This is a genomic window from Pseudomonas sivasensis (assembly GCF_052938085.1).
On sequence record NZ_CP176442.1, the window covers coordinates 1,814,844 to 1,872,514 of the forward strand.

Below are 57,671 nucleotides of genomic sequence, written 5' to 3' on the forward strand. Positions count from 1 at the left end.
ACGTATATGCCGTGCGCTGTGAGAAAAACGACCTGCTGGCGATCCCGGCCGGCATGGCGCACTGGTTTGATATGGGCGAGAACCCCCACTTGGTCACACTGCACTTAGCTAAAACGGTGCAAGGGGCGGTCCCGGCATTCACCGGCGATGATATTGCCAGCCGTTTCCCAGGTTTGGATGATTGAAACCAGGCAGCTGGAATGTTCAACCCCGCCAAGTTGGAAGTTGTTGTGGGAAGAGGCTTAGTTGCTTGTAGGGCTTGGCTGTTTATCGCGGCCAATGCGCACTGAAACCATTCGTTATGTAACTCTTTGCGGCACCAGTTGTATCACCTGTCAATAGGAGGAATCCGAAGGGTGATAGGAGATCAGCCAAAAAGAAGGAGAAATGTAATGAATGGGCCAGAGGAGCCGTGTCCGCCACCGTATTTCGTGCCCAACGCGCTCAGGAGGCGCCTGAGCTTGTCCGGCAAGCCGCTGACCCCAGCGGAATTGGAGATCTTACGCTGGGCTTCCGAGGGCAAGACCGTTTGGGAAATCAGTCAGATCCGTGCGACGTCCGAGGCTACCGTCAAATTTCACCTGCGCAATATCTACGGAAAATTGGAAGTCACCAACCGTGTACAGGCGATGAACGAGGCCGCGCGCCAAGGCCTGTGCTGACCTCAACAAAAAAGGGCCGCGACGCTCAACGGCGTCGCGGCCCTTTTTTATGTGCAGTACTTAAGCCGAATGGTAAGTCGGCAGGGCAAAGCGGTTCTGGCTTTGCAGCATCGAAATTTGCGGCAGGTCACTGGCTTGTTCGGCCAGGTCGCGGCGAATGGCACTGATCACCCAAGTAAGTTGGTCGGCAGTGTGCAACTGCTGGTAGGAGATCGAACGCTTGACCTGTTTGCCCTCACCATTGCGCAGTGTCAGCAGGATGCCGCCGTCTGGACGTGGCTGGGTGGTGACGTCGTAGTTGGAGAATACTGAAGCGAATTTATCTTGGATCAGGCTCATGTCTATCAGCTCCGTTGGCTCAATTTGGCAAGCATGGAGTGATAGGTGCAGTGATTGTGCCAGCTCCTGATTTATTAAAATATCCTTGTAAATCAATGTCTTATAAAAAATTGAGATTTTCAGATTCGTGCAAATTGCATGAAGGGCCATCATGCATCCTGCATTTTGCGTTACTTGGCGCGGCCGGATGGGCGTGCCGCTATCCATAAAGACTCCCTTTGCGGGGCTAAATTCCCTTTTTCAGTCGTCGTCTGTTGGGATACAAAACTTTTCAAATCCCGCGTGTACAGTCGAAGAAGGGCTGACGTATTTTCCTTCAATGCACTCGGCCTCCTTCTTACGGAGATATGGGTGCTTTTGGATCATACGAACAATAAGAAAAAGGATGTTCCACCATGAGCCACCCGCAGAACGACATGATCACCTGGGGCAAGCTGTTGCGTACGGTGCCCTCCATTGTTCGTGCCCTGCCACGCGTCGTGCGTGGCATGCGTGCCGCCAATGTCACCGACCCCGCGCAGCCTTGCGGATTGGGCTGGCACTTTGAGCAAGCCACCCTGCGCAATCCGGATGGCAACGCTTTGTTGTATGGCGATCAGGTGCTCAGCTATACCGAAGCCAACCAGCGTGCCAACCGTATCGCCCATCACCTGCACGCCCAGGGCATCGGCAAGGGTGACGTGGTGGCTCTATTTATTGAAAATCGCCCCGAATTACTTTTGAACGTGCTCGCCGTGGCCAAGCTGGGTGGCATCTGCGCGATGCTCAACACTGCGCAAACCCAGGCGGCGCTGGTGCACAGCCTGAACCTGGTGAGCCCAGTGGCCATTATTGTCGGTGCGGAACTGGTGGCCTCCTATGAAACGGTGCGTGATCAGGTCGCGATCAAGGCTGATCGAACCTGGTTCGTCGCCGATCAGCAATCCACCGAGGTGCCCGACGGTTATATCGACCTGATGGCGGTCAGTGCCGAGTGCCCGCTGGAGAATCCGGCCAGCACCGCGCAGGTCTTCTTCAATGACCCGTGCTTCTATATCTACACCTCCGGCACCACCGGCCTGCCCAAGGCCGGGATCATGAAGCATGGCCGCTGGACCAAGACGGCCGTCAGCTTCGGCAGTATCGCCCTGGACATGGGGCCGGATGACGTCCTCTATTGCACCTTGCCGCTCTACCACGCCACCGGATTGTGCGTGTGCTGGGGCTCTGCAATTGTCGGCGCGTCAGGCTTTGCCATCCGCCGCAAGTTCAGCGCCAGCCAGTTCTGGGACGATGCGCGCAGATTCAAGGCAACCACCCTCGGTTATGTCGGCGAGTTGTGCCGTTACCTGCTCGACCAGCCGCCCAGTGAAAACGACCGTGATAACCGCGTCACCAAGATGGTCGGCAACGGCCTGCGCCCTGGCGTGTGGGCGCAGTTCAAGGCGCGCTACGGCGTTGAGCATATCTGCGAGCTGTACGCGGCCAGCGACGGCAATATCGGCTTTACCAACGTATTGAATTTCGACAACACCATCGGCTTTTGCCTGCAGCATTGGGCTCTGGTGGACTATGACCACGAAGGCGGCGAGCCGCTGCGCGGCAGCGATGGCTTTATGCGTAAGGTGCCCTCGGGCGGGCAGGGGCTGTTGCTGGCGAGGATCGATGAAAAATCGCCCTTCGACGGCTACACCGATCCGGAAAAAAATCGCCGGGTGGTGCTCACTGACGTGTTTGAAAAGGGCGATCGCTACTTCAATACCGGCGATTTGTTGCGCAGCATCGGCTTCGGCCATGCGCAATTTGTCGATCGCCTGGGGGACACTTACCGCTGGAAGGGTGAAAACGTCTCCACCACCGAGGTCGAGAATGTCCTGCTGCAACACCCTCAGATCGCCGAAGTGGTGGCGTATGGCGTTGAGATCGAGAACACCAACGGGCGCGCGGGCATGGTCGCCATCACCCCCAGCGAGTCCCTGGCCGCGCTGGACATGCGCGAGCTGCTGCAATTCGCCCACGGCCAGTTGCCAGCCTATGCGGTGCCATTGTTCCTGCGGATCAAGGTCAAGATGGAAACCACCGGTACCTTCAAGTACCAGAAGGTCAAGCTCAAGGAGGAGGCTTTCGATCCGGACAAGGCCGGCAATGACCCGGTGTATGCCTGGCTACCGGGTTCGGACTGCTACGTGCCGGTCACCGGGCAATTGCTCGCGCAGATCCAGGGCGGTCAGTTCCGCTATTGATTGTGGCTATGGGGGCTTTTGACAAAAAAGCCATGACAGGTGGGAACTCCCTCGCGACACTGGCGCCTATTCAGTACCAGATAAGGAGCCCCACATGTCCGACCAGCCTAAACAAATGACCGAAGACGAAGCCGCCGAATTTGCCGAGCAAGTCTTCGACGTGGCCCGCCGCGGCGACGCGGCCATGCTTGCCGCGCTGTTGGCCAAAGGCTTGCCGGCCAATTTCCGCAACCACAATGGCGACACCCTGCTGATGCTCTCGGCCTACCACGGCCACGCCGAGGCGGTGAAAGTGCTCCTGGAGTTCAAGGCCGATCCACTGATCGCGAACGACAAGAACCAACTGCCGATTGCCGGTGCAGCCTTCAAGGGCAACCTGCCGGTGGTCAAGGCGCTGATCGAGGGTGGGACGCCGGTAGAAGCCGCGTCCTCAGACGGTCGCACCGCGCTGATGATGGCGGCGATGTTCAACCGCGTTGACATGGTCGATTACCTGCTTGGTCAGGGCGCCAACCCCAAGGCCACAGATGCCCAGGGCGCGACGGCGCTGGCAGCGGCCCAGACCATGGGCGCGGTGGATACGGCGGCGCAGTTGCAGAAACTGGTGTAGGCTTTGCGCCCTCAAAAACCAGCCCGTTACAGGATCGCCCCATGAAAACCGCCCTCGTCGAACTTATCAGCAAAATCAGCGCCGGGGTCATGGGCGAGGACGAGGTCGCGCGCATCGCTGATGAGGCTGCCCAGGCCTACGCCGATCCTGCTGCATTTCTGGCAGCCAACCCAGACATCAACTACGACGACACCTTCCCGATTCCTTTGGGGGAGTGGGTGGTGGTCGGCAGCCTGCCAGAGACCGTGCTGTTCCAGGCCGACACCTATGGCGATCTGTTTGCGCAGATCGTCGCCTCGTTCGGTCCGGGTGTCGCGTTCAACCTCAAGCCCAAGCAACTGGCCAAGGCTGACGGCCTCACCGCGCTGAACCGCATTCAGATCCAGATGAGCGCCCTGAGCCCGGAGGATGGCGGCTATGTGCTGCTTGATTTCAGCCTGCCCTTGGATGACGAAATCCAGACCGTATTGGTGTTTGGCAACGACCTGCCTCGGGTGCTGGAGCTGTGCGCCGAAGTCGGTATCAAGGCGGAGCCGTCCCTGGAAGCGCTGAAGGTGGCGGTCCACGTCTGAAATAAAACGGAACCCCTGCCAGGGCTGACTATCCTACAAGTGCATGCCCTCACTTAGGAGCGACACCATGGGTTCCACATTTAATGGCTTGATTGGGCTGATCATCCTCGCGCTGGATATCTGGGCGATCATCAATGTGTTTAAAAGCGGCGCGAGCACTGGCGCCAAGGTGTTGTGGATCCTGTTGATCCTGCTGCTGCCGGTCCTGGGCCTGATCATCTGGGCGATTGCCGGGCCACGGGGTAACGTGCGGATTTGATCGCTTCACTCCGTCTGGAGTGGGCACAGTAAATGTGGGAGGGAGCTTCTCCCGATAGCGGTGTATCGCCATTCATCTGGCATTGACACATCGCGATCGGGAGTCAGTCCCCTCCCACATTTCGTTTCAGGATGCCTGTGTGATTTTTGTATCGAAATATTCGCTGTACAGAATTTTCACAACCCATCCAAGACAATTCTCCGGCTTTTTCTGCCTGCTATTAAAGGCGGTGCAGCGGTGCACGTTCAGTAATTAATAGCCTTGCTGTGATTGATCGGGCACCATTCGCGCCACCGCGATATTTCGTCACTTAAACTTCCAATGGGTCCTGAAACGACATGGCAAACCCGGACGCCCTGAGTCAGCAGCGAGCTTCTAATCGCCTGCTGCAACCGACCGTCAAATCCCATCTGGCATACACGCTGCTCTGCGCACTGGTCATGATGGTGATGTTCTCCCTGCTGCGCCTGGCGCTGCTGGTGTACAACCGCGAGATGATCCTCGACACCCCGGCCTCGACCTTCCTGGAAGCGTTCGCCAACGGCCTGCGTTTTGACATACGCCTGGTGGTGTATCTGCTGATCCCGCTGCTGCTGGCACTGTTCAGCGTACGGGCCATGGCCGCGCGTGGGTTCTTCCGTTTCTGGCTGACCATTGCGTCCAGCATCGCCCTGTTCCTGGGCTTGATGGAGATGGACTTCTACCGCGAGTTCCACCAGCGCCTCAACGGCCTGGTTTTCCAGTACGTGAAGGAAGACCCGAAAACCGTGATGAGCATGCTCTGGTACGGTTTTCCGGTGGTGCGCTACCTGCTGGCCTGGGCCGTAGGCACGCTGATCCTGAGCATCGCCTTCAAAGGCGCTGATCGCGCGACGCGCCCACGCGGCCCATTCAGCGGTGGCAGTATCGGCACCCGCCAGGTCGCGCCGTGGTACAGCCGCATCGCGGTGTTCGTGGTCTGCCTGCTGATCGCTGTGGTTGCCGCCCGTGGCACTCTGCGTCAGGGCCCGCCGCTGCGCTGGGGCGACGTGTACACCACCGATTCCAACTTCGCCAACCAGTTGGGCCTCAATGGCACCTTGTCGCTGATCGCGGCGGCCAAGGCTCGGTTCGGTGAAGACCGCGCCAATATCTGGAAGGCCACTCTGGATCAGCCGTTGGCGACCCAGACCGTGCGCGACATGCTGGTATTGCCCCAAGAGAAACTGGTCGATACCGACACCGCCGCCGTGCGCCGTGACTACATGCCGCCGGCCGAGAAGACTCTGCCGATCAAGAACGTCGTGGTCATCCTGATGGAAAGCTTCGCCGGTCACTCGGTAGGCGCATTGGGTCGTCCGGGCAACATCACGCCATCCTTCGACAAACTGTCCAAGGAAGGCCTGCTATTCGACCGCTTCTTCTCCAACGGCACTCACACCCACCAGGGTATGTTCGCCACCATGGCCTGCTTCCCGAACCTGCCAGGCTTTGAATACCTGATGCAGACACCGGAAGGCAGCCACAAGCTGTCGGGCCTGCCGCAGTTGCTCAGCGCGCGTCAGTTTGACGACGTGTATGTCTACAACGGCGACTTCGCCTGGGACAACCAGTCGGGCTTCTTCAGCAACCAGGGCATGACCAACTTCATTGGCCGCAACGACTTCGTCGACCCTGTGTTCTCTGATCCGACGTGGGGCGTGTCCGACCAGGACATGTTCAACCGTGGCCTGCAAGAGTTGAAAGCCCGCGAAGGCGGCAAGCCGTTCTACGCACTGCTGCAAACCCTGTCCAACCACACGCCGTACGCGTTGCCGACGCCATTGCCGGTCGAGAAAGTCACTGACCGTGGCAGCCTCAACGAGCATTTGACGGCCATGCGTTACTCCGACTGGGCCCTGGGCCAGTTCTTTGAAAAGGCCCGCAAGGAGCCGTACTTCAAGGAAACCCTGTTTGTAATCGTGGGCGACCACGGCTTCGGCAACGAACAGCAGATCACCGAGATGGACTTGGGCCGCTTCAACGTGCCAATGCTGATGATTGCACCGGGCATGCAGGAGAAGTTCGGCGAGCGTGACCACACCGTGGGCACCCAGATCGACATCGTGCCGACCATTATGGGCCGCCTCGGTGGCGACACCCTGCACCAATGCTGGGGTCGTGATCTGCTGAACCTGCCGGAAGGCGACAAAGGCTTTGGCGTGATCAAGCCTTCGGGCAGCGACCAGACTGTGGCCTTGGTCACCGCAGACCGCATCCTTGTTCTGCCCAAGGAGATGCCACCGAAGTTGTGGGAATACGAACTGGGCGCTAACCCGACCGGTAAGGTGATTCCTGAATCGCCGGACGAGGCTGCGTTGAAGCAGAAACTTGAGTCCTTCCTGCAGACGGCCACCAAGAGCCTGTTGGATAACACCGCCGGCGTAGTTGACGGCAAGCCGGACTAATTAACCGGCAATAAAAAAGAGGCCTTTTCAGGCCTCTTTTTTTATGCGGTTTTTATATCCGGCCGAGCAACAACAACACCAGCAGGACAACCAGAACAACACCCAGGATACCCGACGGGCCATAGCCCCAGTTGCGGGAGTGCGGGAAGACTGGCAGACCACCGACCAGCAGCAGAATCAGGATGATGATTAGAATGAGGCTCATGGTTTTATTTCCTTATAGGCCTTGTGCAAGGACTGATGATTTAACGTTACGACCGCAGGTTTAATTACGAACGCCTTAACAACTCCGACTCCTGCGCTTCGCATAAAATTCCGTGTTTTTTTAAAGCATTTTGCAAACACGCTTATTTCTTTTAATGCGCTCTCAGCTGCGTCGTACTAGTTGAAAAAGATTGAACTTAGGCGGTGCGCAGGCATCCGACCCGGCCCACGGTTTGCCTGGGGCATTCATCAATCTGATGGTGCGTGGGTGCAGGAAAAACCTTCGCTACACTGCCGATCACTTCTTCTGTGAACCACAAGGCAGCTTCCTATGCAAAATCGCATGATGATCACTGGCGCCGGGTCCGGCCTGGGTCGTGAAATCGCTCTGCGCTGGGCCCGCGAGGGTTGGCAATTGGCCTTGTCGGATGTCAGCGAGCCAGGCTTGCAGGAAACCCTCAAGCTCGTGCGCGAGGCCGGGGGCGATGGCTTTACCCAACGTTGCGACGTGCGCGACTACAGCCAGCTCACCGCGTTTGCCCAGGCGTGCGAAGTGAAGCTGGGGGGCATCGATGTGATCGTCAATAACGCTGGCGTCGCCTCGGGTGGTTTCTTTGCCGAACTATCCCTGGAGGATTGGGACTGGCAGATTGCGATCAATCTGATGGGCGTGGTCAAAGGCTGCAAGGCGTTCCTGCCGCTGCTGGAAAAGAGCAAGGGCCGCATCATCAACATCGCCTCTATGGCCGCGCTGATGCAAGGGCCGGCCATGAGCAACTACAACGTAGCCAAGGCCGGTGTGGTGGCGCTGTCGGAAAGCCTGCTGGTGGAGCTCAAGCAGCAGGAAGTCGGCGTGCATGTGGTATGCCCGTCGTTCTTCCAGACCAACCTGCTGGACTCGTTCCGTGGGCCGACGCCGGCGATGAAGGCCCAGGTGGGCAAGTTGTTGGAGAGTTCGCCGATCTCGGCGGCGGATATTGCCGATTACATCTATCAGCGTGTCGCCGAAGGGGAATTCATGATCTTGCCCCACGAGCAGGGCCGGATGGCCTGGGCGTTGAAGCAGAAGAATCCGCAATTGCTCTACGACGAAATGACTACCATGGCCGACAAGATGCGCGCCAAGGCACAGGCTGTTAAAGGCTAATCAGGTGTTGGTCTGTCAGGCAAATTACCTACTGGTGTAGGTGTTGCCTGATTTAGCTGCGCGCCATTGTTGCATCAACCTTCTGCGCGCATGGTCGAGGTCCTGTCACTCCAAAAGGACAAACGCCATGCTGGTCTTAAGCCGCGCTGTAGGCGAAATCATCTCCATCGGTGATGAGATCACCGTGCGCATCCTGGAACTGAACGGCGACCAAGTGAAATTCGGCATTGCCGCACCAGCGGGGATCAATGTGCACCGCGCCGAGGTGCATCAGAAAATGCTCGAACGCCAAGCCACTCAACCCCAACCCGCCACCAACCCCTAGAACACCCTCAGTCGAACAGATGCTTGGGCACATCGTGCTTGAGCATCAACTGGCATTGCTCGCTTTCCGGGTCGAACACGATCAGGGCCTGGCCCTTGGTCAGCGCTTGGCGCACGCGCAGCACGCGGGTTTCCAGGGGCGTGTCGTCGCCATTGTCGGTGCCGTCGCGGGTCACGAAGTCTTCGATCAGGCGGGTCAGGGTGTCGACTTCAAGAGCGTCGTAGGGAATCAGCATACAAGCCTCAGATAGAGAATCCCGGCGATGCTACTGTGCCGGGACCCGGGTTGCCAGCAGTGGCTGTTACTCGCCTGAGGACTTGTTGCCCACCAGACTGTCCACCGACGGCACGCGCGTGTCGCTCTCCATCTGTGTTTCATGCTCGATTTGATGACTGAAGCGGTCCAGTGAACCCTGGGCCGGCTGCGCGTCGCTGGCAAAGACCGGCGGGCTGAGGATGTACGCGCCGAGCAAGCGGCTCAGCGCCGCCAGGCTGTCGATATGGGTGCGCTCGTAGCCGTGGGTCGCGTCGCAACCAAACGCCAGCAGCGCTGTACGGATATCGTGGCCGGCCGTCACCGCCGAGTGTGCATCGCTGAAGTAATAACGGAACAGATCGCGGCGCACTGGCAGGTCGTTTTCCGATGCGAGGCGCAGCAGGTGACGGGACAGGTGATAGTCGTACGGCCCGCCGGAATCCTGCATCGCTACACTCACCGCATGTTCGCTGGAGTGCTGGCCGGGGGCGACCGGGGCGATGTCGATGCCGACAAACTCACTCACATCCCACGGCAGGGCTGCCGCCGCACCGCTGCCGGTTTCTTCGGTGATGGTGAACAGCGGATGGCAGTCGATCAGCAACGGCTCGCCGCTGTCGACGATGGCCTTGAGCGCGGCGAGCAGGGCGGCGACGCCCGCCTTATCGTCCAGGTGGCGTGCGCTGATATGCCCGCTCTCGGTGAACTCGGGCAGCGGGTCAAAGGCGACGTAGTCACCGACGCTGATCCCCAGGGAGTCGCAGTCGGCGCGGGTTGCGCAGTAAGCGTCCAGGCGCAGTTCTACGTGGTCCCAGCTCACCGGCATTTCATCCACGGCGGTGTTGAACGCATGCCCGGAGGCCATCAGCGGCAACACGCTGCCGCGAATCACACCGTTGTCGGTGAACAGGCTGACGCGGCTGCCTTCGGCAAAACGGCTGGACCAGCAGCCTACTGGCGCCAGGGTCAGGCGGCCGTTGTCCTTGATCGCACGCACGGCGGCGCCAATGGTGTCCAAGTGCGCCGACACAGCACGGTCGGGGCTGTTTTTCTGGCCCTTGAGGGTTGCGCGGATGGTGCCGCGGCGGGTCATTTCAAACGGGATACCCAGCTCTTCGAGGCGCTCGGCGACGTAGCGCACGATGGTGTCGGTAAAGCCGGTAGGGCTGGGAATGGCGAGCATTTCCAACAGCACTTTTTGCAGGTAGTTGAGATCCGGTTCGGGGATGGTTCGGCTCATAAAGACTCCTGATGAAATAAGGGCAACCCGTGGGGCTGTAGTGGCGAGCGGGCTTTTTGTGGTGAGCGGGCTTGACCTGCGCTGGGCTGCGAAGCAGCCCCTAGTCCAGGCAACGCGCGCTTCGAGTCAACACTCATTGGCAGGTTTTGGGGCTGGTTCGCAGCCCCGCGCGGAAAGCCCGCTCACCACAGGGTTATTGAGCCGTCGGCTGGCTATGGGGAAATAACAGGTCCACAAACTTCTCTGCCGTTGGTTGCGGTTCATGGTTGGCCAGGCCGGCCCGCTCGTTGGCTTCGATAAACACGTACTCAGGTTGATCGGCAGCGGGGACCATCAGGTCCAGACCGACCATGGGAATGTCGAGGGCACGGGCGGCGCGCACGGCGGCGTCGACCAGGGTCGGGTGCAGGATCGCGGTGACGTCTTCCAGGCAACCGCCGGTGTGCAGGTTGGCGGTGCGACGCACGGCGAGTGTCTGGCCACGGGGCAGGACACTGCTGTAGTCATAACCGGCGGCGTGCAGGGTGCGTTCGGTTTCCGCGTCCAGCGGGATTTTGCTCTCGCCGTCGGTCGCCGCTTGACGTCGTCGGCTCTGCGCTTCAATCAGCGCGCCGATGGAGTGCTGGCCGTCACCGGTGACTTCAGCAGGGCGGCGGATAGCGGCGGCGACCACCTCGAAACCGATCACCAGGATGCGCAAATCCAACCCTTCATGAAAACTTTCCAGCAGCACGCGGCTGTCAAATTGGCGCGCAGCCTCAATGGCCTGCTGCACTTCTTCGATACTGTGCAGATCCACCGCCACGCCCTGGCCTTGCTCGCCATCCAGGGGCTTGACGACGATGCGCTGGTGTTCATCGAGGAATTCCAGATTGTCATCAGCACTGCCCGCTAATTGTTGCGACGGCAGCTTCAAACCGGCGGCTTTAAGCGCCTTGTGGGTCAGGCTCTTGTCCTGGCACAACGTCATGCTGATCGCGCTGGTCAGGTCGCTCAAAGACTCACGACAACGCACGCGCCGCCCGCCGTGGCTGAGGGTGAACAAACCGGCGTCGGCGTCATCCACCTGCACATCAATACCGCGCCGGTGTGCTTCTTCGACAATGATCCGCGCATAGGGATTGAACCCCGCCTGCGGGCCAGGGCCGAGGAACAGCGGCTGGTTGATGCCGTTCTTGCGTTTGATCGCAAAGGTGGTCAGCGCGCGGAACCCGAGCTTGGCATAGAGGCTCTTGGCCTGGCGGTTGTTGTGCAGCACCGACAGGTCGAGGTAGCTCAGGCCCCGGCTCATAAAGTGTTCCACCAAGTGGCGTACCAACACCTCGCCCACACCGGGGCGCGTGCACTGCGGGTCGACCGCCAGGCACCACAGGCTGCAGCCGTTTTCCGGGTCGTGAAAAGCCTTTTGATGGTTGAGGCCCATCACGCTGCCGATCACTGCGCCGCTGTCTTCGTCCTCGGCCAGCCAGTACACCGGGCCGCCTTGATGGCGCGGCGTCAGGCGCTCGGCGTCAACCGGCAACATGCCACGGCACTGGTACAACTGGTTGACCGCCAACCAGTCGGCCTCGGTCTGCACGCGGCGAATACGAAAGCCGCGAAACACCCGGGTGGCGGGGCGGTAGTCAGTGAACCACAGGCGCAAAGTGTCCGAGGGATCGAGGAACAACTGCTGCGGATCAATCCCGAGGATCTGCTGCGGCGCGGCCACATACAGCGCGATGTCGCGTTCGCCGGGTTGTTCGTTGAGCAGTTCCCCCGCCAGGCTCGCCGGGTCCGGAAACGTATGGCCGATCAATAGCCGGCCCCAGCCGCAATGCACGGCAATGGGCTCGGCGGCCAGCGGGCTGCCATCTTCGGCGAGTCGGGCTTGCAGGCGCTCGTAGGTTGGCGCCTGGCCCTTCAGCAAGCGTTGGCTGTAAGCCGCTGCGTGGGGTTTCATCAATCAGATTCCTTGTTCGCTGAGCCACAGGTTCAGCGCTGCCAATTGCCACAGCTTGGAGCCGCGCAACGGGGTCAATTGGCCTTGGGGGTCGGTCAGCAAGCGGTCAAGCATGGCCGGGTTGAACAGTCCGCGATCCTGGCTCGGGTCCAGCAGCAATTCACGCACCCAGTTGAGGGTGTCGCCTTGCAGATGCTTGAGGCCGGGCACCGGGAAGTAACCTTTCTTGCGGTCGATGACTTCGCTCGGAATCACCCGGCGTGCCGCCTCTTTGAGCACTTGCTTGCCGCCGTCGGGCAACTTGAACTTGCCCGGCACGCGTGCCGACAGTTCCACCAGTCGGTAATCCAGGAACGGCGTGCGCGCTTCGAGGCCCCAGGCCATGGTCATGTTGTCGACGCGTTTGACCGGGTCGTCCACCAGCATCACCGTGCTGTCCAGGCGCAAAGCCTTGTCCACCGCTGCATCGGCGCCGGGCATGGCGAAATGTTCGCGTACGAAGTCGCCGGCGGCGTCGTTGGCGGTCAGCCATTTGGGCGCGACGGTGGCGGCATAGTCGTCGTAGCTGCGGTCGAAGAACGCCTCGCGGTAGGCGGCATACGGGTCGCTGGCGCCGTCGACGTGCGGGTACCAGTGGTAACCGGCGAACAGTTCGTCGGCGCCCTGGCCGCTCTGCACCACTTTGCAATGCTTGGCCACTTCCCGCGATAGCAGGTAGAAGGCGATACAGTCGTGGCTGACCATCGGTTCACTCATGGCGCGGAAGGCGGCCGGGAGTTGATCGATGATCTCGCTTTCGGCGATGCGCAATTGGTGATGACGGGTGCCGTAGTGCTTGGCGATCAGGTCGGAGTATTGGAACTCGTTGCCTGCCTCGCCACCGGCGTCTTCAAAACCGATGGAGAAGGTGGACAGATCCTGCACGCCGACTTCGCGCAGCAGGCCAACGAGCATGCTTGAATCCACACCGCCGGAGAGCAATACGCCGACATCCACGGCAGCACGTTGACGGATCGCCACGGCTTCGCGGGTGCTGTCGAGGACGCGGTCGGTCCAGTCTTCCAGCGTGAGGTTTTTCTCGTCCTCATGGGGGCCGTAAGGCAGCGTCCACCAGGTTTTCTGTTCGGTGTTGCCATTGGCGTCGATGCGCATCCAGCTCGCTGGCGGCAGTTTTTCGATGCCTGCCAGCAAGGTGCGCGGCGCAGGCACCACGGCGTGGAAGTTCAGGTAGTGATTGAGCGCTACCGGATCGAGGATCGGGTTGATATCGCCGCCCTTGAGCAGCGCCGGCAATGCTGAGGCAAAGCGCAGGCGCTGACCGGTGCGCGACAGGTACAGGGGTTTTACGCCGAGACGGTCACGGGCGATGAACAGGCGCTGGGCGTCGCGTTCCCAGATGGCGAAGGCGAACATGCCATTGAGCTTGGGCAACAGCGCTTCGCCCCAGGCGTGGTAACCCTTGAGCAGCACTTCGGTGTCACCACCGGAATAGAAGGCGTAGCCAAGGGCTTCCAGCTCTTCACGCAATTCCGGAAAGTTATAAATCGCGCCGTTGAACGCCAGGGACAGGCCCAATTGGGCGTCGACCATCGGTTGGGCGGAGCCGTCCGACAGGTCCATGATTTTCAGGCGTCGATGGCCCAGGGCAATCGGCCCTTGGGCATGGAAGCCCCACGCGTCAGGGCCGCGTGGCGCCAAGTGATGGGTGATTCGCTCCACCGCTGCCAGGTCGGCAGGTTGGTGATCGAAACGTAACTCGCCAGCTAATCCGCACATAAATTCCTTACCGGTTTTTCCGTTGGGGAGAGAAAAGGTCACCGCGCACAAATGGCGGGTACCCAGAAACTGACCGGGGTGCATCGGCGGAGTTTTAGATCAATCTGTTATAAGGCAAAAGGCCGCAGGTCGCGCATCAGCCAGGCGCCTACGCAAAACCGCAGCGCAGCAAGCGGGGTTTTTATACCGCTTTTGTCCGACATCGCCGGTTTAGTGTCGGCAGTCCTCATTCGCTACCTCAAGGACGCTTGCCGATGACACACCCCCAAACCCTGGCTCAAGCCACCGAGCCTTTGACCCAGGATCAATTGCTGGGCGCACTCCTGGATCTGAGCGGCGACCTGGACAAGGCCCAGGTGCTGCACGACACCCTGCCGACCTGGATGCTCAAGACCTCGCCGGAATTGCTCAGCGCCATCGACGAAAGCTACAGCCAAGGCCGCCGTGCCCGTGAACGCGCGGCCCGGCTACTGAAGAAACTGACGCCGCTCGATGCCTTTTGCAGGGAGCGGCTCAAGACCTTTCTGGCCGGCGAGGGCTTCAGCTATCTGGACGTCGAGTACGACCTGCTGGAAATCCCCCGGCGCACGATCAGCGGCGTCAGCCCTGATCTGGGCGGTTTGGTGATCAGCACCGCGCACGTTGAGCAACACAGTCTGTTGCAGGCGGCGATGCAGAATTTCCCGCAGGAACGCGCCGAACCCGATGGGCTGCCACGCACTGCGCAGATTCGGTTCGGGCCCCGGCGCCAGGTGCTGAAGGGCCTCAAGGCCCATGAGTTTGCCGGTTACTGCCGCGAACTCGACCTGGGCGGGGCCTATCAGGCTTACCTGCGCAATGTGTTCAATCTGCCGCAGCCGGATGAGGGCGTGGTGGCGCTTGGACGCGGCTACAACCCGGCGGTCGAGGACATCGGCCAATCCCGTTGCAGTGACATGAACGTCGACCTGCACATCGCCTGTGCCAAAGGTGACATCAGCGAGTCGACCTACCGCCTGCTGTTGCAGGTGATCAGCAGCGCCAGGCCGGCCAGCGAGCTCAGCCATTTATTGTTCAATGGGCGCCCGCTGGTATGGCACGGCCTGAACATTCGCAATGCGTGCATCTGGAACGCGCTGGTGTTTCGCGGCGATTCGCCCGGCAACGCACTCGTGGGTCCGGTGGTGGTGTATATGCCCAACGAACCGGTGCGGCCCGTGTTCGAATACCCGACGTGGCAGGACTTCACCACCTACCTGACCCTGAAACTGCAAGTGACGAGCTATCGCAACAGCTTTACGCGCTACTTGGACGAGTCGGAGCGCTTCAGTTTTTTCGAGCAGTTTGATCGCAATAAATCCCTGGAGCCGATGGCGCTCTTGCCAGCCACCGGCAACCTGACCGAGTTCTTTTTCAACAGCTGCGTCGGCAAGCTGCAACTGGATGCAGTCGTACTGGCGGTGCCGGTCGCGCAGGTCGACGAGGACGCGCGCCAACAGCGTCTACAGAATTATCTGGATGCCGGTTTGACCTTGCTTAACCTCGCCGGGCTGGTGGTGCCGGTGCTGGGGCAACTGATGATGGGGGTGGCGGTGGGGCAGTTGCTGGGCGAGGTGTTCGAGGGCGTCGAGGACTGGTCGCACCATGACAACGCCCAGGCCCTTGAGCACCTGATCAACGTCGCGCAGAACATTGCCTCCATGGCGCTGTTTGCCGCGGGAGCCAAGGTGGTGGGTGCGGCTCGGCGCGCACTGAAAAACTCCCCGGAGTTTTTTGACCAGATGGAAGCCGTCAAGCTCGCGGACGACCGCGTGCGCCTGTGGCGCAACAACAAGACGCCATACCGTCAGTCGCTGGAGCTCAAAGGCGTTCCGGCGAATGCCAAAGGTGTGTATCAGGCCTATGGCCAATCCTTTGTGAAGGTCGACGGCGGGTTCTATTCCGTTGCCTACGATGACCAGTTTGGTGCCTGGCGCGCCCGGCATCCGAAGCGTGCCGATGCCTATCGACCCTTGCTGCGGCATAACCACCAAGGCGGTTGGCAGTTCACGTTTGAGCACGCGCAGCCGTGGGACGATCCCGACTATATTTTGCAGCGCCTCGACCCAAGTCTTGAGGCGCTGCCGACTGGGCACTTGCAAGACATCACGGCCATCACTGACACCCGGCTTGCGCACTTGCAGCAACTGGTCCGGCAAAACCGCACACTGTCGGAGCGTTTTCGTGACTGCGTGGTGCGCTTCCGGCAGAACCAGAAAGTCCGCGATCTGCGCTGGCAGATGGAGCACGATGCGCCGCTCGACCGCGCTACCGCCCAAGCGCAGTTACTGGCTCTATCGCTCATGAAGGGCTGGCCCCAGGGGCGGTTTTTCGAGGTGCTGGACAAGGACGGCAACCTGATCGAGCGCTACCCCGACACGGCGCCGTTCGACTACGAAGACATGAGTATTCACATTACCGAGCAACAGATGAGGGCCGGCGAAATAATGTCGACGGCGCTGGCCGCGTTCGACAAGGACGACAAGGCGTTTCTGTTGGGTGGCGCGGTAGAGGCTGGCGCAGAGCAGGACGTGATGAAGCAGCGCTTGTTGGCGTCCCTCGCTTACAGCCACCGCCACATTTACGAAGCGCTGTACCAGTATGGCGAGGTCATCGATCAGACCGATCATGGTTTGCTCAAGGGCCATTTCCCCCAGCTGCCACGGCGCTTGGCGTGGGAAATCATGGACCAGGCCTCGGCGGCCGATCGCTTGCATCTGCGCCAGACCGGGCGGGTGCCGCTGCGAGTGGCCCAGCAGGCGCGCCAGACACTGGACACGCTGACCGAAGATCTGGCGTTGTTGGGCTTGTATCTGCCCGAGCTCGCCAACGAAGCGACGCTGCGCGTGGTCTTCGGCCTGGTCCCGAGCCTGGAACGCTGGCCGGCGACGCTGCGCATGCAACTGCGCGACGCCAGCCTGGTGGGGCGGCCGCTGGCCGAGGCGGGAAGTGATGCCGCCGAGACTCGGCGCACGCTGGTCAAGGTCGGTGAAAACTACCGCGCATTTGATGCTCAGGGTGCGCCGCTGGGTCCCATGAGTCAGGGCCGCGAAGGTCTTTACCACGCCATTTGCGATGCCGTGCCTGCCCGCGACTTGTTGGATATGGATGTGCAGACCCCCAGCCAGTTGCGTTTTCACGTGATTGCCCAAGCGCAGAAGGCGCGCAAGCCGGTCACGCGGCTTGTCTGGCCCGAGCGGGCAGTGCCCAGCGAGCTGCCGGCGTCCTGCGTCCAGGCCCTAGGGACGGAGCCGCCTGAATTTCCCTCCGCTCTAGTGCGCCGGGTCCGCAGGCTCTACCCGTTGTTCGACGATTCGCGCATCGCGACATTCCTGCAAGGGCTGGGCACTGATCACCTGTCCCGCGCCCAGGCGGTCAAAGCCTTGGAAGTGCAATTTGAACACCTGCATCGCACCTTGAAAGTCTGGGCCAGTGAGCGGGTCGAATCGACTTCGGCGTACACCTCGGCGGACTATCGTCTCAGTCGTCTGCAAGCCTTGCAGGCGATTGAGCGCAGCTGGCAGTACGCTTCAATGTTGCCCGAAGGCGTCATTGGCGTGCGGGTGCCCGGCCTGATGCTCGATGGCATGGCATTGGGCACGTTGCCTACCTTGCCGCCCGGGGCCAACTTTGATCATGTCCAGTGGGTGTCGTTGAACCACATGGAGCTGGGCGACGAGGTGGCGTATTTCCTCAAGCACTTCAAGCAGGCTCGAACTGTGGAACTCACCGGCAACCAAATCACGCGCTTGCCCGAAGTGCTGTCGCACATGCCCCAACTCCAGGTGTTGTACCTGGATAACAACCGCCTGCAATTGACCGAACATACCCACGCCAAACTCGGCAACCTCAAGAACCTCAGGCTGCTCAATCTGAACAACAACCCTCTGGTGGACCCTCCGCTGATTAACCGGATGTTAGAGCTGCGCACCCTCGCGCTGCGCAATTGCCGGTTGAAGGAGATGCCGGGCGGGCTGCTGGGGATTCCCTACCTGGAACATGTCGATCTGCGTGAGAACGATATCGTGGCGTTGCCCGACTGGCTGTTCACTGCCCCTCGGAGGGTGGGCGAAGTCATTAACCTGCGACACAACCCCCTGGGCCAGCGCAGCCGTGAACTGCTGCTCAAGTATCGCAACAGTGTCGGCGTTGGCATGGGCTACCTGGAAGACGACATCACCCGCCTCAACGAGCAGAAAGCCCGCGAATTGTGGCTGAACGAGCGCTTGCCGCGCGATTCGCGCAGCATCTCCACCTGGCAGGGCCTCAGGGATGAACCGCGTTCGGATGGCCTGTTCAAGCTGCTCTCGGAGCTGGGTGGCACGGCGGACTCCATGAATGTGCGTGAAGACATGACGCGCAGGGTCTGGCGCGTGCTGCAGGCCGCCGGTGACGACACGCGCTTGCGCGCGGAGATCTTCGAGCGCGCCGCCACCCCATTGAATTGCGACGACGCCGCCGCGGTGAGTTTCAGCGACCTGGAAGTGATCGTGGAAATCCACGAGGCCTCGCAACAGGTGGAAAACGGCATCCTCGATTCCAAATGGCTGTTGCGCCTGGGCCGTGGCCTGTTTCGGCTGGACCGCCTTGAACGCATGGCCCGCGTGCACAGTGCGCAGCACCCCGGCACGGACCCGCTGGAAGTCAGCCTCGCGTACCGGACCGGGCTGGTTGATCGGTTTTATTTGCCGGGGCAACCGCGCCATATGCGGTTTTCGCGCCTGGCCGGGGTCACGCCACAGGCATTGAACTCGGCGGAGGTGCAGGTCAAGGCCGACGAACTGTCGCCTGAACTGCTGAGCTTTCTGATGGATCTGCCGTTCTGGGTGCGTTACCTCAAACGCTCTTTCGAGCACGCGTTCGAAAGCATGAACGAGCCGTTCGACCAGCGCATGCTCGACGTGTTTGAGCGCAGCACCAGCCTGGCCGACGGCGAGTACCGCGACCGCATGGACGAAATCCTGCGCGAGCAGCAACAAGCCGAAAGGACCGAACTGGAGCGCCTGACCCGCGAGGCGCTGCAATCGGAGGACGCGAGCCCGGTGTGCACGCTGGCGCCGCTGTAGCGGCGGCGATCAGCGCGCGGGCGTGTTCACGTTGCTGCGCACCAGCGCGCGCACCGCGAAGCGATTGGGGTGACACGCCTCGGCCACGCTGCGCGGCAGTGGCAGCGGTTCGTCGTGCAGCCAGGCGGCGAGCAGCTCGCCGCATAGCGGTGCGGTAATCAACCCGCGCGAACCGTGGCCGCTGTTGACGTACAGGCCGTCGAGCCACGGGCACGGCGCCTGCGGCACGTGGCGGGCGTCCTTGCGCAGCGCGGCGTAGGTGTCGGCGAACGGCGCGCTGTCTGCCAGCGGGCCGACAATCGGCAGGTAGTCGGGGCTGGTGCAGCGGAAGGCGGCGCGACCCTCAAGGTCCTCGGCCGGGAGGGCGTCGGCGTGCAGGCGCTGTACCAGGTCTGGGGAGATCTCGTGCAGCAGCGCCAGGTTGCCCGCGTGCTCGGCGGCGGTGGGCGTGAGGTCCAGGCTTTTGAAATCAAAGCTGGCGCCCAGGGTATGTTCGCCCAGGCGAGCCGGTGCCACGTAGCCTTCGGCGCACACCACGCTGCTCAGCGCTGCACTGGCGGCGGTTTGCGGCAGGCGCGTGATCTGCCCGCGGATGCGTTTGAGTGGCAGCTCCGCACAGGCGGCAAACCGCGTGACATCGGCGGCGCCCGCCAGCACCACCACCGGCGCGCTGGCCAGCAGGGTTTCACCGTCCCAGGCCTGCCAGTGGTCGTCGACTTTGCGCAGTTGCAGTACGTCACGATGGGTCAGCAACTCAACACCCGGTTGTGTGGCTTGCCACTGGCACAGTGCGGGCGGATGCACCCAGCCACCTTCAGGGAAAAACAGCCCGCCGGTTTGCAGCGCGATGCCGGCCCGGACCTGGGCCTGATCCTTGTCCAGCAGATGCAGCAGGTCCGGAGCAAACGCCTGCGCCAATTGCGCCTGGCGTTCGGCTTCCTTGGCATTGAAGGCCAGTTGCAGCACGCCGCAGCCGTCCCAATCCACCCCGCGTTGCAGCTGCTCCAACAAGCGCCGGGTGTGGCCGAAGCCACTGACGATCATCTGCGACAACGCTGTGCCGTGGGCCGATAGCTTGAGGTACAGCACGCCTTGCGGGTTGCCCGATGCCTCTTCGGCCAAGCCGGCGTGGCGTTCCAGCAGGCTGACCTGCCAGCCGCGCGCCGCCAGGCTGGCCGCGCTGGCGCAACCGGCGAGGCCGCCGCCGATCACCAGGGCGCGGCGCTCGCCGTTAAATGCAGGTGGTCGCGCGAACCAGGGTTTGATGGCAGCCGGCGCGGGTGTCTCCGCCGGCCAGCCAAGGAACTCGCCGCGCAGGATTTCCCACTTGTGGCCAATCCCCGGCGTGCGCTTCATCTTGAACCCGGCGGCGTTGATCAGGCGCCGCACCCAGCCGGTGCTGGTGAAGGTGCTGATGGTCGAACCCGGCGCGGCCAGGCGTGCCAGCTCGGCAAACAGCTCGGCGGTCCACATGTCGGGGTTTTTCGCCGGGGCGAAACCGTCGAGAAACCACGCGTCGATCTGCGCATCCAGTTGCGGTAGCTGCTCCAGAGCATCACCGATCAACAGGGTCAGGGTGACGCGGCCATTGTCCAGCACCAGACGCTGGAAGCCCTGGTGGATGGCGACATACTGCGCCAGCAACTGCTCGGCCCAGGGCTTGAGTTCTGGCCACAGGGCCAGAGCACGTTGCAGGTCGGCGTGGCTCAGGGGGTACTTCTCCACGCTGACAAAGTGCAGGCGGGCGCCGGACACGGCGTGCTGATCAAACAACTGCCAGGCACACAGGAAATTCAACCCGGTACCAAAGCCGGTCTCGCCAATCACCAATCGTCCGCCCACGGGAAGCGCGGCAAAGCGCTGTTGCAGGTGGTTCTGTTCAAGGAACACATAACGGGTTTCGTCCAGGCCCGACTGATCGGAGAAGTACACGTCGTCGAAGACCCGCGAACGCGGGCGTCCCTGGTCGTCCCAGTCAAGTTGGGCATGTGGCGATACGGGGTTCATGGGCAACTCGGCAAAGGCAAGGCGGCCATTCTAGCCGATCGTGGCGGTGGCGACCGATCCGCGCTGGGCGGGGGTGGTAGCCCGCTGATACTTGCATGCAAAAAATGCCCGAATCGGTCCGGGTAACGATCAACTATCTGCGTAAATTCAAAGGCTTGCGTCGGGGTATGGTGAATGACTGATTAATGGGCAATAAGGGATATTGCAGATGCCGGACCAGGATGATTTGACCAAGACATGCACCCAATTGACGCAGCGCCAGTTGCAAGCCGCGCTGCTGGAAATCACCAGCGACCTGCCCAAGGCCGAGGTCCTGCAAAAGCGCCTGTCGGGCTGGATGATAAACGCGCCCAAAGGTGTACTGGAGGCACTGGAACGGGACGCGGCGCAGATTGATGAGGCCAGGGCCGCAGTCGCCGGACGCTTGCTTCCATTACGCTCCCTGGATGAGTTTTGCAGTGCGCAATTGAAGGCTTACTGCCAGAAGCACTGGCAGGTCACGATTGAACCGCAGAAGGACCTGTTCGTGCGGGCCTTCTATGAATACCAGAAAGAAGTCCTGCCGCTGGATTATGTCAGGACCATCAAGCTGGAACAGCAGACCCTGCTGCACATGGCCCTGCAGAACTTTACCGAGGACGAGACGCAAGAGGCGCATTTTCCACAGCAGTCGCGGCTGCAATTCGGCTCAGCCTCACGTGGGGTGATCCCCGTCTCCGTGCAGGCATTTGCCAAGGGCTGTCGCGACCTTGATGTAGGCGGCTTGTATCAGCAGCACATCAGTGACGTGTTCAACCTTGACGCTGGCGCGCCGGGCGATGACGCCTACCTCAATGGTGTAGCGCTCGACATCGGTTGGATGAAAACCCTGGATGTGAAAATCGACGCGCACATTGCCTGCATGCGTGGCGATATCACCCGCGAGACCTATGACCTGTTATGCGCACTGCTGGATCGGAAGATGGATCCTGAGCAGGCCAGGGGCCTTTTGTTTCAAGGGCGCCAGGTCATCTGGCAGGGCTTGAATGCGCTGGATTGCTGCCTGTGGAGCGTGCTGGTGTTTTCCGGCTGGCCAATTGCCGATTACCCGCAGGAGCCCTGTGTGGTGTACATGCCCAATGAGCCGGGGCGACCGTTTTTTGAGTACCCATCGCTCAACGACTTCAAGGTCTACTTGGACTTGAAGCTGGAAGTCAGCACCTATCGCACGTTCTTCGCGCGTTACCTGGGCGAAATAGACCGAGTCGGTTTTTTCAGCCGTTTTGACCAGCACCGTACCTTGGGCGTGTTGGAGGCCAGGGCCATTACCACTAGCCTGGCGCAGCACTTTTTTGCGACCTATGCGGGCAAACTGCAAATCGACGCCCGCACCCTGGCGGTCCCGGTGGTGGATGTCGACGAGCAGGTGCGCAAACAGCGTCTGCAGGAGTATCTGGACGCCGGGCTGACGTTGCTCAACCTTGCTGGTTTTATAGTCCCGGCGTTGGGCCTGTTGATGACCAGCGTGGCGGTGGGACAGATGCTCGGCGAGGTGTACGACGGTATTGAGGACTGGCGCCGTGGCGACAAGGAGGAGGCGCTCGGACAGTTGGTGGCCGTGGCGCAGGACATCACGTCAATGGTGTTGTTCGCCGCGGGGGCCAAGGTGGTGGGCAAGGTCTTCAAGCGCACCCGACAAAGCTATGCCGGTTACTTTAAAACGTTGGAAGCGGTGCGTTCGAGGGATGGGCAGCCACGGTTGTGGCGGCCTGACATCGGACAGTATTCCCACGATCATCACCTGATCGACGACGTGGCTGCCGACGCGCAAGGCCTCTACCAGGTGGGCGCTCGCTCATACGTCAAAGTCGGCGACAACCTGCATCAGGTGACCTATGAGCCGCAGCAGGGACTGTGGCGAGCCAGCCACCGTACGCGGCAGACGGCCTATCGTCCGGCGATGCTGCACAACGGTGAGGGGGCCTGGCGTTTTTCATTCGAAGATCCCGAGGAGTGGGAAGACCAGGACTATTTGTTTTCCCGCCTGGAGCCGAGCAGTCGTCACCCCGCATTGGACTCGCGCAAGCTGAGGCTGGTTAACGACATCATCGACAAGCCCCACCGCTGGGGGTATCACCTGGCGCAGGAATGCCTGCCCTTTGCGGCGCGTTTTCGTGATCTGTATGAGCGTTTCCGGTTGGAGCAGTCGATTCGCGACCTGGTGTGGCTGTTGGAGCGCGGGGGGTACCGCAATGGGCAAAGTGCGACCGCGCAAATGCACGCGTTGCCGCTGCTGCCGGGTTGGCCCCAAGGTCGTTATTTCGAGGTGCTGGATGCTCAAGGTGGCGTCACGGCGCGTTATCCCGCCGCCGGCCCGTTTGAGGCCGCTCAGGCATTGCGCCTCAGCGAGCAGGCCGTGGGTGAAGGGCGGGTGTTTGACGTGTTGCTGTCAGGCCTGGATACGCAACAAAAGGTCGGACTGTTGGGTGAAGGCGTGTCTGCCAATGAGGAGCACGCAGCGTTGGCGCGTCAATTGCTCGCACAGCTCAAGGCTGATCGAAGACCGTTGTTTGAACAGTTGTATCAGGCCTACGACGGGCCAGTGCCCGAGGAGTGGGTGCCGCTGCGTCAGGCCTGCCCGCAACTGCCCACCCGCGTGATGCGCGAGCTGATGGCCCAGGCATCCTCCGTTGAGCGCCAAGCCCTGCGCGACACTCAGCGGGTGCCAATGGCCCTGGCAGAAGCGGTGCGCTTGAGCGCGGAGACACAGCGCCTGGATCGTGCTTTGGCCGGTTTCGAGCAGCCGGAGTTGGCCGGTCTCGACACCCAGTGTGTGGCGGTGCGCATGCTGCCGCGCGTCGAAGGTTGGGATAGCGCGTTGCAACTGGAATTGCGCCAGGATTCGCCCACCGGGTCACTGTTGGCCCTGGGCGCGAGGGAGGGCGCGAGCGTACGTCGAGTGATGGTCAGTTCGGCGGCGGGCTTTGCGCCGTTCGACGCCAACGGCGTCAGTATGGGGCCGACCCAGGCCGGTTCCGACGGCCTGTTCGAGGCGATTATACAAACGCTCTCGGACACCCAGCGCAGCGCCCTGGAACTCCCGCTGAACCCGAGCGAAGGTGGATGGAGGATGCGCCGCAGGGTGGCGGCCCGCGCGCAGAGCGAGCGTGTGGTGGCGGGCGACGCGTTTTCCGACAAGGCTGGCGAGCCACTGGAACAGGAGGTCTCCTGCCGCATGGCGGACTCTCCGACCAGCCCGCTGCCGCTCGCTTCGCCTCTGGTGCGCAAGGTGCGCAAAATCTATCCGCTGTTCAGTGACGTACAGGCAGCAGAGTTGTTGCGCAGCCTGGGGACCGATGCCCTGGCCCAAGCCAAGGCCGTTGCCCGTCTGCAGGCTGACCTGGAACGCCTGCGCACGGTCCTCAAACACTGGAAGAGCAACGTCGGCGACCTGGCGGCGCAGCCGGGCATGGGGGATGTCCGCGAGAGCCGCCAGCAAGTGGCCGAGCGGATTGAAGCCTGCTGGCGCCGCCAGAGCTTTGTCCTCGACGATCAACAAGTGCCCGTACCGGGGCTGATATTGGATGGCATGCGCGTGGGCGCATTGCCGAACCTGCCCCCCGAAATCCGCTTTGACCATGTTCGGCAACTGTCCCTGAAAAACATGCGTCTGGGCGATGATGTGGCGTATTTCCTCAAGTGCTTCAAGGGGCTGCGGCGCCTTAACCTGGACCGCAACCGCCTGAGCCGGCTCCCGGAATACCTCTCGCGGATGCCCGAACTGAACAGTTTGTCCTTGCCCCACAATCAACTGGCGCTGACGACGTATACCCAGCGAAAACTGGCTGATATGCACACGCTGCGTCTGTTGGACCTGAGCCACAACCCCATCGAGGTGCATCTGGACGTGAGTAACATGCGCGATTTGCAAACCCTGTTACTGCAGGACGCCAGGCTGGTGGACCTGCCCGTCGGGATCGCACGCCTGGCCCATCTGGAACAGGTCGACCTGCGCAGCAACTGGATCACGGTATTGCCCGACTGGTTGTTTGCGTCGACACGCAGGTACAGCCAGGCGATCAATCTGGGTGGCAACCCATTGTCCTCGACGACAATGACGGCGCTGATCCGCTACCGCGATGCAGTGGGCATTGGCATGGGCTATGTGGAGGACGATCAGTCACGTTTCACCGAGTTGAAGGCCAGGCGGACCTGGCTGCCGGACGAGGTAGCGGCCGCCGATGCCGGCAAGCGGGCGATCTGGGCCAACCTGCGCGACGATCCGGAATCGGTGCCGCTGATGACATTGTTGGCGCAACTCTCCGCCGCCGCCGACAGCCGTTACGTGCGTGAGGACATGACCCGGCGTGTCTGGGAGGTCCTGCAGGCGACCCATGACAGCGTCGAGTTGCGCGAGCAGGTGTTTCAACTGGTGGCCCATCCGGCGAACTGTGTCGATGGCGCGACAGAGATTTTCAGCCAGGTCGAAGTGCTCAAGGCCGTGGCGAACGCCACGCGCCAGGCCGGCCGTGGGCAAGGCAACTCCGGGGTGCTGCTGACCCTGGGGCGCGGCTTGTTTCGCCTCAGTGAGCTGGAAAAGATTGCCGCCACTTACGCCGCCGAACATGCCAGCGAAGACCCGCTGGAGGTCAGCCTGGCGTATCGGGTCGGTTTGGCGAAGATCCTGCAGTTGCCGGGGCAACCCAAGCACATGCGCTACGGGTCATTGGCTGACTTGACCAGCGAGAACCTGGAGCGGGCGCATGAGCAAGTCCTCATTGCCGAGCTGTCGCCGGTATTTTTGCGGTTTATTGCCCAGCTCTCGTTCTGGAAGGCCCATCTCAAACAGCAGTTTCCCGAGACGTTCAGGCGCGCTGCCGAGCTGTTTGACAGTCAACAGCAGGCGCTCTTCGAGAACAGTCAGAACCTCACCGATGGCGAATACCTTGCACAAATGGAAGGCCTGCGCGCGCCGCGCAGGCAGGCGATCAACGAGGTGATGGAGCGGCTGACCCAACAGATGATGAAGTATCAGGACCTGGATATCTGCCATCTACCTGAAGACTAGCCGGCAGGGTTGCTGATTGATCCATGGCAAGCGCTATTCAATTGCTTGCCCGTGGTGCAGCCCAATCCGCTAGTCTTGATTGATCTTGGAAGGGAGTTGCCCATGTTCGAATCCGCAGAAATTGGTCACGCCGTCGACAAAGACACCTACGACGCCGAAGTGCCGGCCCTGCGTGAAGCGTTGTTGGAAGTGCAGTACGAGCTGCAACAGCAAAAGCGCTTCCCGGTGATCATCCTGATTAATGGCGTCGAAGGTGCTGGCAAAGGCGAGACCGTCAAGCTGCTCAATGAGTGGATGGATCCGCGCCTGATCGAAGTCCGTACCTTCGATCAGCAAACCGATGAGGAACTGGCCCGCCCGCCGGCCTGGCGGTACTGGCGGCAGTTGCCCGCCAAGGGCCGCATGGGTGTCTTTTTCGGCAACTGGTACAGCCAGATGCTGCAAGGCCGCGTACATGGGCAGATCAAGGACGCGCGTCTCGATCAGGCCATCGCCGGTGCCGAGCGCCTGGAAAAAATGCTCTGTGATGAAGGTGCGCTGATCTTCAAATTCTGGTTTCACCTTTCCAAGAAACAGATGAAGGCGCGGCTAAAGGCCTTGGCCGACGACCCACTGCACAGTTGGCGCATCAGCCCGCTGGACTGGCAGCAATCACAGACCTACGACAAGTTCGTGCACTTTGGCGAGCGGGTGCTGCGTCGCACCAGCCGCGACTACGCGCCGTGGCATGTGATCGAAGGTGTCGACAGCAATTACCGCAGCCTCACCGTGGGCAAGCTACTGCTCGAAGGCATGCAAACCGCGTTGAAACTGCCCAAAGGCAAGGCCAGCGGCATGAACCCCGCGCCGCTGATACCGTCGGTGGACAAGAAGGGGCTGCTCGACAGCCTCGACTTGAGCCAGCATCTGGACAAGGACGATTACGAAGAACAACTGATCACCGAGCAAGCGCGATTCTCTGGCCTGATGCGTGACAAACGCATGCGCAAGCACGCCTTGATCACGGTGTTCGAAGGCAATGATGCGGCGGGCAAGGGCGGCGCGATTCGCCGGGTTGCAGCGGCGCTGGACCCACGCCAATACCATATCGTGCCGATTGCCGCGCCCAGTGAGGATGAACGCGCCCAACCGTACCTATGGCGGTTCTGGCAGAAGATCCCGGCGCGCGGCATGTTCACCGTGTTCGACCGCTCGTGGTACGGCCGCGTGCTGGTGGAGCGAGTCGAAGGTTTCTGCTCTGCGGCGGACTGGATGCGCGCCTATGGCGAGATCAATGATTTTGAAGAACAACTGCGTGATGCGGGCGTGATCGTGGTCAAGTTCTGGCTGGCGATTGACAAGGACACGCAGCTGGAACGCTTTCAGGCCCGTGAGGAAATCCCTTTCAAACGCTTCAAAATCACCGAAGACGACTGGCGCAACCGCGACAAATGGGACGACTACCGCGCGGCGGTGGGCGATATGGTTGACCGTACCAGCACCGAAATCTCGCCCTGGACCCTGGTGGAGGCCAATGACAAGCGCTGGGCGCGGGTCAAGGTGCTGCGCACGATTAACCTCGCTTTAGAAGAAGCGTTCGCCAAGTCCGACAAGCACGATAAAAAGAAGAAGAAATAACTACGCGGTTTGCGCGCCGTGCTGGTTGGGGAGCGCAGACTTTTTTTGGTGAGCTGGCGTTGTGTGGTGCGTTTGCTTTTTGTGGTGAGCAGGCTTTGTATGGTGGATTCGCTTTTTGTAGTGAGCAGGCTTGCCCTGCGCTGGGGCGCGAAGCGGCCCCAATCCAGTCGCCGCGTTTCTCCAGGCAGAACCCAATGGCCGGTTTTAGGGCCGCTTCGCAGCCCAGCGCAGGGCAAGCCTGCTCACCACAAAAAGGTTGTGTTCGCCATCAGGTATAGGCTCACCGCAAAGAGTCTGTTCACCTCAACAAACGACCCCACTCGTGCTGGTTGAGGAGAACAGGCGTGTTTGTGGTGACTGTGCTTTTTGGGGGGAGCCGGCTGTGTGTGGTGTGTGGTGACTTTGCTTTTTGTGGTGCGCCAGCAGTGTGTGGTGAGTTTGCTTTTTGTAGTGAGCAGGCTTGCCCTGCGCTGGGGCGCGAAGCGGCCCCAATCCAGTCGCCGCGTTTCTCCAGGCAGAACCCAATGGCCGGTTTTAGGGCCGCTTCGCAGCCCAGCGCAGGACAAGCCTGCTCACCACAAAAAAGTTGTGTTCGCCATTCAGGTATAGGCTCACCACAAAGGTTGTGTTCGCCATCAGGTATAGGCTCACCGCAAAGAGTCTGTTCACCTCAACAAACGACCCCACTCGTGCGGGTTGAGGAGAGCAGGCGTTTTTGTGGTGACTGTGCTTTTTGGGGGGAGCCGGCTGTGTGTGGTGACTTTGCTTTTTGTGGTGAACCGGCTGTGTGTGGTGAGTTTGCTTTTTGTGGTGAGCAGGCTTGCCCTGCGCTGGGGCGCGAAGCGGCCCCAATCCAGTCGCTGCGTTTTCTCCAGGCAGAACCCAATGGCCGGTTTTAGGGCCGCTTCGCAGCCCAGCGCAGGGCAAGCCTGCTCACCACAAAAAGGTTGTGTTCGCCATCAGGTATAGGCTCACCGCAAAGAGTCTGTTCACCTCAACAAACGACCCCACTCGTGCTGTGTGAGGAGAGCAGGCATGTTTGTGGTGACTGTGCTTTTTGGGGTGAACCGGCTGTGTGTGGTGTGTGGTGACTGTGCTTTTTGTGGTGAACCGGCTGTGTGTGGTGACTTTGCTTTTTGCAATGAGCAGGCCTGCCCCGCGCCGGGGCGCGAAGCGGTCCCACCCCAAAGTCTCACTGCTTCAACCAGCCATGGTTTTGTATATGCCGGGTGAATGATCATCGCGGTTGCCTGGGCCTGGATCTATCCTCGATCCATCGCCCAACAACCACAAGATCGAGGTAGCCCATGCGTGAAGTAGTCATCGTCGACAGCGTACGAACCGGCCTGGCCAAGTCCTTTCGCGGCAAGTTCAACCAGACCCGTCCGGATGACATGGCGGCTCATTGCGTCAACGCGCTGCTCACCCGCAACGGCATCGACCCGGCGACGGTTGAAGATTGCATCGTCGGCGCGGGCTCCAATGAGGGGGCCCAGGGCTACAACATCGGGCGTAACGTGGCGGTGCTGTCGCAACTGGGCACTGGCACGGCGGGCATGACCCTCAACCGTTTCTGCTCATCGGGCTTGCAGGCGATTGCCATCGCTGCCAACCAGATCGCCTCGGGCTGCAGCGACATCATCGTCGCCGGTGGCGTCGAGTCCATCAGCCTGACCATGAAAAGCGTCAACACCGACAACCTGATCAACCCGCTGCTCAAAGAGCAAGTACCGGGCATTTACTTCCCCATGGGCCAGACCGCCGAAATCGTCGCGCGCCGCTACAACGTCAGCCGCGAAGAACAGGATCTCTACGCCCTGCAAAGCCAGCAACGTACCGCCCAAGCCCAGGCCGATGGTTTGTTCAATGACGAAATCGTGCCGATGGCGGTCAAGTACAAGGTCGAGGACAAAAACACCGGCGCGGTGCAGATTCTCGACGGCGTGGTCGATCGCGACGACTGCAACCGCCCCGACACCACCCTGGCGAGCCTGCAAGGCTTGAAACCAGTGTTCGCCGAGGACGGCTCGGTGACAGCGGGTAACTCGTCGCAACTGTCCGACGGCGCCTCGATGACCCTGGTGATGAGCCTGGAAAAAGCCCTGGAACTGGGGCTCAAGCCCAAGGCGTTTTTCCGTGGCTTCGCCGTGGCTGGCTGCGAGCCGGACGAAATGGGCATCGGTCCGGTGTTCTCAGTGCCCAAGCTGCTCAAGGCGCGTGGCTTGCAAGTGGCGGATATCGACCTGTGGGAACTCAACGAAGCGTTTGCCTCGCAGTGCCTGTACGCGCGCAATCGTCTGGAAATCGACAACGCCAAATACAACGTCAACGGCGGATCGATTTCCATCGGCCACCCGTTCGGCATGACCGGTTCGCGGCAAGTGGGGCATCTGGTGCGTGAGTTGCAACGGCGTAACCTGCGTTACGGCGTCGTCACCATGTGCGTGGGTGGGGGCATGGGCGCCACCGGTTTGTTTGAGGTCGCACGCTAGTCACTTGAGTTTCGCGCTTCGGGTTGTTCGTACTCGATCAACGCAGAGGGGGGCTTGTCCTCCCTTTGCGCATCTGCTGTTCAGTTATCTCAAAACCGCACTTTTAGTTGCTTGCTTAGTTGGGGTTTTCCAACGGGGGCGGTGATTTTTTAGTGCCTGTAATCTCATTCTTACAGATATAATCTTGGTTAAAATATTCTCATTAATCTGCGTGTAGTCTAATTCCTTCAGCACTTTTTAAAGTTTTGGCAGATTGCCATGTTTTTCCTGCGAGTGTTAGTGGCTCACGGCTACTTCGTTAAGGGAAATGGACGGCTTACTTGTTTGTGCGTCATGTACAAACTTTCCCTGTGTTGAGCGGTGTCGCGAATTGCAATGCAATAAGTTGGAAAAACAACTTGGCGGTCACCGACTTAATGGCACGGGTCACACCGTTCGTTTAATCAGTCCTGCGCTGACGTGTTGCAGGACGCCTTATGACATTTGATAAGTGGGAAATTGTGAATGAAAACTAAACTGAAAACTGTGCTCTTGGCTGTCGGCGTTTTGGCGGGGACTGCGTCCGTTGCTCAGGCCGCGGATGGAACGGTCACGTTTCTGGGCTCGGTATATTCGGGCGCCTGCTCCATCAAACCTGACTCCGTCGATCAGACCATCCGACTGGGTGCGATCGCCAAACACCAGTTGGAATCAGGCGGCAAGTCCGAGGCCCGTCGTTTGCTGATCGAGCTTGAAGGCTGCGACTTGTCCAACTTCACCGACAATACCGTCACCACGACCTTCACGGGAGCACCTTCCAGCGTTGTTCCAGGGGCGATCGGCACGGTGGGTGGCGCAGGCGGCGTGGGCATCATGATGACCCACGGCGGTGACGTGGTTGAGCTTGGCGTTCCTACAACTCCGCAGATCATTGCTGCCGGCAATAACACGCTGGAGTTCGGGGCTTACGTCCAAGGTGCCGCCACGGGCGCCATCACTCCTGGCGATTTCAGCGCAGTCACCAATTTCACCTTGGCTTATCAGTAAGTGTTTCCCCCGCCACCGCGGGTGGCGGGGGACGCTGTCGGGAGATCCAGGTGAAAACATTCATGCGTTTCGCTATCGCTTCTTCACTAACGACGTTGGTCTGCCCTTACGTTTTTGCGCAAGAGGCCTCGCAGGGCGAGGGCGTTGTCCTGCTTGGGGGACAAGTCGTCGACTCAGCCTGCGGGTTGGAGCTGGCCAGTATCGACCAGACCATCGAGATGCCACCAGAGCCGGTTGGCCGGCTTTTACGTAACACGCGCGGAGAAGACCATCCCTTCCAGTTGCGCCTGATCAATTGCTCGTTGACTCGGCCGGACCCGTTGCGCCCGGGTGTAACTCTGCCTGATTGGGAGCATATGCGAGTGACGTTTGACGGCCCCACCGACAGGCTAGGGCTCTCCTTTGCGGTGTTTGGCGACTCGCAGGGGGTCGCCCTGCACATTGTGGACGCCGCCGGCGAAGAGAGTATTCCGGGTCAGCGGATGGCACCGACACCGTTGGCGGAGGGCGACATGACACTCAACTACAGATTCTATTTGGTCGGCAATGGACTGCCGCTGGTGGCGGGACCCCACAGCGCCGCAGTGCGGTTCAAGTTGGAATATTTTTGAACATTGATGGGCAGGCATGCATGTTGAATACGGCGAAGATCAAAAATACGCTGCGCCCGGGCCTGTTTGGTGGGCTTATATCACTGGCGGGAAGTGCATTGGGCGCCGCAGATATCGAGTTTAATACGGACGTTCTTGACCTGATTGATCGCACTAATATTGACTTGTCTCAGTTTGCGCGCAGCGGGTTTATTTTACCCGGCACTTATTCGATGGTTGTGCAGATAAACGGTCAGCCTATTGCTGAACAACCGGTGGCGTTCTATCCGCCCGATAATGATCCCAAGGGTAGCCAAGCCTGTTTGTCCCACAGTCTTGTGGAACAGTTGGGCCTTAAAGTGTCCGAAGCCGACAAACTGGCATGGTGGAAAGGCGGCGAGTGCCTGGACATTCAAAGTTTGCCTGGCATGGACGTTCAGGGTGATCTGGCCAGCTCCACGCTGAGCATCAACTTGCCCCAGGCATACCTTGAGTACAGCGCCATCAACTGGGATCCGCCTTCACGCTGGGATGAAGGCGTGCCGGGGCTGTTGATCGATTACAGCCTGACGGCGCAGTCCAACTATCAACGAAACGACGGTAACCGCAAAAACCTCAGTGGCAATGGCACCGTGGGGGCTAACGCCGGTGCCTGGCGCCTCAGGGCGGACTGGCAAGGGCGCGTCGAGAGCGGCCGACAAGAAGCCGCAGGGCCTCAAAAGCTGGAGTGGAGCCGCTACTACGCGTATCGCGCTATTCCGGCGTTGAGAGCGCGCCTGTTAGTGGGTGATAACTACCTGTATTCGGACCTGTTTGACAGCTTCCGCTTTACCGGTGCCGCGCTGAACTCTGATGAAAGCCAGTTACCACCCAACCTGCGTGGTTACGCGCCGGAAGTTGTCGGGGTGGCCAAAACCAATGCGAAAGTCATCATCAGCCAGCAGGGGCGCGTGCTCTACGAAACCCTGGTGGCGGCAGGCCCCTTTCGCATTCAGGACTTGCAGGACGCGGTGACGGGCAAGTTGGACGTGCGGATCGAAGAACAGGATGGCGTGGTAAACAGCTTCCAGATCGACACGGCGGGCGTTCCATACCTGACGCGTCCGGGCCAAGTGCGTTACAAGCTGGCCGCGGGTCGACCGTCCAATCTGCAATACGGTGCGGATGGCGACTTTTTCGGTACCGGGGAGTTTTCCTGGGGGATTAGCAATGGCTGGTCGTTGTTCGGCGGCGGCATGACCGACAACAACTACCGAGCCGTGTCCGTGGGCGCAGGGCGCGACTTGCTGGCGTTCGGCGCCGTTTCGCTGGACGTGACGCAGTCGCGCGCCCATGTGTGGAACGAGACGCTCTCGGGTAAATCCTACCGCCTTCAATACTCCAAGAACTTTGAAGAGTATGACAGCCAGGTGACCTTCGCCGGTTACCGGTTTTCCGAGAAGAATTTCTTGAGTATGAGTGAGTACCTGGACGCCCGGCATTACGGGTTGAACGGCGAACTCGGCGGGCGCGGCGATTATCGCGATTCAAGCGAGGGCTGGAAGCCGATTGGCGGCAGCAAGGCGCTTTATACGGTGACGGTCAACAAACAGTTTCGTGACCTGGGCGCTACCGTCTACGCCAGTTACCACAAGCAAACCTATTGGGACCGGCCGGACACTCAGCGTTGGAACCTGTCGTTGTCGCGTTACTTCAATGTGGGCACGGTCAAGAATATGAACCTGTCCCTGAATATGTATCGCACCCAGGAATACAACTACAACGACAACGGCATGGCGCTGACGGTCAGCCTGCCGTTTGGGCGCACCGGCACCCTGTCGGCGGATGCCAACAGGGCCGCCGGCAAGAACACCTTTGCAACCCGCTACAGCGATCGGATCGATGAGCGCAACAGCTACCAGCTCAGTGCCAGCAATGCCTACGGCAGTGGGTATCTGAGTCATATGGGGGATCAGGCCGACATCGATATCAGCGCCAGTACGCAAGAGGGTGGCTACAGCAGCCTGGGTGTGTCTGCCCGTGGTGGTGGCACGCTCACGGCCCACGGTGCGGCTCTGCACCGTACCACCAGCACCGGCGGCACGCGCCTGATGATCGATACCGGTGGGGTGCCCGATGTACCTGTTCGCGGTTACGGCTCACCGACTCGCAGTAACGTCTTTGGCAAGGCTGTCATCTCCGACATCAGCAGCTACCAGCGTACGGTGGCCAGCGTTGATCTGGAGCGCTTGCCGAGCAATGTCGAAGCGACTGAGTCGGTCACGCAGTTAACGCTCACCGAAGGAGCGATTGGTTACCGCGCGCTGGATGTGATTGCCGGCGAAAAAGCCATGGCCATTCTGCGCCTGCCGGATGGCAGTTCACCGCCCTTCGGCGCGACGGTGAAGAACATGAAGCAACAGGACACCGGGATTGTGAATGACAGCGGCAGTGTCTACCTGAGTGGCTTGCGGGCTGGCGAGCAGATGGTCGTCAGTTGGGGCGGCGACGAACAATGCGTCCTTACGCTTCCCGCCATCCTGCCCGTTGATGGTTTGACGGACACCTTGCAACTGGGCTGCCACAGGATCGCCGCAACCCCATCTTTGCCCGGGCCAGCCACGCTGACCGGGGAACTTATTGATACGGAGAACACAGCCTCATGATGCTTGATATGCGCCTCACCCCTCCGGCTTTCGCGCTCCTGGCTCTGGGTTTGAGCCAGAGCGCCGGCGCCGCCGTCGGCCTGGACCGTACCCGCGTGATTTTTGATGGCGGCAAAGATGCCACCAGCGTGAGCATTACCAACAACAATACCCAGCTGCCGTATCTGGCCCAAGGCTGGATTGAGGATGAGGCGGGTAAAAAAATCACCTCGCCCTTGATCGTGCTCCCGCCGGTTCAACGCTTGGAGCCTGGTAAACAAAGCCAGGTGAAAGTTCAGGCTTTACCGGCAGCCAAGTCGTTACCGCAGGATCGGGAGACGGTCTACTACTTCAACTTGAGGGAAATCCCGCCGCGCAGCGATAAATCCAACACCCTGCAAATTGCATTGCAGACCCGCATCAAGTTGTTCTATCGACCACAAGCTATTACGCCAAGCCAGCAAGACCTGTCCAACCCCTGGCAGCAGAAACTGACCCTGACCCGCGAAGGCGATCAATACCGGGTTAACAACCCGACGCCTTATTACGTGACCCTGGTGGATGCGCGCAGCAGCAAGGACGGCAAAACCGCGCCGGGCTTCGCGCCGCTGATGATCCCGCCCAAAGACGCATTGACCTTGGGCCCCACGGCCAGCGCACTGGGTACGGCCCCTTACCTGGCCTATGTGAATGATTACGGCGGCCGTCCGCTTCTGGCCTTCACCTGCAATGGCAACACGTGCCAGGTGAACACGCAGGCCGCATTGCCGAAAGAGTAATGCGGCTGGAGAACGTCATGAAATCGAACAATGTGAAGGTCTTGGGCAGCTTGTTGTGGATCCTGGCGATGGGCGTACACGCCGAGGATGACGAGGATATTGAAGGTATGAGCGGGATGCTGAATGTGCTCGGGTCCATGCATGAATCGCCTTGCAGCCTGGAGATGGCGTCACTGCATCAAACGGTTGATCTGGACGCCGTGTCGAGCAGCCAGCTGCAGCGGCCCGGTGACCAGGCGACTGCTAAGGCTTTTCAACTGCGCTTTACCGATTGCCAGCGCACCGCCGGCCGCGTGCGCAGTGAACGCACCGGCAACCTGGTATGGAGTGCCTACCAACCCGTGCTGTCGGTGGCGTTTTCTGCGCCTGCCGATCCCGATGATCCACGGCTGGTCAAAGTGCAAGGCATCACCGGGATGGGCCTGCAATTGACCGACGCCCTGGGCCGGGACGTCCAGTTGGGTTCAAGGGGCGAAGCTTTGTTTCTGCCCGTGGGACGCAACATTCAGACCTGGCACGTACGGCCCACACGCACCGCTGCGCCACTGACCAGTGGAGCATTCAGGGCCGTGGTGGATTTCAGGCTCAACTATGAGTAAGGGCAGAGCGATGGATAGACCAATCAGCCCACGGGCCATTCTGATCGCTGTTTGCCTGATAGGGGCCGTCAGCCAGAGTGTGCAGGCACAGACCAATTTGACGATTCGCGCGGTCATCATTGCCCCTCCGCCGTGTGTCATTAACAGTGGCAATACGCTGGACGTGCCGTTTGGCAATGACTTGCAGACGTCACGGGTGGACGGGGTGAATTATCGTCGCGATGTGCCGTACACCGTCACCTGCAGCGCTCCCCACAGCAATGCGTTGACCCTGGCGCTCAACGGCACAGGCGCCTCGTTTGACAGCCGCGTGCTCTCTACGCGCAAGGCGGACCTTGGGGTCAAGCTGTTCGTGAACGGCGCTGACTGGCCGCTCAACACCCGGGTGAACTTTACCTATCCCAATTTCCCGATGGTGCAGGCGGTGCCCGTCAAACGCGCGGGCAGCCAACTGAGCGGCGGGGCGTTCGATGCCGCTGCGACCCTTGTGGTCGATTACCAATGACGGCGACCTATATGAGGAACGACCAATGAAGGTTTGGCCACAGCGAGCATTGCTCGCGTTGTGCTCCATCGGCCTGTGCAATGTTGCATCGGCCAACCTGACGTTCAGCGGTACGTTGAACGAGCCGCCACCCTGCACGATTGAAGGTGGCAAGACCATTGAAGTCGACTTTGGCGACGTCGGGGTCAAGCGCATTGATGGTGTGAAATACCGAAAAGGTATCGGTTACGCGATTAATTGCGGCACCGACACGTTGCCGTGGGCGTTGAAGTTGAGTGTCAACGGCACCCCCACCGCGTTTGATGGCTCTGCCGTGCAGACCAGCGTGCCGGCGCTGGGTATTCGGGTTTTTCAGAACAGCCTGCCATTGCCCCTCAATACGCCAATGGACATCACCCTGTCGTCACCGCCGACATTGGAGGTCGTTCCGGTGCAACAGCCCGGGGCAGTCCTGACGCCGGCCCGGTTTACGGCGGTGGCCACGTTGTTGGCCGAATACCAGTAGGAGCTGAGTCGATGCGATATGAAATTGTGCATAAGGGTGCGTTGGCAGTGCTGCTCGTCCTCGGCCTGACCCCCTTGGGGTATGCGGCGGACAACCTGAGCTTCAAGGGCAACCTGGTTGAAGAGGCCTGCACACTGCGCCCCGGTGACGAGGCCGTAACTCTGGAATTGTGGGACCTGACCAGCAAATACCTCTATCTCAACACGCGATCCGTGGGCAAGCGTTTCAGGCTGCACCTGGAGGATTGTGACACCACGATCGGCGACTCGGTGACCATCATGTTCGGCGGCACGGAAAACACCGCGCTGCCTGGTCTGCTCGCGCTCGATGGCGGCAGTGGTGCCTCGGGGATCGGGGTGGGCATGGAAACGCTGAGTGACAAGCCCTTGCCCTTGCCCTTGAATGCCGTCAGCGACAGGCAACTGCTGAGCGATGGCAGCAATGTCATTGAACTCAAGGCCTACGTACAGGGCGAGCCGAATGCGATCAGGGATCAAACCATCGGGCACGGCGCGTACACGGTGACCTCCACTTTTACATTGGACTATCCGTAATCGTTCACAGCTGAAAGTGGCCTTGGCTAACCTCCAGCGCCTCCGGGGGGCTGCAAGGCACGGCGTGACGTGCGATGGGTATTCGGATTTTTCACGACAGCTTGCCAGTGCCCCTCATTACGTCAGTGGACATCACCTTTTCGTCACTGCCGACATTGAAGGTGGTGGCAGTGCACATAAAAAGCCTCAGGCGAACCTCAACGCTCTCTCGGGCGGCTTTGACGCACACGGTGAAAGCGCGTTGGGTCACGCGGGGAGACAGGCAAAGAGAGATTAGAAATGAAACGATTATTTGGAACCACGGTGCTTCTCGTCTTGATTGGCGTGACTACAAACTTGCGCGCTGCTGAGTGCCGGGTAGACGGTGGGGCGTGGATAGGCGGAAACCCTAACCTGCAGGTTCCCGTCAGGGTTCAGGCGGATGCTGATAAGACACGTATCATGCTTGAGGGCGCGAATCTGGAGTGCAGGTTTAAACCCTTCCCGGGCTTTCCTCCCTCGAGAGAGGACTACTGGCGAACCTCGACCAGTGTCGGTTCGGCCTGGACTCCAGGCCCAAAGTTTGCTGCCCAAATCACCGGCCTTCGTATAAATGGAGCGTTTTACAACAATCCCGTTCCCAACGGCATTTATATCGCCACGATGCCCAATAACCTCATCGGTTATCCCATCAATGTGACCCCTTACATCATGCTGCGTAACAATCCCAGCAACCCCATCGACATTCGCGTAGGGGACGCCCTCGGCGTGCTGCGTCTGCAGCAGACAAACAATTACGACACATCCTCGGCGAGTCTGACGGTCACTTATTACGCCGCCAACAATTTCACCATCTCGCCCTCAACCTGCACGATCAACAATAACAACCCGATCGAAATCAACTTCGGCGACGTCCACCAACGGGCAATCGGCACCGATCCGCTGTCAACGTCCGTGGTCAGTAACCGCAGACTCACTTACTCCTGCCCGGACGGCGGAATCAACACACCGATCACCATTACTTATAAAGGCACGCGCTCCTCGTTCGACTCGCGGCTGTTGCTCATGAGCAATGCCGACGTGGGCACGGCGCTCGTGCGCGGCGGGGCTGCGGTAGCTGTTAACGGTTCATTCCTCACCCGAATCACCAACAGTGTGGGCGGAGACGATGTGACGTTTTCGCTGGTGCGGCGAACCGGCTCACTGCCGACTCCGGGGGCTATCAGCGGCAGCGGTGTACTGGTGATGGGGGTGCCATGACTCGGTCTGCGGCAGATGAATGATCGATACCCAAAACACACCGCATCGCCCTAGAATGCCAGCTCCTCCACCTCTGGTTTTTTGGGGCACTCATGCACATCTCTTCCGGCCGCTGGGTCTATGGCTTTGGCTTGACCCTGCTGACCGCGTTCCTCTGGGGCATTCTGCCGATCAAACTCAAGCAAGTGCTGCAGGTGATGGACCCGATCACCGTCACCTGGTTTCGCCTGACCGTGGCCGGCGGTTGTCTGTTCGTCTACCTTGCGGCCACCAAGCGTCTGCCCAGCCGCAAAGTGCTCGGCCCCAAGGGCGGTTGGCTGGTGGCGATGGCGGTATGCGGCCTGGTGGGTAACTACGTGTTGTACCTGGTGGGCCTGAAATCGCTCAGCCCCGGCACCGCACAGTTGGTCGTGCAGATGGGGCCGATCTTTTTGATGATCGCCAGCGTGTTTGTGTTCAAGGAACGTTTCAGCCGCGGGCAAGTGGTGGGACTGGTCGTCTTGATCGCAGGCTTCGGCCTGTTCTTCAACCAGCGCCTGGAGGAATTGCTGACGTCCCTCGGCACTTACACCGCCGGGGTGCTGACGATCCTGCTCGCCACCTCGATCTGGGTGTTCTATGCCCTGGGTCAGAAGCAATTGTTGACCGTGTGGAATTCGCTGCAAGTCATGATGGTGATCTACCTCACCTGCGCTTTGTTGCTCACGCCCTGGGCCCATCCGTTGGAAGCGCTGCAACTGAGCCCGCTGCAAGGCTGGCTGCTGTTGGCGTGCTGCATGAATACGCTGGTGGCCTACGGCGCGTTTGCCGAAGCCCTGGCCCATTGGGAAGCCTCGCGGGTGAGTGCGACCCTGGCGCTCACGCCGCTGGTGACCTTTGTGGCGGTCGCCTTGGCGGCCTGGCTATGGCCGGACTACGTGCAGGCCGAAGAGATCAACGCCCTGGGCTATGCCGGGGCGCTGGTGGTGGTGCTGGGGTCGGCGACTGTCGCGCTGGCGCCATCGTTGCTCGCCGGGCTCAAGGCCCGGCGGCTGCGTTTGGCGTCTTAATGCCCGGCTTCGAGCATATTTTCCGGGCGTACCCACTGGTCGAACTCTTCGTCAGTGAGGTAGCCCAACTCCAGCGCGGCTTCCCGTAGCGTCAGCCCCTCGGCGTAGGCTTTCTTGGCGATCTCTGCTGATTTGTCGTAGCCGATATGCGGGTTGAGCGCCGTCACCAGCATCAGTCCGCGCTCCAGGTGTTCGGCCATTTTCTCAGCGTCGGGCTCCAGGCCGGCAATGCAATGCTCCTGAAAGTTATTGCAGCCATCGGCGAGCAGGCGGATCGACTCCAGCAGGTTGTGGATGATCACCGGCTTGTACACGTTCAACTGCAAGTGTCCCTGGCTCGCGGCGATACCGATGGTCACGTCGTTGCCCAGTACTTGGCAGGCGAGCATCGACAGCGCTTCGCACTGCGTCGGGTTGACCTTGCCCGGCATGATCGAACTGCCCGGCTCGTTGGCCGGCAGCTTCACTTCCGCAAGCCCAGCACGCGGTCCGGAACCGAGCAGGCGCAGGTCGTTGGCGATTTTCATCAGGGCCACGGCCAGGGTTTTCAGGGCGCCGTGCAACGTCACTAGCGGCTCATGGCCGGAGAGGGCGGCGAATTTGTTCGGTGCGGTGACGAATGGCAGCCCCGAGAGCGCTGCCAACTCGGCTGCAATGGCTTCGCCAAAACCATGGGGCGAATTGAGCCCGGTGCCCACGGCCGTACCGCCCTGGGCCAGTTCACACACTTGGGGCAGGGCACTGCGGATTGCGCGTTCGGCGTAGTCGAGTTGGGCGATAAACGCCGAGAGTTCCTGGCCGAACGTGATCGGCGTGGCGTCCATCATGTGCGTGCGGCCGGTCTTGACCAGCTTCATATGCCGCGCGGCTTGCTCGGCCAGACCGCCGGAAAGCGTAGCGATCGCCGGTAACAAACGTTGATGGACGGCCTGCACCGCCGCAATGCTCATGGCCGTCGGGAAGCAATCATTGGAACTCTGGGAACGGTTCACATGGTCGTTTGGGTGTACCGGGCTCTTGCCGCCGCGTTGATTGCCTGCCAGTTCGTTGGCACGGCCGGCGATCACTTCATTGGCGTTCATGTTGCTCTGGGTGCCGCTGCCGGTCTGCCACACCACTAATGGGAATTGGTCGTCATGGTTGCCGGCGAGGACTTCATCGGCGGCCTGTTCGATCAGGCGGGCGATGTCGGCGGGCAGGTCGCCGTTGCGGTCGTTGACCCGGGCGGCTGCCTTTTTGATCAGGGTCAGGGCGTGCAATACCGGCAAGGGCATGCGCTGGTCGCCGATGGCGAAATTCACCAGCGAGCGTTGGGTCTGGGCGCCCCAGTAAGCGTCATCCGGGACATGCACTTCTCCCAGGCTGTCGGTTTCGATACGGCTCATCGGGCACACTCCTTAGGTTCGTTTGCGCAGTTTAGGCCGTGATTGACCTAGTGGGTTCCCTAAAAGACTTTTCATCGGGCAATCCGCGCCCGGCAAGGCCTGGGGTTGAGCCGCGAGGTTTTTTAGGCGCAGAATGGGCGCCCTTGGGGTCTTACCTCGCCAGCTAGAAAGGAAACTCGATGACTCGTCTTCGTGCCATCTGTACCGCGGTTGCTCTGGTTTGCGCCAGCGGCCAGGTTTTTGCCGATACCGCCAGCCACAACGCCAGTGCCGAAGCCTTCCTTACCCTGGCCCATGCCGACAAGCTGGGTACCCCGGTGTACATGCAAGTGCAGCAAATGTTCGCCCAGCGTTTCGAGCAGACTAAGGCGCCTGCCGCCAAGCAGTCCGTACTGGACAGCTACCAGGCCAAGGCCAACGCCGCCCTGGACCAAGCTATCGGCTGGCCGAAGCTGAAGCCGGACATGGTCAAGCTCTACACCACCAATTTCAGCGAATCCGAGCTCAAGGACCTGGTAGCGTTCTACCAGTCGCCACTGGGCAAGAAAGTCCTGGAAAAAATGCCACAACTCACCCAGCAATCGGCCCAGATGACTCAGGCCAAGCTGGAAAGCGCCGTTCCGGTGGTCAACAAGCTGTTGGAAGATATGACCAACGAGCTGACGCCTAAAGCCGCTCCGGCCAAGAAGAAGTAAGCAGGAATGATCATGCAACAGCGTATCGAAACGGCGCTCGCCGCCCTGGACCCGCAACATTTGAGCGTGCTGGATGAAAGCCATATGCACAGCCGTGGGTTGCAGACCCACTTCAAGGCCGTGCTGGTCAGTCAGCAGTTCGAAGGGCTCAATCGCGTCAAGCGCCACCAGAAGGTCTACGCCACCCTGGGTGACCTGATGAGCGAGTTTCATGCGCTGGCGCTGCATACCTACACGCCTGAAGAATGGGCGACAATCGACGCAGCCCCGGCCTCGCCGACCTGCGCCGGCGGACATTGACGGGTTATCCCTGATAGAATCCGCAACGCGCCGCTTAGCCGGCGCGTTTTTTTTGCATCCGGTTCACCCTTTACGAGGGTAGCCACCTGGAGAGAACACCCATGACTCAACCGATTGTCGTGGCGGCACTGTATAAGTTCGTCACCCTCGAAGATTACGTCGCTCTGCGCGAGCCCTTGCTGCAGGCGATGGTCGACAACGGCATCAAAGGCACCTTGCTGATCGCCGAAGAAGGCATCAACGGCACCGTTTCCGGTAGCCGCGAAGGCATTGATGGCCTGATGGCCTGGCTGAAGAACGACCCACGCATGGACGACATCGATCACAAAGAGTCGTACTGCGAGGACCAACCGTTCTACCGCACCAAGGTCAAGCTCAAGAAAGAGATCGTGACCCTGGGCGTAGAAGGCGTCGACCCGAACAAGAAGGTCGGCACCTACGTCGACCCGAAAGATTGGAACGCCCTGATCAGCGACCCGGAAGTGCTGCTGATCGACACCCGTAACGACTACGAAGTGTCCATTGGCACCTTTGAAGGCGCAATCGACCCGAAAACCACCAGCTTTCGCGAATTTCCCGACTATATCAAAGCCAACTTCGACCCGGCCAAGCACAAGAAAGTCGCCATGTTCTGCACCGGCGGCATTCGGTGCGAGAAAGCGTCGAGCTACATGCTCAGCGAAGGTTATGGCGAGGTTTACCACCTTAAGGGCGGCATCCTGAAGTACCTCGAAGAGGTGCCTCAGGCAGAAACCAAGTGGCAGGGCGACTGCTTTGTTTTCGATAATCGCGTGACCGTGCGCCACGACTTGAGCGAAGGCGACTACGATCAATGTCATGCCTGCCGCACACCTGTGAGCGTCGAAGACCGCGCCTCCGAGCACTACGTGGCCGGCATCAGCTGCCCTCATTGCTGGGATAAGCTGCCGGAGAAAACCCGCCGCAGCGCGATCGACCGGCAAAAGCAGATTGAACTGGCCAAGGCCCGCAATATGCCGCACCCGATTGGCTTCAACTACAAGCAAACCCCTTCCGAGGCCTGACCTATGTCCGCGCGCCTGCTCTATGTAATGGATCCGATGTGTTCCTGGTGCTGGGGCTTTGCCCCGGTGGCGCAGGCGCTGGTTGAGCAGGCCCAAGCGGCCGGTGTGGACGTACATCTGGTGGTGGGCGGCTTGCGCACCGGCAGTGGCGCGGCGCTGGAGCCGACGACCCGACGCTACATCCTCGAACACTGGCAGGCCGTCACTGAAGCCACGGGCCAGCCGTTCAAGCGCGAAGGCGCGCTGCCCGACGGCTTTGTGTATGACACCGAGCCGGCCTGCCGCGCCATCGTTACCGCCCGTAGCCTGGCGCCAGACTGTGCCTGGAAACTGCTGGGCCTGATCCAACGTGCGTTTTATGTGGAGGGCCGCGACGTGACCCTCGCCAGCGTGCTGGTGGAACTGGCCGAGCAGTCGGGCATCCCGCGTATCGAGTTTGCCGGTGCGTTTGACCGCGCCGAGCAGCACGCGGCCACGGCGGCGGACTTTACGTGGGTGCAGGACCTGGGTATCGCCGGTTTCCCGACGTTGTTGGCCGAGCGCAATGGTCAACTGGCATTGCTCACCAACGGCTATCAGCCGCTGACGGAACTGTCGCCATTGCTCGCCCGATGGCTGGAGCGAGCAACCTGTGCAGGATGAGCCTAAACGCATTGACCGTCTGACCTGGGCGGAAATTCGCCGCCTGGCCTTGCGTCACAAGAAATCCCTGTGGATCGCCAATGGTGTTGCCGTGCTGGCGACCTTGTGCAGTGTGCCCATCCCCTTGCTGTTGCCGTTGCTGGTGGACGAAGTGCTGCTGGGCCATGGTGATGCCGCGCTCAAGGTGATGAATCACGCATTGCCCCTGGGTTGGCAGAAGGCCGCCGGTTATATCGGCCTGATGCTGGTGGTCACCCTGGCCCTGCGTTGCGGCGCACTGGTGTTCAACGTGGTACAGGCGCGGCTGTTTGCGCGGTTGGCCAAGGACATTGTGTACCGCATTCGCGTGCGTCTGATCGAGCGGCTCAAGCGCATCTCCCTGGGCGAATACGAAAGCCTGGGCAGCGGCACGGTCACCACTCACCTGGTCACCGACCTGGATACCCTGGATAAATTCGTCGGCGAAACCCTCAGCCGCTTTCTGGTGGCGATGCTGACGCTGATCGGCACTTCGGCGATCCTGGTGTGGATGCATTGGCAACTGGCATTGCTGATCCTGCTGTTCAACCCGTTGGTGATCTACGCCACGGTACAGTTGGGCAAGCGCGTCAAACACCTCAAGAAGTTGGAAAACGACAGCACCTCACGCTTCACCCAAGCCCTGACTGAAACCCTCGACGCCATCCAGGAAGTCCGCGCCGGCAACCGCCAGGGCTTTTTCCTCGGGCGCCTGGGCCAGCGCGCCCAGGAAGTGCGTGACTACGCGATCCATTCCCAGTGGAAAACCGACGCGTCCAGCCGCGCCAGCGGGTTGCTGTTCCAGTTCGGCATCGACATCTTCCGCGCAGCGGCAATGCTCACCGTGCTGTTTTCCGACCTGTCCATCGGCCAGATGCTCGCGGTGTTCAGCTACCTGTGGTTCATGATCGGCCCGGTTGAACAATTATTAAATCTGCAATACGCCTACTACGCGGCGGGCGGGGCGCTGACGCGCATCAATGAGCTGCTGGCGCGTGCCGACGAGCCGCAATACGCCGGTGGTGAAGACCCGTTTTCCGGGCGTGAAACCGTCGGCATCGAAGTGCGCGGCCTGGACTTCGGTTATGGCGATGATCTGGTGCTCGATCAACTGAACCTGCAAATTGCTCCCGGCGAAAAAGTCGCGATTGTCGGCGCCAGCGGTGGCGGTAAAAGCACCCTGGTGCAACTGCTGCTCGGCCTGTACACGCCGCAGGCGGGCACTATCCGATTTGGCGGTGCAACCCAGCAGGAGATCGGCCTCGAGACTATCCGCGAGCACGTCGCGGTGGTGCTGCAGCACCCGGCGCTGTTCAACGATACCGTGCGTGCCAACCTGACCATGGGCCGCGAGCGCAGTGACCAGGCCTGCTGGCAGGCCCTTGAAATTGCCCAGTTGGAGGCTACGGTTAAAGCGTTGCCTCAGGGCCTGGACAGCGTAGTGGGGCGTTCCGGGGTGCGTTTTTCCGGTGGTCAGCGTCAGCGCCTGGCGATTGCGCGCATGGTGTTGGCCGAACCCAAAGTGGTGATACTCGACGAAGCGACCTCCGCCCTGGATGCCGCCACTGAATACAACCTGCATCAGGCGCTGGCGCGGTTCCTCAGCGGGCGTACTACACTGATCATCGCGCACCGTCTGTCGGCGGTAAAACAAGCCGATCGAGTCTTAGTGTTTGACGGTGGTCATATCGCTGAGGATGGCGACCATCAGCAGTTGATTGCCGATGGTGGTTTGTACGCAAAACTGTATGGGCATTTGCAACAAGTACGTTGATTTAGCCTAGGCTGTGCTATCCGAATGAGTGTTTTGCGTGCGTATCCAGCAGTGCATATGCAAGGGAATTCATGAAGCAAAAGCGGACTCTAGGAACGCCTAGGCTGTTGGGCATTGTCTGGCCCTTTATCGCCGTCGTGCTGTTCCAGGCATTATTGGGCTGCGTCAGTCTCTACATGCTCTCAGCGGTACGAGGCTATGTGGGCGGCGAGAGCTTATGGTCCAAGGGCCAGAAAGACGCCATCTATTATCTGACGCTCTATGCCGACAACCGCGACCAAGCCACCTACCTCAAATACCAGCAAGCCATCGCCGTGCCTCAGGGCGGGCACGAACTGCGCATTGCCCTGGACCGCCCCACGCCAGACTTGGAGGCCGCACGTCTGGGCATTCTCAAGGGCGGCAACCATCCGGATGACGTCAACAGCCTGATCTGGCTGTACCTCAACTTCCGACATTTCAGCTACCTGGAAAAAGCCATCGAACTGTGGACAGTAGGGGATGGCTACCTGGTTCAACTGGATGAGCTGGCCCGCGAGATGCACAGTGCAATCAGGGCCGATCAAGTCAACCCTAACGATGTGCGGCAGTGGAAGGCCCATATTACGGCCATCAACGAAGGCGTGACGCCGGCTGCCAAGGCCTTCAGCGATGCTCTGGGCGAAGGCTCGCGCATGATTCTGCGGTTGCTGCTGATCACCAACCTGGCAACCGCCCTGGGCCTGATCGTGCTGGCGCTGTTGCGTACCCATAAGCTGCTGACGCAGCGTCATGCCTTCGCCGATGCCTTGCAGGCCGAGAAGGAGCGGGCGCAGATCACCCTGGAGTCAATTGGCGACGGGGTGATTACCACCGATGTAGACGGTGCAATCACCTATATGAACCCCGCCGCCGAGGCCATGACCCACTGGAACTCTGGCCAGGCTCAGGGCCTGCCCCTGGCGGCGCTGTTCAACCTGCTGGATGACGACGCCCAACCCGATGGATTTACCCTGATCGAGCACATCGTCAAGGGGCAGTTTAAGGGGGGCAGCGAGCATTCAAAAACCATCCAGCGCCTGGACGGCAGTACGGTATCCGTCACCCTGGTGGGCGCACCGATCAGAAGCGCCGGCAAAATCAGCGGTGCGGTGCTGGTGCTGCACGATATGACCCAGGAGCGCCAATACATTGCCAACCTGTCGTGGCAGGCCACGCATGACGCCTTGACCGGCCTGGCCAACCGCCGCGAATTTGAATACCGGCTGGAACAGGTCCTGCATATGGCGCAGCAACCTGAGGGCGGGCGGCATGCGTTGATGTTCCTCGACCTCGACCAGTTCAAGCTGGTCAACGACACCTGCGGCCATGCGGCGGGTGATGAGTTGCTGCGGCATATCTGCGCACTGCTGCAATCGGACCTGCGTGAGGGCGACACCCTGGCGCGCCTGGGCGGCGACGAATTCGGCATCCTGCTGGAGAATTGCCCGGCGGCTGCGGCGGAAAAAATCGCCGAGAGCCTGCGCCACACGGTGCAGAGCCTGCATTTTGTGTGGAAGGGCCGGCCGTTCATGACCTCCGTGAGCATCGGTCTGGTGCATATCTCGCAAACCCCGACCACCTTGGAGACTTCGTTGCGCGCCGCCGATATGGCCTGCTACATGGCCAAGGAAAAAGGCCGCAACCGCGTGCAGGTTTACCACGCTGACGACTCGGAGCTGTCCGTGCGTTTTGGCGAGATGGCCTGGGTGCAGCGCCTGCACATGGCACTGGAGGAGAACCGGTTTTGCCTGTACGCCCAGGAAATCTCACCGCTGGGAAATACCGATGCTGGCAACGGGCATATCGAAATCCTGCTTCGCCTGCATGATGAGGCGGGTCGAACCATCCTCCCCGACAGCTTTATCCCTGCCGCCGAGCGTTACGGTTTGATGACGTCCCTCGACCGTTGGGTGGTCGAGAACGTGTTCAAGATCATCGCCCGTTGCATGCACGAGCGTCCGGGCCGGCCTATGGCCATGTGTGCGATAAATCTGTCAGGAATCACCATTGGCGATGATGATTTTCTCGGGTTTTTACATGAAAAATTCGGTACTTACGGCATCCCGCCAGAAATGATTTGTTTTGAAATAACTGAAACCAGCGCAATAGCAAATTTAGGCAGCGCCATTCGCTTTATTAATGAACTCAAGGCCTTAGGTTGCCATTTCTCCCTGGATGATTTTTGCGCCGGGATGTCCTCGTTCGCGTATCTGAAACATTTACCTGTAGACTTCCTGAAGATCGATGGAAGTTTCGTAAAGGATATGCTGGACGACCCGATTAACCGCGCAATGGTCGAAGTGATCAATCACATCGGCCACGTCATGGGTAAGCGCACAATTGCCGAGTTTGTTGAAACACCGCACATCGAACAGGCGTTACTCGATATTGGTGTGGATTACGCTCAGGGCTACCTGATTGAACGACCGCAATTGTTTACCTTTGATAGTTTGCAGTGTCGACCTGTGCGGCCGCAGCCTCTGTTATTGAAGGCGCCCGGCACATTCCGCTGAAACATTTGCTGGTCTGTAAATCACACTTAAAAAGGAGCCTTAACAGTGATCGACACCTTCAACAGAACCGGCCCGCTTATGGAAGCCTCAAGCTACCCCGTCTGGGCTCAGCAATTGATCCAGGACTGTAGCGAGAGCAAGCGCCGAGTTGTCGAGCACGAACTGTACCAACGCATGCGTGACAACACGCTCAGCGCCAAGACCATGCGTCACTACCTCATTGGTGGCTGGCCTGTGGTGGAACAGTTTGCCTTGTACATGGCACAGAACCTCACCAAGACCAAATTTGCGCGCCATCCAGGAGAGGACATGGCGCGACGTTGGCTGATGCGCAATATCCGCGTGGAGCTGAACCACGCCGACTATTGGGTGCATTGGGCCCGCGCCCACGGAGTCAGCCTCGAAGAGCTGCAGGCCCAGAATGTACCGCCGGAGCTGCATGCGCTGAGTCATTGGTGCTGGCACACCAGCTCATCCGATTCGTTGATCGTGGCCGTGGCTGCGACTAACTATGCCATCGAGGGGGCGACTGGGGAGTGGTCGGCCGTGGTCTGTTCCACCGGCGTGTACGCGGCGGCGTTCCCCGAGGAAGATCGCAAGCGTGCGATGAAGTGGCTGAAGATGCACGCCCAGTACGACGACGCTCACCCTTGGGAAGCCCTGGAAATCATCTGCACCCTGGCCGGCATGAACCCGACCAAGGCGTTGCAGGCAGAGCTGCGCCAGGCCGTGTGCAAGAGCTATGACTACATGTACCTGTTCCTGGAAAGCTGCATGCGCTTGGAAAAAGACAAGCCAGCCACCGCCGTGCGTGAACGCCCGCTGCGCGTCGCCAGCGAAGCTTGATGTAACGCGATGGCGGGGTTCTACCCCGCCATTGCCAAGCGGTTACGGCCTTCGCGCTTGGCCACGTACAACGCGTTGTCGGCCCGGCGCAACAGGCTTTCGACCGACTCGGCGGCCAGCAAGGTCGAACAACCGAGGCTTACCGTCAATTCGATCCGCTTTCCATCCGCCCAGTAATCCTGAGCCTGTGCTGCCTGCCGCAGCCGCTCGCCCACCATCGCCGCCGCATCCCGGCCGGTGTTGGAGAGCAGGATCAGAAACTCCTCCCCGCCAAACCGAAACACCATGTCCACGTTACGCAACTGGGCCTTGATGGCCGCTGCGACGGTGCGCAGTACGGTATCGCCGGCCGCGTGACCGTGGGTGTCGTTGATTACCTTGAAGTGGTCGATGTCCAGCATCAGCAAGGACAATGGGTGCAGGTGCCGGCGCGCCATGTCTATTTCCCGTTGCAGAGTCTGGTCCATGGCAATGCGATTGCCCGTCTCGGTCAGGGGGTCACGCAGCGCGCTACGGGTCGCGGCGCGATAGAGCAGGGCATTGCGCATCGGGTAGAGCAGGGTGGCCAGCAGTGACTCAAGCTGACCGAGTTCGTCTTCGGCGAGGCGTTGGTTGCGACGGAAGATCAGCTCACCCAAGTGTTCGCCTTCATGGCTGAGGCTGTAATTCACCGAGTGGTGGCCGCGCTGGCCGAACTCTAGCCGTAGATCACTGGCCTGATGGCGATAGTGCAGGGCATCAAGGGGCACCAAGCGCTGGATCTCACGGAAGAACAACCCGAGGATGCGATCCGGCTCCAGGCTGGTCTGCAATTGCATTCCCAGTTGCTGGCGAAGTTGCGCGACGGTCGTCGGGCGGCGAGGCAGGAGCGATGGCTGGCCAAATCCCAGGCGTTGCAATTTGGCACTGTCGAAGTCAATTGCGTTGGTCTGGGTAGGTGTTTTCATAAGCGATCGGCCTCTAAGCTCTTAGCTGTCTTACAGGCTCGATGAGAGTGGCGAGTGCCAAGCGTCTAACTGTTCCTTCAGTTCCGTAAAACATTGGGAACAGTTTAGACCGCTTTGCAAAGCGTTATAACCCTTGGGTGCCCCCGCACGTCATGTCATCGCTTAGCCTGCTTGAACGTGGTTAGAGCGAGATTCATGCCATTTCGTTTACTTTAAAAATAATCCTTATGAATCAACGGCCTTTTTTCACGCAGCAAAAGGCCATCGGCGCATGACGTCAGTTATTTGGCTGATTGAACCAAAGTGGTGTGGTCAATCTGGTCAATTGATGTGACGCCAGTGAGTGTCATCGCCACGCGCATTTCCTTGGCAAAGATGTCCAGCAGGTTCTCCACGCCATGCTGCCCGTCGGCGGCCAACGCGTAGGCGGTGGCACGCCCCAGCAGACAGGCCTTGGCACCCAGGGCCAGCATGCGCACCACGTCGAGCCCGGAGCGGATGCCGGAGTCCACCAGCACCGTCAGGTCATCGCCCACGGCTTCGGCAATCGGTGGCAACGCTTTGGCAGTGGACAACACGCCGTCCAACTGGCGGCCGCCATGGTTGGAGACCACGATGGCATCGGCGCCAAAACTCACGGCGTCCTTGGCGTCCTGGGGGTCGAGGATGCCCTTGATGATCATCGGTCCTTTCCAGAACTCGCGGATCCACTCCAGGTCTTTCCAACTGATGGACGGATCGAAATTGTTCGCCAGCCAGCCGATGTAGTCTTCCAGGTGGGTAGGCTTGCCGAGGTATTTGGAGATATTGCCCAGGTCGTGTGGACGGCCCATCAAGCCCACGTCGAAGGCCCATTGCGGTTTTGTGACCGCCTGCAGCATGCGCCGTTGCGCCGCAAACGGCCCGGACATGCCCGAGTGGGCATCACGGTAGCGTGCGCCCGGCGTGGGCATGTCGACGGTGAACACCAGCGTGGTGACGCCGGCCGCCTGGGCGCGCTCCAGCGCATTACGCATAAATCCGCGGTCCTTGAGCACGTAGAGCTGGAACCAGATCGACTGCGGGCTCTGGGACGCCACTTCTTCGATCGGGCACACCGACACCGTCGACAAACAGAACGGAATACCCTTGTTGGCCGCCGCCTTCGCCGCCTGCACTTCGCCGCGCCGCGCGTACATGCCGGTCAGGCCCACGGGGCTGAGGATCACCGGCATGTCCAGTTCCTGGCCGAATAGCGTGGTCTTGAGGCTCAGGTTGTCGACATTGCGCAGGATGCGCTGGCGCAGGCTGATCTCGGCCAGGTCCGAACTGTTCGCGCGCATCGTGTGCTCGGCGTAGGCGCCGCCGTCGATGTAGTCGAACAGGAAGCGCGGGAGCTTGCGCTTGGCGGCAGCGCGGTAGTCAGAGGCGGACGAAATGATCATGCACGGAATCTCGGCAAGGCAAGGTGCCTCCAAGATAGGCAAACTTCTGTCATGATAAAAACAACTTTTATCGCTAGTAGTCAGTCGAAAAAGGAATACTGATGAACCTGAGAACACTGCGTGCCTTTGTCGAAGTGGTTCGCCAAGGCGGTTTCTCTCAAGCCGCTGAAGTGGTGTCCCTGACCCAGTCGAGTGTGAGCAAGGCGATCAAAACCCTGGAGGACGAACTGGGCATGCCACTGCTCAACCGCCTTGGCCATCGCAATCAACTCACCGCCGCTGGCGAAATCGCCTACAGCCGCGCCCTGGTTTTGCTGGCCGAACACAACGATCTGGTCGCCGAGATCAATGACTTGCGTGGTCTCAAACGTGGTGTATTGCGCATCGGCCTGCCGCCGGTGGGCTGTGGCGTGTTGTTTGCGACGATGTTTGCCACCTATCGCACACGCTACCCTGATATCGACATCGAACTGACCGAGTACGGCAGTAAACGACTGCGTGAATGCCTGGAAGCAGGTGAGGTCGACCTGGCGGCCCTCTTGCTGCCCATAGACGAAGGTTTCGACTACCAACCCGTGCGTAACGAACCGCTGATGGCCGTCCTGCCGATCAGCCACCCCTTGGCCCAGCGCAAACGAATCGACTTCACCGACCTGGCAGATTCGCCGTTTATCCTGTTCGAAGCCGGCTTCGCCCTCAACGCCAAAATCCTCGCCGCGTGCGAGCGCAAAGGCGTGCAACCGCGTGTGGCAGCGCGCAGCGGCCAGATCGACTTTATCGTCGACTTGGTATCCGCCGGCCTCGGCGCGGCCTTCCTGCCGCGCATGCTCGCGCACAAGCACCAACACCCCGGCATCGCCCTGATCCCCCTGGACGAACCTCATACCGACTGGCACATCGCCCTGGCTTGGCGCGCCAGCGCCCACTTGCCACCCGCCGCTCGGGCCTGGTTGGAATTGGCCAAGGAGTCACAGCTTTCAACCGGCCATCCGGATTAATCGCCCAAAATGTCATGGAAAGCTTGACTTCTCCTTTTCAATCAGTAACATACGGCGCATTCCGCGATAGCTCAGTTGGTAGAGCAAATGACTGTTAATCATTGGGTCCCTGGTTCGAGTCCAGGTCGTGGAGCCAGATAGAGAAAGCCTGCAGAGATGCAGGCTTTTTTTTTGCGTTGAATTTGGTAAGGCCCTGTGTGCCCGCCGACAAAGAAAGGCCCGCTGCGAGCAATCGCGCGGGCCTTCTGTGTTTTTAACTGCCCCGTAAAGCAGGATCTCGTCGATTGTTGCGCCGTTGCACCGTGCAGGTCGCGCAATCTGTGCCTATGCTGGCTTCGTTAGTATCAAAATATTCCAAAGATCTTCTCTGCAGTGTGCGTATGGGGCCCTGAAGGCAGCTACATCGAAAGGCACAACGGAACGTGTGGGCAAAACGGCTGGTGAATAGCGCAGTGATTGAGCTTCCTTCGAATAGGGAAACAGGTCTGTGTCGGCAAAAAAAATCCTTTGTGTTATCGGGACGCGTCCCGAGGCCATCAAAATGGCCCCGGTCATTCTGGCCTTGAAAAAAGAGCGTTGGGCCGATGTGCGGGTCGTTGCCACAGCGCAGCATCGTCATTTGCTCGATCAGCTCCTGCGTTTTTTCGGGATCGAGCCCGATATTGACTTGAACATCATGCGGCCAAGTCAAACCCTCGCCACTCTGACCGCCCAGTTATTGCTCGACATGGATACGGTCCTGCTGGAACAGCAGCCCGATGTCGTGCTGGTGCAAGGCGATACCACGACGGTGATGGCCTGCGCTTTGGCATGCTTTTATCAGCGTATACCGCTGGGCCATGTTGAAGCCGGCCTGCGCACCTGGGACAAGCAATCGCCCTTTCCCGAAGAAGCCAACCGGGTCATTACCGGTGAGTTGGCGCGTTGGCACTTCGCACCGACTCAAGGTGCCCGGCAAAACCTGCTGAAAGAGGGCGTCTGCAGCGCGGACATTTTTGTCACAGGCAATACCGTGATTGACGCGCTGCTCGCGACGGCCACCCTGGCTCCGCAACTGGGCCTTGAGCTTGACCCGAGCAAGCGCCTGGTGCTGGTGACGGCTCACCGTAGAGAGCATTTTGGCGAACCTTTTCGCAGCATCTGCCGAGCGTTGCGAACCCTGGCAGAGAACAACCCGCAGGTTCAGTTTCTGTATCCCGTGCATCCGAATCCGAATATCCAGGAAGTCGCCCAGGCGTCCTTGGCGGGTATTGCGAACTTCAGATTGTGCGCGCCATTGGATTACGCGGCGTTCGTGGCTGCCATGAAAGCGGCGTATTTCATCCTGACCGATTCGGGAGGCGTCCAGGAGGAAGCGCCTGCGTTGGGTAAGCCGGTGCTGGTCATGCGTGATGAAACCGAGCGGCCGGAAGCAGTGGAGCAGGGCGGGGTAAAACTGGTGGGCGCGAACTGTGAGCGCATCGTTGAAGAGGCGCAGCGCCTACTGGACGATGAGTCCGCCTATCGCGCCATGGCACGTGGTTTCTCGCCCTATGGCGATGGGCAGGCGGCCGGGCGCATTGTCAGCGTTCTGCGCGAGCACTTTTCGTGAAGCGTCTGGTCTTCCTCTCGCCGTTACCCTGGGACAGTTTCGCCCAGCGGCCGCACAAGTTTGTCGAATGGGTTCACCGCCGCACGGGCGCGCAGGTACTGTGGGTAGACCCTTATCCCACGCGACTTCCCCGGTGGAGCGATCTCAGGCGCTCATCGGTAGCCCCAACTACGCACCAGCCTGCCGGCATGCCGTCGTGGCTTAGCGTGATCAACCCCGGCGGTTTGCCCATCGAGCCGCTGCCAGGCGTCGGTTGGGTGAATCAGTTTTTGTGGCGAAACACGCTGAAGCAGATCGATGCATTCATCCACGACGTCCCTGCATTGCTTGTCATCGGCAAGCCCTCAGCGCTTGCGCACTTGCTGTTGCGGCGGCTTCCTCATTGCGCGTCTTTGTACGACGCCATGGATGACTTCCCGGCGTTTTATACCGGCCTGTCCCAGTCTGCGTTGGCGCGCTGTGAGCGGTTGATCGCTCAACGCGTGGACGTGATCTGGGCGTCCAGTTCCGGCCTCGATGCGCAGTGGAGGCGTTATCGACGTGAGGTACAACGGGTATTCAACGGGCTCGACCTGTCGGCGATTTCCGCCGTGCAACCCGCCCCGGTCGCGTCGGCACGCAAAGTGTTCGGTTACGTCGGCACGATGGCGGCCTGGTTTGACTGGGACTGGGTCGCCGCGTTGGCCAAGGCCCGGCCGAACGATGAAATTCGTTTGATCGGGCCGGTCTTCGGGACGTTGGGCGCTCGACTGCCGCCCAACGTGGTGGTGTTGCCCGCCTGTGACCATGGGGCCGCGCTGAGTGCTATGGCCGAGTTTGATGTGGGGTTGATTCCGTTCAAGCAGAACGCGCTGACTGCCTCCGTCGATCCTATCAAATACTACGAATACCGAGCTTTGGCGTTGCCGGTGATCTCGACTGATTTCGGCGAGATGCATGAGCGTGGTGACCTGCCGGGGGTTTTTATCAGCCACTCGCAGACTGATCTTGCTGCGTTGGCTGAGGCCGCTTTGCAGTGTGAACGCGATACCGATGAAGCCTGTGCCTTTGCACGGCAACACTCATGGGAGGCGCGTTTTGATGCCGCCAAGCTTTATTCATAACTGTGATGTGATCGTAGTTAACTACAACGCTGGCAAGCTGATCGGCGACTGCGTCGCGTCGGCGCTGAAGGAAGGCGCCTTGCGTGTGATCGTGGTGGACAACGGTTCGAGCGATGGGAGCCTGGCGCACTTGAAGGCGTATGAGGCCGATGCCCGCGTAAGCATCATCAGGAACAACCACAACAGTGGTTTTGCCGCGGCCTGCAATACCGGCGCGGGCGTTTGCGATGCGGGTACGTTGTTATTTCTGAACCCCGATTGCGTGCTGATGCCGGGGGCGCTGGGGCACATGATGGACGTGCTGTACAGCGATCCTGCCACGGGCATGGTGGGTGGGTTCCTGTGCAACCCCGACGGGTCCGAACAGCCGGGCGGACGACGGGTGTTCCCCACGCCAAGGCGTGCATTCGTACGGGCGTTTGGGTTGTCCCGCCTGGACTGGCTGTTTCCTTCTTTCTGCTCGGACTTCTTGTTGCATCGCGAGCCACTGCCCGACGAACCGGTCGCCGTGGAAGCTATTTCTGGCGCCTGCATGCTGGTCAAACGTGAGGCCCTCGTCGATGTAGGCCTGTGGGACGAAGGCTATTTTCTGCACTGCGAAGACCTGGATTGGTGCATGCGTTTCCGATTGAAACAGTGGCGCGTGGTGTTCGTGCCCCAGGCGCGCGTCATGCACTGGCGGGGTGCGTGCAGCCGGAGCCGGCCATTCTTTGTCGAATGGCACAAACACCGTGGCATGGTGCGTTTCTACGAGACGTATTTCAGGGCGCAGTATCCCAAGGTGCTGTGGTGGTGGGTGGTGATGGGGGTGTGGCTGCGCTTCGGCATGGTATCAACCTACTATGGCGTCAAGTTGATGCTGGCTCGACTGGGCGTTGGGCGTGCCTGAGGTCACGGTGGGGGTGCTGGGGGCCAGCAGCTTAGTGGGGCGTTATGTACTGGCGTTGCTTGCGCGCGAACACTGCAAGGTCGTCGCGTTTTCCCGGCAGGAACAGCACGGTACGGAGAGTGGCACGATTCGTTGGCAACGTTTAGCCGAACTGGCGAAACCTGAGCCTGTGCAGACCATTTCGTTGTGGATCTGTGTGGCGCCGATCTGGGTGCTGCCGCAGTATTTTGCGCTACTGCAGGCCTGCGGTGCGCGCAAAGTCATTGCTCTCTCTTCCACCAGTTGCTTTACCAAAAGCCACTCCGATGACCTGCACGAGCAGCACCTGGCCAGCCAGTTGCGCGACGCCGAGGTCCGCGTTGAAGATTGGGCGCTGCATCACCATGTCCACTGGGGCATCCTGCGGCCTACGTTGATCTACGGCGACGGGCGCGACAAAAACATCGCGGAGATTGCCCGGTTTATCCGCCGATTCGGTTTTTTTCCGGTGTTTGGCCGTGCGATGGGGCTGCGCCAACCCGTGCACGCCGAGGATGTGGCGATGGCTTGTGTGCGTGCAGTGCAGGCGCCCCACGTGTGCCGTCACGCTTATAACCTTTCAGGCGGGGAAACACTGGCGTACCGGGACATGGTGAGCCGAGTGTTCAGCGCCCTGAACCGGCGCCCGCGTTTGCTCACGGTGCCGCTTTGGGTATTCAGGATTGCCGTGCCGCTGCTGCGCTGCCTTCCGCGCTATCGTAAGTGGTCGGCGGCGATGGCGCAGCGCATGAACCAGGATTTGGTCTTCGATCATGGGGATGCAGCGCGGGACCTTGGCTTTGTGCCCAGGACGTTTTTGCTGTCGGAACAGGAACTGCGTTAGTCACTCATGCTCATGGGGCACCCACGGGCCCCACTTCGCTTCGTAAAGCGCCTTGTTGCGTTCAAACAGCGCCAGACGCTCGCCTTGGTGCATGAGTTTGAACGACGCCGACAGGTGATGATGGATGAACACATCACGCGCGCAGGCGCTCACCAATCCGGCTTGCTCGACCCGTCGGCAGTAGTCGTCATCCTCGAAGAATCCCCGTCCATACGCCTCATCCAGCGGGCCGATGCGTTTGTAGGTACTGCGCGGCATCATCACGCAGAAAAACGCCAGGGTCGGCAGCCGGACAACTTCGCCCAGGTGCCGGCAGGTATAGCGCCGAGCCGCCTGCGGCATGTCCACGAGGCTGGCGTAGTCAATGTCGACCTTGGCCTGATTGCCGATGTTATTGGTCACCGGGCCGATCAGGCCGAGTTCGGGGTGGCGTTGCAAATGCCGCTGCAATGTACTTGCCCACCCCGACGTCACCTGCGTGTCGTTGTTGAGCAGCGCGAGGTAATCGCCGTTGGCAACCGCTAAACCCTGATTGTTTGCGGCAGCGAAGCCACGGTTGTCGGTGTTGAGTATGAGTGTCTGCCCGCTCCCGGCAGCCCACTCGGTGAGAAATTCGGCGCTGCCATCATTGGAGGCGTTATCCACCACGATGATCTCCAGCGCGGGGGATTCGCGGTTGCGCTCCAGGCTGTCCAGGCAGGCGCGGGTCAGCGCCAGGTTGTTGTAGGTCACCACGATGACGCTGGTCCGTGGGGCGTGTTCGCTGTGTTCGGCCAGGGTTATGAGCGTATCGGCACGGTGTGCCCAGGTTTGTTGGGCGGCGAACGCCTGCCGTTGGGCAATCTGTTCAATGGTTGACGGCACCAGCGCTTGGGCAATGGCCGCAATAAACCCTGGCGTATCCCGCGCGACCTGCACTTGTTC

The 57,671-nt window shown here is 60.3% G+C and carries 46 protein-coding genes and 1 tRNA gene (2 of these 47 cut by a window edge); 36 read left to right on the plus strand and 11 right to left on the minus strand.

Going from position 1 to position 57,671, the window contains the following annotated elements:
- Together ACKZ62_RS08490 and ACKZ62_RS08495 are read left to right on the plus strand one after the other, a co-directional pair.
- A protein-coding gene (locus tag ACKZ62_RS08490; RefSeq protein ID WP_099603053.1) for a 1,2-dihydroxy-3-keto-5-methylthiopentene dioxygenase crosses the window boundary here: on the plus strand, positions 1-185 show its end. Its footprint begins 346 nt before the window's first position; 185 of the gene's 531 nt are visible here — the last part of the coding sequence; its start codon lies off the left edge, out of view; its stop codon occupies positions 183-185.
- A gap of 207 nt (positions 186-392) precedes the next feature.
- Positions 393-662: a response regulator transcription factor gene (locus tag ACKZ62_RS08495; RefSeq protein ID WP_032888046.1), complete on the plus strand. Its 270-nt coding sequence runs from the start codon at positions 393-395 to the stop codon at positions 660-662.
- Between the two features lie 60 nt (positions 663-722).
- Here ACKZ62_RS08495 and ACKZ62_RS08500 read toward each other — a convergent pair whose 3' ends face one another.
- A complete protein-coding gene (locus ACKZ62_RS08500; protein ID WP_032888048.1) occupies positions 723-1,001 on the minus strand; it encodes a DUF3509 domain-containing protein in 279 nt (92 codons plus the stop codon).
- Between the two features lie 395 nt (positions 1,002-1,396).
- Between ACKZ62_RS08500 and ACKZ62_RS08505 the strand changes: the two genes are divergently transcribed.
- From ACKZ62_RS08505 to ACKZ62_RS08525, 5 genes are all read left to right on the plus strand, one after another.
- Positions 1,397-3,223, plus strand: coding sequence for a long-chain-acyl-CoA synthetase (locus tag ACKZ62_RS08505; RefSeq protein ID WP_447096526.1), 1,827 nt, complete (start codon positions 1,397-1,399; stop codon positions 3,221-3,223).
- 94 nt (positions 3,224-3,317) lie between these two features.
- The gene (locus ACKZ62_RS08510) at positions 3,318-3,833 is read left to right on the plus strand and encodes an ankyrin repeat domain-containing protein (protein ID WP_032888051.1); all 516 of its coding nucleotides are present in this window, start codon (positions 3,318-3,320) and stop codon (positions 3,831-3,833) included.
- Between the two features lie 41 nt (positions 3,834-3,874).
- Positions 3,875-4,405, plus strand: coding sequence for a hypothetical protein (locus ACKZ62_RS08515; protein WP_032888053.1), 531 nt, complete (start codon positions 3,875-3,877; stop codon positions 4,403-4,405).
- Between the two features lie 67 nt (positions 4,406-4,472).
- Entirely contained in the window at positions 4,473-4,664 is a 192-nt protein-coding gene (locus ACKZ62_RS08520; RefSeq protein ID WP_003172956.1) for a PLDc N-terminal domain-containing protein, read from the plus strand.
- Between the two features lie 338 nt (positions 4,665-5,002).
- Positions 5,003-7,090, plus strand: a complete 2,088-nt coding sequence (locus ACKZ62_RS08525) for an LTA synthase family protein (protein WP_032888055.1) — start codon at positions 5,003-5,005, stop codon at positions 7,088-7,090.
- Positions 7,091-7,142: 52 nt separating this feature from the next.
- On the opposite strand, the gene ACKZ62_RS08530 is transcribed toward ACKZ62_RS08525, so the two are convergent.
- A complete protein-coding gene (locus ACKZ62_RS08530) occupies positions 7,143-7,295 on the minus strand; it encodes a DUF3309 family protein (RefSeq protein ID WP_015885095.1) in 153 nt (50 codons plus the stop codon).
- 330 nt (positions 7,296-7,625) lie between these two features.
- Between ACKZ62_RS08530 and ACKZ62_RS08535 the strand changes: the two genes are divergently transcribed.
- Together ACKZ62_RS08535 and csrA are read left to right on the plus strand one after the other, a co-directional pair.
- Entirely contained in the window at positions 7,626-8,441 is an 816-nt protein-coding gene (locus tag ACKZ62_RS08535; protein WP_032888057.1) for an SDR family oxidoreductase, read from the plus strand.
- A 127-nt stretch (positions 8,442-8,568) separates the two neighbouring features.
- Complete coding sequence (gene csrA, locus ACKZ62_RS08540; protein ID WP_095185473.1) at positions 8,569-8,766, plus strand: carbon storage regulator CsrA; 198 nt, start codon at positions 8,569-8,571, stop codon at positions 8,764-8,766.
- A gap of 7 nt (positions 8,767-8,773) precedes the next feature.
- On the opposite strand, the gene ACKZ62_RS08545 is transcribed toward csrA, so the two are convergent.
- The 4 genes from ACKZ62_RS08545 to ACKZ62_RS08560 form a co-directional block, all read right to left on the minus strand.
- Positions 8,774-9,001, minus strand: a complete 228-nt coding sequence (locus tag ACKZ62_RS08545) for a YheU family protein (RefSeq protein WP_003192759.1) — start codon at positions 8,999-9,001, stop codon at positions 8,774-8,776.
- 66 nt (positions 9,002-9,067) lie between these two features.
- Positions 9,068-10,261, minus strand: a complete 1,194-nt coding sequence (locus tag ACKZ62_RS08550; RefSeq protein ID WP_032888060.1) for an osmoprotectant NAGGN system M42 family peptidase — start codon at positions 10,259-10,261, stop codon at positions 9,068-9,070.
- A 193-nt stretch (positions 10,262-10,454) separates the two neighbouring features.
- Positions 10,455-12,203, minus strand: coding sequence for an N-acetylglutaminylglutamine synthetase (gene ngg, locus ACKZ62_RS08555; RefSeq protein ID WP_032888062.1), 1,749 nt, complete (start codon positions 12,201-12,203; stop codon positions 10,455-10,457).
- A 3-nt stretch (positions 12,204-12,206) separates the two neighbouring features.
- Positions 12,207-13,979: an N-acetylglutaminylglutamine amidotransferase gene (locus ACKZ62_RS08560; protein WP_032888064.1), complete on the minus strand. Its 1,773-nt coding sequence runs from the start codon at positions 13,977-13,979 to the stop codon at positions 12,207-12,209.
- A gap of 254 nt (positions 13,980-14,233) precedes the next feature.
- On the opposite strand from ACKZ62_RS08560, the gene ACKZ62_RS08565 reads away from it, so the two are divergent.
- Positions 14,234-19,063: an NEL-type E3 ubiquitin ligase domain-containing protein gene (locus ACKZ62_RS08565; protein ID WP_447096527.1), complete on the plus strand. Its 4,830-nt coding sequence runs from the start codon at positions 14,234-14,236 to the stop codon at positions 19,061-19,063.
- Positions 19,064-19,072: 9 nt separating this feature from the next.
- Here the strand turns inward: ACKZ62_RS08565 and mnmC are convergent, their stop codons facing one another.
- Positions 19,073-21,070 (minus strand): bifunctional tRNA (5-methylaminomethyl-2-thiouridine)(34)-methyltransferase MnmC2/FAD-dependent 5-carboxymethylaminomethyl-2-thiouridine(34) oxidoreductase MnmC1, encoded by a 1,998-nt coding sequence (mnmC, locus tag ACKZ62_RS08570; protein WP_447096528.1) that lies wholly within the window; start codon positions 21,068-21,070, stop codon positions 19,073-19,075.
- 208 nt (positions 21,071-21,278) lie between these two features.
- On the opposite strand from mnmC, the gene ACKZ62_RS08575 reads away from it, so the two are divergent.
- The 13 genes from ACKZ62_RS08575 (at position 21,279) to ACKZ62_RS08635 (ending at position 39,696) form a co-directional block, all read left to right on the plus strand.
- Complete coding sequence (locus tag ACKZ62_RS08575; protein ID WP_447096529.1) at positions 21,279-26,117, plus strand: NEL-type E3 ubiquitin ligase domain-containing protein; 4,839 nt, start codon at positions 21,279-21,281, stop codon at positions 26,115-26,117.
- A gap of 102 nt (positions 26,118-26,219) precedes the next feature.
- Positions 26,220-27,734: a polyphosphate:AMP phosphotransferase gene (gene pap / locus ACKZ62_RS08580; RefSeq protein WP_032888070.1), complete on the plus strand. Its 1,515-nt coding sequence runs from the start codon at positions 26,220-26,222 to the stop codon at positions 27,732-27,734.
- 1,307 nt (positions 27,735-29,041) lie between these two features.
- A complete protein-coding gene (locus ACKZ62_RS08585) occupies positions 29,042-30,226 on the plus strand; it encodes a thiolase family protein (RefSeq protein WP_286818905.1) in 1,185 nt (394 codons plus the stop codon).
- Between the two features lie 504 nt (positions 30,227-30,730).
- Positions 30,731-31,252, plus strand: coding sequence for a fimbrial protein (locus ACKZ62_RS08590; protein ID WP_447096530.1), 522 nt, complete (start codon positions 30,731-30,733; stop codon positions 31,250-31,252).
- A gap of 50 nt (positions 31,253-31,302) precedes the next feature.
- Positions 31,303-31,863, plus strand: coding sequence for a fimbrial protein (locus ACKZ62_RS08595; protein WP_032885957.1), 561 nt, complete (start codon positions 31,303-31,305; stop codon positions 31,861-31,863).
- A 20-nt stretch (positions 31,864-31,883) separates the two neighbouring features.
- Positions 31,884-34,487 (plus strand): outer membrane usher protein, encoded by a 2,604-nt coding sequence (locus tag ACKZ62_RS08600; RefSeq protein ID WP_447096531.1) that lies wholly within the window; start codon positions 31,884-31,886, stop codon positions 34,485-34,487.
- Positions 34,484-35,245 carry a fimbria/pilus periplasmic chaperone gene (locus ACKZ62_RS08605; protein ID WP_032885955.1) on the plus strand — a complete coding sequence of 254 codons (762 nt, stop codon included), beginning with the start codon at positions 34,484-34,486 and terminating at the stop codon, positions 35,243-35,245. Before ACKZ62_RS08600 ends, ACKZ62_RS08605 begins: the two co-directional genes overlap by 4 nt.
- Positions 35,246-35,262: 17 nt before the next feature.
- Positions 35,263-35,844 carry a fimbrial protein gene (locus ACKZ62_RS08610; RefSeq protein ID WP_032885954.1) on the plus strand — a complete coding sequence of 194 codons (582 nt, stop codon included), beginning with the start codon at positions 35,263-35,265 and terminating at the stop codon, positions 35,842-35,844.
- Positions 35,845-35,854: 10 nt separating this feature from the next.
- Entirely contained in the window at positions 35,855-36,349 is a 495-nt protein-coding gene (locus ACKZ62_RS08615) for a fimbrial protein (protein WP_447096532.1), read from the plus strand.
- Between the two features lie 25 nt (positions 36,350-36,374).
- Complete coding sequence (locus ACKZ62_RS08620; RefSeq protein WP_032885951.1) at positions 36,375-36,854, plus strand: fimbrial protein; 480 nt, start codon at positions 36,375-36,377, stop codon at positions 36,852-36,854.
- A gap of 11 nt (positions 36,855-36,865) precedes the next feature.
- Positions 36,866-37,408, plus strand: a complete 543-nt coding sequence (locus ACKZ62_RS08625; RefSeq protein ID WP_447096533.1) for a fimbrial protein — start codon at positions 36,866-36,868, stop codon at positions 37,406-37,408.
- A 279-nt stretch (positions 37,409-37,687) separates the two neighbouring features.
- A complete protein-coding gene (locus ACKZ62_RS08630; RefSeq protein ID WP_032885948.1) occupies positions 37,688-38,647 on the plus strand; it encodes a fimbrial protein in 960 nt (319 codons plus the stop codon).
- A 92-nt stretch (positions 38,648-38,739) separates the two neighbouring features.
- Positions 38,740-39,696: a DMT family transporter gene (locus tag ACKZ62_RS08635; protein ID WP_032885947.1), complete on the plus strand. Its 957-nt coding sequence runs from the start codon at positions 38,740-38,742 to the stop codon at positions 39,694-39,696.
- Here ACKZ62_RS08635 and ACKZ62_RS08640 read toward each other — a convergent pair.
- The gene (locus ACKZ62_RS08640) at positions 39,693-41,081 is read right to left on the minus strand and encodes a class II fumarate hydratase (RefSeq protein WP_032885945.1); all 1,389 of its coding nucleotides are present in this window, start codon (positions 41,079-41,081) and stop codon (positions 39,693-39,695) included. The two genes, ACKZ62_RS08635 and ACKZ62_RS08640, sit on opposite strands and share 4 nt — an antisense overlap.
- A gap of 179 nt (positions 41,082-41,260) precedes the next feature.
- Here ACKZ62_RS08640 and ACKZ62_RS08645 point away from each other — a divergent pair, with 179 nt between their 5' ends.
- From ACKZ62_RS08645 to ACKZ62_RS08675, 7 genes are all read left to right on the plus strand, one after another.
- Positions 41,261-41,776, plus strand: coding sequence for a DUF2059 domain-containing protein (locus tag ACKZ62_RS08645; RefSeq protein WP_032885944.1), 516 nt, complete (start codon positions 41,261-41,263; stop codon positions 41,774-41,776).
- Positions 41,777-41,782: 6 nt separating this feature from the next.
- Positions 41,783-42,076, plus strand: a complete 294-nt coding sequence (locus ACKZ62_RS08650; protein WP_032885943.1) for a BolA family protein — start codon at positions 41,783-41,785, stop codon at positions 42,074-42,076.
- 101 nt (positions 42,077-42,177) lie between these two features.
- The gene (trhO, locus tag ACKZ62_RS08655; RefSeq protein ID WP_032885941.1) at positions 42,178-43,119 is read left to right on the plus strand and encodes an oxygen-dependent tRNA uridine(34) hydroxylase TrhO; all 942 of its coding nucleotides are present in this window, start codon (positions 42,178-42,180) and stop codon (positions 43,117-43,119) included.
- 36 nt (positions 43,120-43,155) lie between these two features.
- Positions 43,156-43,761: a DsbA family protein gene (locus ACKZ62_RS08660; protein ID WP_206287273.1), complete on the plus strand. Its 606-nt coding sequence runs from the start codon at positions 43,156-43,158 to the stop codon at positions 43,759-43,761.
- Complete coding sequence (locus ACKZ62_RS08665) at positions 43,751-45,553, plus strand: ABC transporter ATP-binding protein (RefSeq protein ID WP_122680451.1); 1,803 nt, start codon at positions 43,751-43,753, stop codon at positions 45,551-45,553. The genes ACKZ62_RS08660 and ACKZ62_RS08665 overlap by 11 nt, the downstream gene beginning before the upstream one ends.
- A 71-nt stretch (positions 45,554-45,624) precedes the next feature.
- Entirely contained in the window at positions 45,625-48,087 is a 2,463-nt protein-coding gene (locus tag ACKZ62_RS08670; RefSeq protein WP_099603065.1) for an EAL domain-containing protein, read from the plus strand.
- A gap of 78 nt (positions 48,088-48,165) precedes the next feature.
- Positions 48,166-48,933, plus strand: coding sequence for an iron-containing redox enzyme family protein (locus ACKZ62_RS08675; RefSeq protein WP_185160056.1), 768 nt, complete (start codon positions 48,166-48,168; stop codon positions 48,931-48,933).
- 20 nt (positions 48,934-48,953) lie between these two features.
- Here the strand turns inward: ACKZ62_RS08675 and ACKZ62_RS08680 are convergent, their stop codons facing one another.
- Positions 48,954-49,880, minus strand: a complete 927-nt coding sequence (locus ACKZ62_RS08680; protein ID WP_032885934.1) for a GGDEF domain-containing protein — start codon at positions 49,878-49,880, stop codon at positions 48,954-48,956.
- Between the two features lie 281 nt (positions 49,881-50,161).
- A complete protein-coding gene (gene lldD / locus ACKZ62_RS08685) occupies positions 50,162-51,304 on the minus strand; it encodes an FMN-dependent L-lactate dehydrogenase LldD (RefSeq protein ID WP_099603066.1) in 1,143 nt (380 codons plus the stop codon).
- Between the two features lie 101 nt (positions 51,305-51,405).
- Between lldD and ACKZ62_RS08690 the strand changes: the two genes are divergently transcribed.
- The 6 genes from ACKZ62_RS08690 to ACKZ62_RS08715 all read left to right on the plus strand — a co-directional run bounded on the left by ACKZ62_RS08690 (position 51,406) and on the right by ACKZ62_RS08715 (position 56,747).
- Positions 51,406-52,302 (plus strand): LysR family transcriptional regulator, encoded by an 897-nt coding sequence (locus ACKZ62_RS08690; RefSeq protein WP_442116371.1) that lies wholly within the window; start codon positions 51,406-51,408, stop codon positions 52,300-52,302.
- A 60-nt stretch (positions 52,303-52,362) separates the two neighbouring features.
- Positions 52,363-52,438 (plus strand) — tRNA-Asn (locus tag ACKZ62_RS08695).
- A 351-nt stretch (positions 52,439-52,789) separates the two neighbouring features.
- On the plus strand, positions 52,790-53,893 hold the full coding sequence (gene wecB, locus ACKZ62_RS08700; protein ID WP_256583497.1) for a non-hydrolyzing UDP-N-acetylglucosamine 2-epimerase: 1,104 nt from the start codon (positions 52,790-52,792) through the stop codon (positions 53,891-53,893).
- On the plus strand, positions 53,890-54,996 hold the full coding sequence (locus tag ACKZ62_RS08705; RefSeq protein ID WP_447096534.1) for a glycosyltransferase family protein: 1,107 nt from the start codon (positions 53,890-53,892) through the stop codon (positions 54,994-54,996). The genes wecB and ACKZ62_RS08705 overlap by 4 nt, the downstream gene beginning before the upstream one ends.
- A complete protein-coding gene (locus ACKZ62_RS08710; protein ID WP_447096535.1) occupies positions 54,974-55,885 on the plus strand; it encodes a glycosyltransferase family 2 protein in 912 nt (303 codons plus the stop codon). The genes ACKZ62_RS08705 and ACKZ62_RS08710 overlap by 23 nt, the downstream gene beginning before the upstream one ends.
- Positions 55,878-56,747 carry an NAD-dependent epimerase/dehydratase family protein gene (locus ACKZ62_RS08715; RefSeq protein ID WP_447096536.1) on the plus strand — a complete coding sequence of 290 codons (870 nt, stop codon included), beginning with the start codon at positions 55,878-55,880 and terminating at the stop codon, positions 56,745-56,747. The genes ACKZ62_RS08710 and ACKZ62_RS08715 overlap by 8 nt, the downstream gene beginning before the upstream one ends.
- Here the strand turns inward: ACKZ62_RS08715 and ACKZ62_RS08720 are convergent, their stop codons facing one another.
- Positions 56,748-57,671, minus strand: the 3' portion of a protein-coding gene (locus ACKZ62_RS08720; RefSeq protein ID WP_447096537.1) for a glycosyltransferase. The gene runs 1,023 nt beyond the window's last position; 924 of the gene's 1,947 nt are visible here — the last part of the coding sequence; its start codon lies off the right edge, out of view; the stop codon is at positions 56,748-56,750. It abuts the gene before it with no gap.

Excerpts from the sequence above, each read along its gene's own strand:
- ACKZ62_RS08590 (WP_447096530.1), top strand. The coding sequence starts at position 30,731 with ATGAAAACTAAACTGAAAACTGTGCTCTTGGCTGTCGGCGTTTTGGCG.
- ACKZ62_RS08690 (WP_442116371.1), top strand. The coding sequence starts at position 51,406 with ATGAACCTGAGAACACTGCGTGCCTTTGTCGAAGTGGTTCGCCAAGGC.
- ACKZ62_RS08550 (WP_032888060.1), bottom strand. The coding sequence starts at position 10,261 with ATGAGCCGAACCATCCCCGAACCGGATCTCAACTACCTGCAAAAAGTG.
- ACKZ62_RS08710 (WP_447096535.1), top strand. The coding sequence starts at position 54,974 with ATGCCGCCAAGCTTTATTCATAACTGTGATGTGATCGTAGTTAACTAC.
- ACKZ62_RS08640 (WP_032885945.1), bottom strand. The coding sequence starts at position 41,081 with ATGAGCCGTATCGAAACCGACAGCCTGGGAGAAGTGCATGTCCCGGAT.
- lldD (WP_099603066.1), bottom strand. The coding sequence starts at position 51,304 with ATGATCATTTCGTCCGCCTCTGACTACCGCGCTGCCGCCAAGCGCAAG.
- csrA (WP_095185473.1), top strand. The coding sequence starts at position 8,569 with ATGCTGGTCTTAAGCCGCGCTGTAGGCGAAATCATCTCCATCGGTGAT.
- ACKZ62_RS08560 (WP_032888064.1), bottom strand. The coding sequence starts at position 13,979 with ATGTGCGGATTAGCTGGCGAGTTACGTTTCGATCACCAACCTGCCGAC.
- ACKZ62_RS08500 (WP_032888048.1), bottom strand. The coding sequence starts at position 1,001 with ATGAGCCTGATCCAAGATAAATTCGCTTCAGTATTCTCCAACTACGAC.
- ACKZ62_RS08525 (WP_032888055.1), top strand. The coding sequence starts at position 5,003 with ATGGCAAACCCGGACGCCCTGAGTCAGCAGCGAGCTTCTAATCGCCTG.
- ACKZ62_RS08620 (WP_032885951.1), top strand. The coding sequence starts at position 36,375 with ATGAAGGTTTGGCCACAGCGAGCATTGCTCGCGTTGTGCTCCATCGGC.
- ACKZ62_RS08625 (WP_447096533.1), top strand. The coding sequence starts at position 36,866 with ATGCGATATGAAATTGTGCATAAGGGTGCGTTGGCAGTGCTGCTCGTC.
- ACKZ62_RS08675 (WP_185160056.1), top strand. The coding sequence starts at position 48,166 with ATGGAAGCCTCAAGCTACCCCGTCTGGGCTCAGCAATTGATCCAGGAC.
- ACKZ62_RS08660 (WP_206287273.1), top strand. The coding sequence starts at position 43,156 with ATGTGTTCCTGGTGCTGGGGCTTTGCCCCGGTGGCGCAGGCGCTGGTT.
- ACKZ62_RS08535 (WP_032888057.1), top strand. The coding sequence starts at position 7,626 with ATGCAAAATCGCATGATGATCACTGGCGCCGGGTCCGGCCTGGGTCGT.
- ACKZ62_RS08670 (WP_099603065.1), top strand. The coding sequence starts at position 45,625 with ATGAAGCAAAAGCGGACTCTAGGAACGCCTAGGCTGTTGGGCATTGTC.
- ACKZ62_RS08645 (WP_032885944.1), top strand. The coding sequence starts at position 41,261 with ATGACTCGTCTTCGTGCCATCTGTACCGCGGTTGCTCTGGTTTGCGCC.
- ACKZ62_RS08575 (WP_447096529.1), top strand. The coding sequence starts at position 21,279 with ATGCCGGACCAGGATGATTTGACCAAGACATGCACCCAATTGACGCAG.
- ACKZ62_RS08600 (WP_447096531.1), top strand. The coding sequence starts at position 31,884 with ATGTTGAATACGGCGAAGATCAAAAATACGCTGCGCCCGGGCCTGTTT.
- ACKZ62_RS08515 (WP_032888053.1), top strand. The coding sequence starts at position 3,875 with ATGAAAACCGCCCTCGTCGAACTTATCAGCAAAATCAGCGCCGGGGTC.
- ACKZ62_RS08615 (WP_447096532.1), top strand. The coding sequence starts at position 35,855 with ATGGATAGACCAATCAGCCCACGGGCCATTCTGATCGCTGTTTGCCTG.
- ACKZ62_RS08605 (WP_032885955.1), top strand. The coding sequence starts at position 34,484 with ATGATGCTTGATATGCGCCTCACCCCTCCGGCTTTCGCGCTCCTGGCT.
- ACKZ62_RS08545 (WP_003192759.1), bottom strand. The coding sequence starts at position 9,001 with ATGCTGATTCCCTACGACGCTCTTGAAGTCGACACCCTGACCCGCCTG.
- ngg (WP_032888062.1), bottom strand. The coding sequence starts at position 12,203 with ATGAAACCCCACGCAGCGGCTTACAGCCAACGCTTGCTGAAGGGCCAG.
- ACKZ62_RS08520 (WP_003172956.1), top strand. The coding sequence starts at position 4,473 with ATGGGTTCCACATTTAATGGCTTGATTGGGCTGATCATCCTCGCGCTG.
- ACKZ62_RS08565 (WP_447096527.1), top strand. The coding sequence starts at position 14,234 with ATGACACACCCCCAAACCCTGGCTCAAGCCACCGAGCCTTTGACCCAG.
- mnmC (WP_447096528.1), bottom strand. The coding sequence starts at position 21,070 with ATGAACCCCGTATCGCCACATGCCCAACTTGACTGGGACGACCAGGGA.
- pap (WP_032888070.1), top strand. The coding sequence starts at position 26,220 with ATGTTCGAATCCGCAGAAATTGGTCACGCCGTCGACAAAGACACCTAC.
- ACKZ62_RS08630 (WP_032885948.1), top strand. The coding sequence starts at position 37,688 with ATGAAACGATTATTTGGAACCACGGTGCTTCTCGTCTTGATTGGCGTG.
- ACKZ62_RS08635 (WP_032885947.1), top strand. The coding sequence starts at position 38,740 with ATGCACATCTCTTCCGGCCGCTGGGTCTATGGCTTTGGCTTGACCCTG.
- ACKZ62_RS08510 (WP_032888051.1), top strand. The coding sequence starts at position 3,318 with ATGTCCGACCAGCCTAAACAAATGACCGAAGACGAAGCCGCCGAATTT.
- ACKZ62_RS08680 (WP_032885934.1), bottom strand. The coding sequence starts at position 49,880 with ATGAAAACACCTACCCAGACCAACGCAATTGACTTCGACAGTGCCAAA.
- ACKZ62_RS08530 (WP_015885095.1), bottom strand. The coding sequence starts at position 7,295 with ATGAGCCTCATTCTAATCATCATCCTGATTCTGCTGCTGGTCGGTGGT.
- ACKZ62_RS08495 (WP_032888046.1), top strand. The coding sequence starts at position 393 with ATGAATGGGCCAGAGGAGCCGTGTCCGCCACCGTATTTCGTGCCCAAC.
- ACKZ62_RS08505 (WP_447096526.1), top strand. The coding sequence starts at position 1,397 with ATGAGCCACCCGCAGAACGACATGATCACCTGGGGCAAGCTGTTGCGT.
- trhO (WP_032885941.1), top strand. The coding sequence starts at position 42,178 with ATGACTCAACCGATTGTCGTGGCGGCACTGTATAAGTTCGTCACCCTC.
- ACKZ62_RS08585 (WP_286818905.1), top strand. The coding sequence starts at position 29,042 with ATGCGTGAAGTAGTCATCGTCGACAGCGTACGAACCGGCCTGGCCAAG.
- ACKZ62_RS08610 (WP_032885954.1), top strand. The coding sequence starts at position 35,263 with ATGAAATCGAACAATGTGAAGGTCTTGGGCAGCTTGTTGTGGATCCTG.
- ACKZ62_RS08650 (WP_032885943.1), top strand. The coding sequence starts at position 41,783 with ATGATCATGCAACAGCGTATCGAAACGGCGCTCGCCGCCCTGGACCCG.